The sequence below is a fragment of the Litorimonas sp. WD9-15 genome (assembly GCF_050271975.1).
In the GTDB taxonomy this organism is placed as follows: domain Bacteria; phylum Pseudomonadota; class Alphaproteobacteria; order Caulobacterales; family Maricaulaceae; genus Litorimonas.
This window is the reverse complement of sequence record NZ_CP189850.1, coordinates 2,290,131-2,346,983: the sequence shown is the minus strand read 5'-3', so window position 1 is coordinate 2,346,983 and position 56,853 is coordinate 2,290,131. Positions and strand designations below refer to the sequence as shown.

General features: G+C 52.1%; 55 protein-coding genes and 3 tRNA genes (2 of these 58 running past the window's edge). 38 read left to right on the top strand and 20 right to left on the bottom strand.

Annotated elements, in window-relative coordinates:
- The 4 genes from ACP9M6_RS10970 to ACP9M6_RS10955 form a co-directional block, all read left to right on the top strand.
- On the top strand, positions 1-341 hold the 3' portion of the coding sequence (locus tag ACP9M6_RS10970; RefSeq protein WP_427451059.1) for an MmcQ/YjbR family DNA-binding protein. 25 nt of this gene lie to the left of the window's left edge; only the last 341 of its 366 coding nucleotides appear in the window; the start codon falls outside the window, past its left edge; the stop codon is at positions 339-341.
- A 72-nt stretch (positions 342-413) separates the two neighbouring features.
- Positions 414-490 (top strand) — tRNA-Asp (locus tag ACP9M6_RS10965).
- A 77-nt stretch (positions 491-567) separates the two neighbouring features.
- Positions 568-1,551 (top strand): tRNA dihydrouridine(20/20a) synthase DusA, encoded by a 984-nt coding sequence (gene dusA, locus ACP9M6_RS10960; protein ID WP_427451057.1) that lies wholly within the window; start codon positions 568-570, stop codon positions 1,549-1,551.
- The gene (locus ACP9M6_RS10955; RefSeq protein WP_427451056.1) at positions 1,552-2,400 is read left to right on the top strand and encodes a sulfite exporter TauE/SafE family protein; all 849 of its coding nucleotides are present in this window, start codon (positions 1,552-1,554) and stop codon (positions 2,398-2,400) included. It abuts the gene before it with no gap.
- On the opposite strand, the gene ACP9M6_RS10950 is transcribed toward ACP9M6_RS10955, so the two are convergent.
- Positions 2,397-2,924, bottom strand: a complete 528-nt coding sequence (locus ACP9M6_RS10950; RefSeq protein WP_427451054.1) for a TIGR02281 family clan AA aspartic protease — start codon at positions 2,922-2,924, stop codon at positions 2,397-2,399. The genes ACP9M6_RS10955 and ACP9M6_RS10950 overlap by 4 nt on opposite strands.
- Before the next feature lie 102 nt (positions 2,925-3,026).
- Here ACP9M6_RS10950 and ACP9M6_RS10945 point away from each other — a divergent pair, with 102 nt between their 5' ends.
- From ACP9M6_RS10945 to spt, 6 genes are all read left to right on the top strand, one after another.
- Complete coding sequence (locus ACP9M6_RS10945) at positions 3,027-4,010, top strand: nicotinate-nucleotide--dimethylbenzimidazole phosphoribosyltransferase (protein WP_427451053.1); 984 nt, start codon at positions 3,027-3,029, stop codon at positions 4,008-4,010.
- 2 nt (positions 4,011-4,012) lie between these two features.
- Positions 4,013-5,053: a Leu/Phe/Val dehydrogenase gene (locus tag ACP9M6_RS10940; RefSeq protein WP_427451051.1), complete on the top strand. Its 1,041-nt coding sequence runs from the start codon at positions 4,013-4,015 to the stop codon at positions 5,051-5,053.
- A gap of 59 nt (positions 5,054-5,112) precedes the next feature.
- A tRNA-Val gene (locus ACP9M6_RS10935) sits at positions 5,113-5,187 on the top strand.
- Positions 5,188-5,538: 351 nt separating this feature from the next.
- Positions 5,539-7,314: a fatty acyl-AMP ligase gene (locus ACP9M6_RS10930; RefSeq protein ID WP_427451049.1), complete on the top strand. Its 1,776-nt coding sequence runs from the start codon at positions 5,539-5,541 to the stop codon at positions 7,312-7,314.
- A gap of 71 nt (positions 7,315-7,385) precedes the next feature.
- Complete coding sequence (locus tag ACP9M6_RS10925; protein WP_427451047.1) at positions 7,386-7,634, top strand: phosphopantetheine-binding protein; 249 nt, start codon at positions 7,386-7,388, stop codon at positions 7,632-7,634.
- A complete protein-coding gene (gene spt, locus ACP9M6_RS10920; RefSeq protein WP_427451045.1) occupies positions 7,634-8,866 on the top strand; it encodes a serine palmitoyltransferase in 1,233 nt (410 codons plus the stop codon). The genes ACP9M6_RS10925 and spt overlap by 1 nt, the downstream gene beginning before the upstream one ends.
- A 1-nt stretch (position 8,867) precedes the next feature.
- Here spt and ACP9M6_RS10915 read toward each other — a convergent pair whose 3' ends face one another.
- From ACP9M6_RS10915 to ACP9M6_RS10895, 5 genes are all read right to left on the bottom strand, one after another.
- On the bottom strand, positions 8,868-9,071 hold the full coding sequence (locus ACP9M6_RS10915; RefSeq protein ID WP_427451043.1) for a hypothetical protein: 204 nt from the start codon (positions 9,069-9,071) through the stop codon (positions 8,868-8,870).
- A 92-nt stretch (positions 9,072-9,163) separates the two neighbouring features.
- Entirely contained in the window at positions 9,164-10,084 is a 921-nt protein-coding gene (locus tag ACP9M6_RS10910; protein ID WP_427451042.1) for a hypothetical protein, read from the bottom strand.
- Positions 10,085-10,957 carry a diacylglycerol kinase family protein gene (locus ACP9M6_RS10905; protein WP_427451040.1) on the bottom strand — a complete coding sequence of 291 codons (873 nt, stop codon included), beginning with the start codon at positions 10,955-10,957 and terminating at the stop codon, positions 10,085-10,087.
- A gap of 35 nt (positions 10,958-10,992) precedes the next feature.
- Positions 10,993-12,072, bottom strand: a complete 1,080-nt coding sequence (locus tag ACP9M6_RS10900) for an LptF/LptG family permease (protein WP_427451038.1) — start codon at positions 12,070-12,072, stop codon at positions 10,993-10,995.
- Complete coding sequence (locus ACP9M6_RS10895) at positions 12,065-13,300, bottom strand: LptF/LptG family permease (RefSeq protein WP_427451036.1); 1,236 nt, start codon at positions 13,298-13,300, stop codon at positions 12,065-12,067. Before ACP9M6_RS10895 ends, ACP9M6_RS10900 begins: the two co-directional genes overlap by 8 nt.
- A gap of 118 nt (positions 13,301-13,418) precedes the next feature.
- Here ACP9M6_RS10895 and ACP9M6_RS10890 point away from each other — a divergent pair, with 118 nt between their 5' ends.
- From ACP9M6_RS10890 to ACP9M6_RS10850, 9 genes are all read left to right on the top strand, one after another.
- Complete coding sequence (locus tag ACP9M6_RS10890; protein WP_427451034.1) at positions 13,419-13,967, top strand: DUF2141 domain-containing protein; 549 nt, start codon at positions 13,419-13,421, stop codon at positions 13,965-13,967.
- 47 nt (positions 13,968-14,014) lie between these two features.
- Positions 14,015-15,169, top strand: a complete 1,155-nt coding sequence (locus tag ACP9M6_RS10885) for a hypothetical protein (protein ID WP_427451032.1) — start codon at positions 14,015-14,017, stop codon at positions 15,167-15,169.
- On the top strand, positions 15,150-15,908 hold the full coding sequence (locus tag ACP9M6_RS10880; protein WP_427451030.1) for a nucleotidyltransferase family protein: 759 nt from the start codon (positions 15,150-15,152) through the stop codon (positions 15,906-15,908). Before ACP9M6_RS10885 ends, ACP9M6_RS10880 begins: the two co-directional genes overlap by 20 nt.
- Positions 15,908-18,412, top strand: coding sequence for a CDP-alcohol phosphatidyltransferase family protein (locus tag ACP9M6_RS10875; protein WP_427451029.1), 2,505 nt, complete (start codon positions 15,908-15,910; stop codon positions 18,410-18,412). The genes ACP9M6_RS10880 and ACP9M6_RS10875 overlap by 1 nt, the downstream gene beginning before the upstream one ends.
- Positions 18,413-19,084: an HAD family hydrolase gene (locus ACP9M6_RS10870; protein WP_427451027.1), complete on the top strand. Its 672-nt coding sequence runs from the start codon at positions 18,413-18,415 to the stop codon at positions 19,082-19,084.
- Positions 19,085-19,113: 29 nt separating this feature from the next.
- Positions 19,114-19,869, top strand: a complete 756-nt coding sequence (locus tag ACP9M6_RS10865; RefSeq protein ID WP_427451026.1) for a sugar phosphate nucleotidyltransferase — start codon at positions 19,114-19,116, stop codon at positions 19,867-19,869.
- A 42-nt stretch (positions 19,870-19,911) separates the two neighbouring features.
- The gene (locus tag ACP9M6_RS10860; protein ID WP_427451024.1) at positions 19,912-21,132 is read left to right on the top strand and encodes a class I SAM-dependent methyltransferase; all 1,221 of its coding nucleotides are present in this window, start codon (positions 19,912-19,914) and stop codon (positions 21,130-21,132) included.
- An 11-nt stretch (positions 21,133-21,143) separates the two neighbouring features.
- Entirely contained in the window at positions 21,144-21,953 is an 810-nt protein-coding gene (locus ACP9M6_RS10855) for an aspartyl/asparaginyl beta-hydroxylase domain-containing protein (protein WP_427451023.1), read from the top strand.
- Between the two features lie 416 nt (positions 21,954-22,369).
- Complete coding sequence (locus tag ACP9M6_RS10850) at positions 22,370-22,570, top strand: phosphoglycolate phosphatase (RefSeq protein ID WP_427451021.1); 201 nt, start codon at positions 22,370-22,372, stop codon at positions 22,568-22,570.
- 6 nt (positions 22,571-22,576) lie between these two features.
- Here ACP9M6_RS10850 and ACP9M6_RS10845 read toward each other — a convergent pair whose 3' ends face one another.
- A complete protein-coding gene (locus tag ACP9M6_RS10845) occupies positions 22,577-23,275 on the bottom strand; it encodes an HAD-IA family hydrolase (RefSeq protein ID WP_427451019.1) in 699 nt (232 codons plus the stop codon).
- Between the two features lie 77 nt (positions 23,276-23,352).
- On the opposite strand from ACP9M6_RS10845, the gene glmU reads away from it, so the two are divergent.
- From glmU to ACP9M6_RS10820, 5 genes are all read left to right on the top strand, one after another.
- Positions 23,353-24,705, top strand: coding sequence for a bifunctional UDP-N-acetylglucosamine diphosphorylase/glucosamine-1-phosphate N-acetyltransferase GlmU (glmU, locus tag ACP9M6_RS10840; RefSeq protein WP_427451017.1), 1,353 nt, complete (start codon positions 23,353-23,355; stop codon positions 24,703-24,705).
- Positions 24,702-25,406, top strand: coding sequence for a ribose-5-phosphate isomerase RpiA (gene rpiA / locus ACP9M6_RS10835; protein ID WP_427451015.1), 705 nt, complete (start codon positions 24,702-24,704; stop codon positions 25,404-25,406). Before glmU ends, rpiA begins: the two co-directional genes overlap by 4 nt.
- A gap of 8 nt (positions 25,407-25,414) precedes the next feature.
- Positions 25,415-25,876: a hypothetical protein gene (locus ACP9M6_RS10830; protein WP_427451013.1), complete on the top strand. Its 462-nt coding sequence runs from the start codon at positions 25,415-25,417 to the stop codon at positions 25,874-25,876.
- Positions 25,877-25,902: 26 nt separating this feature from the next.
- Positions 25,903-27,291: a glutathione-disulfide reductase gene (gene gor / locus ACP9M6_RS10825; protein WP_427451011.1), complete on the top strand. Its 1,389-nt coding sequence runs from the start codon at positions 25,903-25,905 to the stop codon at positions 27,289-27,291.
- A gap of 99 nt (positions 27,292-27,390) precedes the next feature.
- Positions 27,391-28,770 carry a class II 3-deoxy-7-phosphoheptulonate synthase gene (locus tag ACP9M6_RS10820; RefSeq protein ID WP_427451009.1) on the top strand — a complete coding sequence of 460 codons (1,380 nt, stop codon included), beginning with the start codon at positions 27,391-27,393 and terminating at the stop codon, positions 28,768-28,770.
- A 68-nt stretch (positions 28,771-28,838) separates the two neighbouring features.
- Here the strand turns inward: ACP9M6_RS10820 and ACP9M6_RS10815 are convergent, their stop codons facing one another.
- Positions 28,839-29,111 carry an HU family DNA-binding protein gene (locus ACP9M6_RS10815; protein ID WP_427451007.1) on the bottom strand — a complete coding sequence of 91 codons (273 nt, stop codon included), beginning with the start codon at positions 29,109-29,111 and terminating at the stop codon, positions 28,839-28,841.
- A gap of 274 nt (positions 29,112-29,385) precedes the next feature.
- Between ACP9M6_RS10815 and ACP9M6_RS10810 the strand changes: the two genes are divergently transcribed.
- Both ACP9M6_RS10810 and ACP9M6_RS10805 read left to right on the top strand, forming a co-directional pair.
- Positions 29,386-30,291 (top strand): Gfo/Idh/MocA family protein, encoded by a 906-nt coding sequence (locus ACP9M6_RS10810; RefSeq protein ID WP_427451005.1) that lies wholly within the window; start codon positions 29,386-29,388, stop codon positions 30,289-30,291.
- On the top strand, positions 30,288-31,814 hold the full coding sequence (locus ACP9M6_RS10805) for a serine hydrolase domain-containing protein (protein WP_427451003.1): 1,527 nt from the start codon (positions 30,288-30,290) through the stop codon (positions 31,812-31,814). The genes ACP9M6_RS10810 and ACP9M6_RS10805 overlap by 4 nt, the downstream gene beginning before the upstream one ends.
- A 46-nt stretch (positions 31,815-31,860) precedes the next feature.
- Here the strand turns inward: ACP9M6_RS10805 and ACP9M6_RS10800 are convergent, their stop codons facing one another.
- Both ACP9M6_RS10800 and ACP9M6_RS10795 read right to left on the bottom strand, forming a co-directional pair.
- Positions 31,861-33,006, bottom strand: coding sequence for a slipin family protein (locus tag ACP9M6_RS10800; RefSeq protein WP_427451001.1), 1,146 nt, complete (start codon positions 33,004-33,006; stop codon positions 31,861-31,863).
- Positions 33,007-33,474: 468 nt separating this feature from the next.
- Positions 33,475-33,549, bottom strand: a tRNA-Ile gene (locus ACP9M6_RS10795).
- Between the two features lie 298 nt (positions 33,550-33,847).
- Between ACP9M6_RS10795 and ACP9M6_RS10790 the strand changes: the two genes are divergently transcribed.
- The 3 genes from ACP9M6_RS10790 to ACP9M6_RS10780 all read left to right on the top strand — a co-directional run bounded on the left by ACP9M6_RS10790 (position 33,848) and on the right by ACP9M6_RS10780 (position 37,333).
- On the top strand, positions 33,848-35,518 hold the full coding sequence (locus ACP9M6_RS10790) for an NAD+ synthase (RefSeq protein WP_427450999.1): 1,671 nt from the start codon (positions 33,848-33,850) through the stop codon (positions 35,516-35,518).
- Entirely contained in the window at positions 35,518-36,846 is a 1,329-nt protein-coding gene (gene gltX / locus ACP9M6_RS10785; RefSeq protein ID WP_427450997.1) for a glutamate--tRNA ligase, read from the top strand. Before ACP9M6_RS10790 ends, gltX begins: the two co-directional genes overlap by 1 nt.
- Before the next feature lie 73 nt (positions 36,847-36,919).
- Complete coding sequence (locus tag ACP9M6_RS10780; protein WP_427450995.1) at positions 36,920-37,333, top strand: hypothetical protein; 414 nt, start codon at positions 36,920-36,922, stop codon at positions 37,331-37,333.
- A gap of 165 nt (positions 37,334-37,498) precedes the next feature.
- On the opposite strand, the gene ACP9M6_RS10775 is transcribed toward ACP9M6_RS10780, so the two are convergent.
- Genes ACP9M6_RS10775 through ACP9M6_RS10765 form a run of 3 tightly spaced genes read right to left on the bottom strand, consistent with a single transcriptional unit; the run spans position 37,499 to position 38,958 of the window.
- Positions 37,499-37,711: a hypothetical protein gene (locus tag ACP9M6_RS10775; RefSeq protein WP_427450993.1), complete on the bottom strand. Its 213-nt coding sequence runs from the start codon at positions 37,709-37,711 to the stop codon at positions 37,499-37,501.
- Complete coding sequence (locus tag ACP9M6_RS10770; RefSeq protein WP_427450990.1) at positions 37,708-38,205, bottom strand: SixA phosphatase family protein; 498 nt, start codon at positions 38,203-38,205, stop codon at positions 37,708-37,710. The genes ACP9M6_RS10775 and ACP9M6_RS10770 overlap by 4 nt, the downstream gene beginning before the upstream one ends.
- A 15-nt stretch (positions 38,206-38,220) precedes the next feature.
- Positions 38,221-38,958, bottom strand: a complete 738-nt coding sequence (locus ACP9M6_RS10765) for a DUF481 domain-containing protein (RefSeq protein WP_427450989.1) — start codon at positions 38,956-38,958, stop codon at positions 38,221-38,223.
- Positions 38,959-39,106: 148 nt separating this feature from the next.
- Here ACP9M6_RS10765 and serS point away from each other — a divergent pair, with 148 nt between their 5' ends.
- The 6 genes from serS (at position 39,107) to ACP9M6_RS10735 (ending at position 47,926) form a co-directional block, all read left to right on the top strand.
- On the top strand, positions 39,107-40,375 hold the full coding sequence (gene serS, locus ACP9M6_RS10760) for a serine--tRNA ligase (RefSeq protein ID WP_427450988.1): 1,269 nt from the start codon (positions 39,107-39,109) through the stop codon (positions 40,373-40,375).
- Positions 40,372-41,124, top strand: a complete 753-nt coding sequence (gene surE / locus ACP9M6_RS10755; protein ID WP_427450986.1) for a 5'/3'-nucleotidase SurE — start codon at positions 40,372-40,374, stop codon at positions 41,122-41,124. Before serS ends, surE begins: the two co-directional genes overlap by 4 nt.
- On the top strand, positions 41,121-41,747 hold the full coding sequence (locus ACP9M6_RS10750; RefSeq protein WP_427450984.1) for a protein-L-isoaspartate O-methyltransferase family protein: 627 nt from the start codon (positions 41,121-41,123) through the stop codon (positions 41,745-41,747). Before surE ends, ACP9M6_RS10750 begins: the two co-directional genes overlap by 4 nt.
- Positions 41,748-41,759: 12 nt before the next feature.
- Positions 41,760-42,122, top strand: coding sequence for a VOC family protein (locus tag ACP9M6_RS10745; protein WP_427450983.1), 363 nt, complete (start codon positions 41,760-41,762; stop codon positions 42,120-42,122).
- Positions 42,123-42,253: 131 nt separating this feature from the next.
- A complete protein-coding gene (locus ACP9M6_RS10740) occupies positions 42,254-44,974 on the top strand; it encodes a calcium-binding protein (protein ID WP_427450981.1) in 2,721 nt (906 codons plus the stop codon).
- A gap of 270 nt (positions 44,975-45,244) precedes the next feature.
- Entirely contained in the window at positions 45,245-47,926 is a 2,682-nt protein-coding gene (locus ACP9M6_RS10735) for a hypothetical protein (protein ID WP_427450980.1), read from the top strand.
- 51 nt (positions 47,927-47,977) lie between these two features.
- Here ACP9M6_RS10735 and ACP9M6_RS10730 read toward each other — a convergent pair whose 3' ends face one another.
- The 4 genes from ACP9M6_RS10730 to ACP9M6_RS10715 all read right to left on the bottom strand — a co-directional run bounded on the left by ACP9M6_RS10730 (position 47,978) and on the right by ACP9M6_RS10715 (position 49,666).
- The gene (locus ACP9M6_RS10730) at positions 47,978-48,223 is read right to left on the bottom strand and encodes a MipA/OmpV family protein (protein WP_427454783.1); all 246 of its coding nucleotides are present in this window, start codon (positions 48,221-48,223) and stop codon (positions 47,978-47,980) included.
- A 54-nt stretch (positions 48,224-48,277) separates the two neighbouring features.
- Positions 48,278-48,454, bottom strand: a complete 177-nt coding sequence (locus tag ACP9M6_RS10725) for a hypothetical protein (protein ID WP_427450979.1) — start codon at positions 48,452-48,454, stop codon at positions 48,278-48,280.
- Between the two features lie 192 nt (positions 48,455-48,646).
- Positions 48,647-48,781, bottom strand: coding sequence for a hypothetical protein (locus tag ACP9M6_RS10720; RefSeq protein ID WP_427450977.1), 135 nt, complete (start codon positions 48,779-48,781; stop codon positions 48,647-48,649).
- Between the two features lie 42 nt (positions 48,782-48,823).
- Positions 48,824-49,666, bottom strand: coding sequence for a phytanoyl-CoA dioxygenase family protein (locus ACP9M6_RS10715; RefSeq protein WP_427450975.1), 843 nt, complete (start codon positions 49,664-49,666; stop codon positions 48,824-48,826).
- A 196-nt stretch (positions 49,667-49,862) separates the two neighbouring features.
- Between ACP9M6_RS10715 and ACP9M6_RS10710 the strand changes: the two genes are divergently transcribed.
- Positions 49,863-52,049 (top strand): NADP-dependent isocitrate dehydrogenase, encoded by a 2,187-nt coding sequence (locus ACP9M6_RS10710; protein ID WP_427450973.1) that lies wholly within the window; start codon positions 49,863-49,865, stop codon positions 52,047-52,049.
- 95 nt (positions 52,050-52,144) lie between these two features.
- Here ACP9M6_RS10710 and ACP9M6_RS10705 read toward each other — a convergent pair whose 3' ends face one another.
- A complete protein-coding gene (locus ACP9M6_RS10705; protein WP_427450970.1) occupies positions 52,145-53,356 on the bottom strand; it encodes an NADP-dependent isocitrate dehydrogenase in 1,212 nt (403 codons plus the stop codon).
- A 76-nt stretch (positions 53,357-53,432) separates the two neighbouring features.
- Between ACP9M6_RS10705 and ACP9M6_RS10700 the strand changes: the two genes are divergently transcribed.
- Both ACP9M6_RS10700 and ACP9M6_RS10695 read left to right on the top strand, forming a co-directional pair.
- Entirely contained in the window at positions 53,433-54,230 is a 798-nt protein-coding gene (locus tag ACP9M6_RS10700) for an RNA methyltransferase (protein WP_427450968.1), read from the top strand.
- A 220-nt stretch (positions 54,231-54,450) separates the two neighbouring features.
- Positions 54,451-56,010, top strand: coding sequence for a tetratricopeptide repeat protein (locus ACP9M6_RS10695; RefSeq protein WP_427450966.1), 1,560 nt, complete (start codon positions 54,451-54,453; stop codon positions 56,008-56,010).
- Between the two features lie 127 nt (positions 56,011-56,137).
- Here the strand turns inward: ACP9M6_RS10695 and ACP9M6_RS10690 are convergent, their stop codons facing one another.
- Both ACP9M6_RS10690 and ACP9M6_RS10685 read right to left on the bottom strand, forming a co-directional pair.
- Positions 56,138-56,362, bottom strand: coding sequence for a hypothetical protein (locus ACP9M6_RS10690; RefSeq protein WP_427450965.1), 225 nt, complete (start codon positions 56,360-56,362; stop codon positions 56,138-56,140).
- An 84-nt stretch (positions 56,363-56,446) separates the two neighbouring features.
- Positions 56,447-56,853: the 3' portion of a MarR family winged helix-turn-helix transcriptional regulator gene (locus ACP9M6_RS10685; protein WP_427450964.1), read on the bottom strand. 121 nt of this gene lie beyond the right edge of the window; the window shows 407 of its 528 coding nt (coding positions 122-528); the start codon falls outside the window, past its right edge; the stop codon is at positions 56,447-56,449.

Here is a 56,853-nt window from a genome sequence, read left to right as displayed (position 1 = left end):
CACGCTCACTGCCGGGCGGATTTATGACCGAGCAATGGAGGGGTGCGCATGTATTCAAGGTTGGCACGCCGGATAGTTTCAAGATGTTTGCGATTCTTCGTCCTGGCGATGACCGTCTCACGGTTAAAGCCCCAACACCGGAGACTTATGCGATGCTGATTGAAGTCGGCGTTGCACGCCAGCCCTGCCATTTGAAGCGCGGCAACTGGATGGAGTTGCAGCTGGGTACCCTCGAATCGGACGATGTTTTGGAGCGCCTCCGTGACTCCTATGACACAGTTTTTCCGACTCTGCCCAAGCGCGTGAGGGAAGCATTGGAGCAGGCCCCAAAAAAAGGCTGATAAAATTTTGAAATCAGGTGGATTGCGCGTTGACGCTACGAAAACCCATCGCTAATAGCCCCTCACATCTTAGCGGGTGTAGCTCAGTTGGTTAGAGCGCTGGCCTGTCACGCCAGAGGCCGCGGGTTCGAGTCCCGTCACTCGCGCCATTTCTCCGGAAATGGAAATAGATACTCAAACGCCTCGGACTTTTGTTCGGGGCGTTTTGCGTTTAAGGCCTGTGAATATGAGAGATTATCACGTCAGCGTTGCGCCTATGATGGATTGGACGGACCGGCATTGCCGGTGGTTCCACCGTCAATTATCCGTCCAGACGCGTCTTTACACTGAAATGGTGGTCGCGGATGCCATGATTCATGGTCATCGCGATTGGTTGCTCGGCTATAACCCCGAAGAACATCCTGTTGCCCTTCAAATTGGCGGGAGTGATCCGCAGAAGCTTGCAAAAGCGACGGAGATTGGCGCGGGTTATGGCTATGATGAAATAAACCTGAATGTGGGTTGCCCCTCTGACCGCGTGCAGGCCGGACGATTCGGTGCGTGCCTGATGGCGGAGCCGGGTTTGGTAGCGGAGTGTTTCACAGCGATGTCCAGCGCGAGTGAGACAGAGATCACGGTCAAATGTCGATTGGGGATTGATGATCAGGATGTCCACGCGACATTGCCGGGCTTCATTGAAACGGTCGCGGGTGCGGGGTGCAAAACTTTCATTATCCATGCGCGTAAGGCTTGGCTGAAAGGTCTGTCTCCGAAAGATAACCGCACCATCCCTCCCATTGATTATGACCTCGTCCACGCCATGAAAGTGAAGTTTCCAGACTTGGAGATCATCGTGAATGGTCAATTGACCGATGTCTCCCATGCGGCAGAGATTGCTGGCGATACGCTAGACGGTGTCATGTTTGGGCGGGCGGCCTATAACACGCCGTGGATTTTGACAGAGGTGGATCAGCAGTGGTTCGACGGTCCCGCATTTAATGTGTCCCGTCTGGATATCGCAGACCGACTCATCCGTTACGCCGTAAGCCGCGAGGACACAGATCGCTCCACCAAAGCCTTAATCCGACACGTGATGGGGCTCTTCGCGGGACAGCCGGGCGCAAGGCTTTGGCGGCGAACGCTCTCCGAGGGTTTAGGGCAAAAGCTAAAGCCCTCAGATGTGTTACGCGAAGGCTTGACCGCCATGCACACTGCCGCGCAAGCCGCTTAATTGACAGAGCTTCTGCAATTCTGGCCATTAATGCTCGCGCTGACAGCTGTCGGGGTCGTTGCAGGACTGACGTCGGGGCTGTTCGGGATTGGCGGTGGAGCCGTCATGGTACCGGCATTATTCTACGCTTTTACAGAATTAGGTGTACCTGAGTCAGTTGTCATGCATTGCGCCGTCGCGACCTCGGCGGCTGTGATCATCCTGAATGCGACCCGTTCAACGCGCGCCCACCATGCGCGCGGTGCTGTCGATATGTCACTCGTTTGGCCGGGTAGGCGGTGGTGGCAAAGTTACGCACTCTGGATTGGTGTTGGCGCCTTTATCGCCGCCGTTTGGATCGCGCCGAAATTATCCAGCGCTGCGTTGACAATATTGTTCGCCGTCATTGCCTTCGTCGTCGCGTTGCAGTTCATCTTTGGACGCCCAAGCTTTCAACTTCGCGACTCAGTGCCCAAAGGACCAGCCCCTCTGATTGCAGGCGGCGGTGTTGGCATTCTCTCATCCCTCATGGGGATTGGCGGTGGATCGCTGTCGGTTCCGCTCCTTGCAATCTGCGGAACACCCATTCATCGCGCGATTGGCACGGCGGCGGCCTTTGGCTTGTTCATCGCGGTTCCGGCAACACTGGGCTTTATTGTCAGCGGATGGGGCATTTCTGATCGTCCGGCGGGATCGCTCGGCTATGTCAATCTCTTGGGATTTGCACTCATCACTCTGGCGGCTTGGCCATTTGTACCGTTAGGCGCGAAGCTCGCCCATCGTTTAGATGCTATAGTCTTGAGGCGGGTTTTCGGGATATGCCTTGCGTTGGTGGCGCTGAATATGGCGCGAAAGGCCGGCTTGTTTTAAAGCCGCAAGAGTAACGCGCTGGGCGTAGCTTTTACTTCCTGCAATTGCCCCAACCACGTCATGCCGAGGAGGGATATATCAAGTCCCTCTCGAAGCACGAGTGCATCGACATCGCGCAAAGTAATTCCACCCAAGCTCACGCGGTCCAGTCGAACAGCCGCCGCATAATTTATGCCGCCTGCTGTTGAGACGGGAACATTATATTGTAAACGATTGAGATCAATTCCGGCCTTCCGGGCATCATTGAGCGTGAGGGCGATGGCCGAAGCTCCAGTATCGACTAGAAATTTTACAGACCCGGAATTTACACGCCCCGTAAAATGATATTGCCCGGAACGCGGGTCCTTGGGGATAGAGAGAACAGATGCTGATTGACGAACTTTCGGCGCGGCTTTCACAGGCGCTTCGACAACAGGTGCAGGGGCTGGAACCGGAATGTCAGCTGAGCGGTTATTCAGATAGAACACCCCCGCCGCACAGACGGCGATAATGGTTACTGCGTTAATTGCGGTCTTTGTCAGCATGATCTTTCTTTATCTGGAAATATTTGAAAAGACTTTAAGGCTATGTGCCAATATTTGACGTATTGAATTCACAGTTAACAAAGTGATTCACGCGAGACAGACATGACCGAAGCTAACAAACAGGGCCGTCCTTTTGACGATATCCGCGACCTCGTGCGGTCAATGCCGCCCGTGGACGGTGTGTCGGCCGATGATCTCGGCGCAATCTTCAAGACATTAGGGCGGGGTTTGCGTCCACTCGGCACTTTGGAGGGGGCCTTGACGGAGATTGCCCGCATTCAGGGCGGACAGCTACCCCGCCTGTCCAGACCGCTCATCGCCGTCTTTGCGGGAACACATGGCGTGGCGTCGCAAATGTCAGATGCGGATATCATCGAAGCCTCAAAAGCCCGTGTCGTAAGCTTGACCGAAGGTGCGGCGGCCGTTCGCGGCATGTCATCCGATTTGGGCGCGGCGTTCAAAGTCTACGAATTCGGTTTAGAATATCCGAGCGCGGATTTCACACGTGAGCCCAGCTTGTCAGAACGGGATTGCGCCGCCGCAATTGCTTTCGGAATGGAAGTCGTCGCCGAAGGCGCGGACGTCATTATATTGGGCAATGCAGGGTACGGCGCAGCGACGGCAGCCGCCGGAATCGCAATGTCTCTCTATGGGGGTGCGGCTAATTACTGGGCCGGTGGACAGGCGGCGAAGGCGCGTATTTCTTCGGTGGAAGCCGGAATAGAGGCGCATAGCGGCCATCTTGATGATCCACTCGATACGCTTCGTATCTTTGGCGGGCGTGATATTGCGGGGATGATCGGCGCGATTCTGGCGGCGGGACATCAGCGCATACCCGTTCTACTGGACGGCTATGTCAGTTGTGCGGCGGCGGCAGTTCTTCACGCAATTGACCCAAAATCTGTCGCCCATTGTATCGCGTCGCATTGCTCTGCCGAACCTGCCCATGATGCCTTGCTCTCGCGTCTGCAACTGTCGCCAATTTTGGACCTCGGCATAAACATTGGTGATGGTACAGGTGGCGCGATGGCGCTTTCCCTCCTTAAGACGGCTGCGGCAGGCCTGACCACATTGAAAGACGGCTGACCATGTTCGACCATCCCGATTATGATGACCATGAAGGCGTGCATGTCTTCACCGATAAGGCAACAGGATTGCGCGCTATCATCGCCGTGCACAATACGACGCTCGGTCCGTCTGCGGGTGGTACGCGGCTCTGGTCTTACATCAATCAGGATGACGCCCTGACGGATGCGCTCCGTCTGTCAAAAGCTATGAGCTATAAAAATGCGATGGCGGGATTGGAATTAGGCGGCGGAAAAGCCGTGATTTTGCGCCCGGAAACCATGTTTGATCGGGACGCCTTATTCGCCGCTTATGGTCGGGCCGTCGAGGCCGTTGGTGGTGCTTATATCACAGCGGAAGATGTAGGCGTGTCTCCGGATGATATGCGGATAATTAAGACGCAAACGGATTATGTGGCTGGTCTTGATACCGGGCCCGCGGCTTCGGGTGACCCGTCCCCAGTCACCGCAGAAGGTGTGTTTCGCGGCATAAAGGTTGCGGTGCGCCACAAATTTGGTCTCGAATCTTTAAGAGGCCTTCGCGTTGCCGTGCAGGGGCTCGGTCACGTTGGCTATGCGCTTTGTGAGCATCTCCACGGCGCGGGCTGTCAACTTGTCGTGACAGATATCAACCGCGCTGTTTTGGATAAGGCGCAAGATGAGCTGGGTGCTATGCTCGTTGACCCGCAGGACATTCATAAAGAAACCGTCGATATCTACGCCCCCTGCGCCTTGGGCGGCGCGGTGTCGGAAAAAACTCTCCCGCATATCCGGGCGGGTATCATTGCCGGCGCGGCCAATAATCAACTCGCCACGCCGGAGATGGGGGAGGCGTGCCGGCAACGCGGCATTCTCTATGCGCCGGATTACGTCATCAATGCAGGCGGCATAATCAATGTCGCCGCAGAAGTCAGTGGCACCTATGACCCGAATTGGGTGAGGGGAAAGCTGGAAGGTCTTGAAACAACATTGAAATCGATTTTCGATGAGGCGGCAGAACATCAGGTTGCGACGACCGTCGTTGCCGACTCCATGGCGAGAGCTCGACTCGGATTATCCGACTGAGGCCAAATGGTTGACAGTCCAGCCCCAGCCCTTAAGAGGCCTTTCGCGTCAGAACTGACGGGCGATTAGCTCAGCGGGAGAGCACTGCCTTCACACGGCAGGGGTCACTGGTTCAATCCCAGTATCGCCCACCAGTCTTAGATCCTGATGGGAGCTTTGGTTTGGTATGTCAGACCGTTACATCTAATCTCTCTCAAGTATAACGGTTAAGGCTATCTCGCTGTAGCGCTAGCGTAGGTAAATCAATTGCGATTGATGTAATGATTTTTCAGTTAGTTGCGCAGATACCCTAGACTCGACTTCACTGTCATAAACTGCAACAGAACTGTCACATTGCGTAACATCGCGTGAGACTCATATTTCATCTTATATGATATGCGTTTTGAGTTGTGGGATGTATGTTCGGGGGCATTTACAAATAGGGTTAACGTCCTATTGACCCTGTTTTTGTAAAAGTACGTCAAGTCGACGTGACTGAGCGAGATATGAGTATGACTGAAGCCGAAACCATCCAGGTTCTGCCGACTGAACGGGGTGTCCCCATTCGACATGGCGATTTTGAAACCCTGTGTGATGCACTCGACTATGCCGCAACAGCAAAGACGGGACTGTCATATTTCGATGGTAAAGCACGTCCAAAGGCGGCGCTTTCTTATGCTGATCTTCATAGCCAAGCTATTGAGATGGCAAAGCGCCTTGTTCCATTCGCCAAGAAAAATTCACGTATTGGAATTGCGGCCGTTTCGACTCCCGAATTCGCGGTTATGTTTTTCGCCTGCCAATATGCAGGTCTTGTCGCTGCCCCTGTACCGCTGCCTGTTACGCTGGGCGGGCGGAGTTCGTATGAACGGCAATTGCAACGGATGGCTGATACGGGTGATTTTCACGCACTTTTATGCCCGGAATCAATGGACGGCATTATGCGTTCGGCCTTAAATGATCAGGCGATTCCAGTGATGACATTTGAGGCTGTTGGGAATTTGCCAAAGGGAGATGTTTTGCGACCATTTGGTAAGGATGATCTCTGTTATATTCAATATTCTTCTGGTTCCTCTTCTTCGCCAAAGGGTATTATTGGAACGCAGAAATCCGTCTGTGCCAATTGCTTGGCGATTACGAAACACGGTATGAAAATGACCGAGACAGACCGGGGGACCTCTTGGCTCCCGCTCTATCATGATATGGGTTTGATCGGGTTTTTGATCGCGCCGATGACGGCACAAATGTCCGTTGATTACATTGATCCACAGGACTTTACGCGCCGGCCTATTACATGGCTGCAATTGATCTCTGATCATAAGGGCACGCTCTCTTACTCACCCACATTTGGCTACGAACTCTGCGTGCGGCGTTGGCGTGAAGATCGTGAGCTTGATTTGTCGAGTTGGCGTGTGGCCGGGATTGGCGGTGATATGGTGCGTCCTGAACCTCTGACAGATTTTCAAAACCTATTCGCAGATATGGGTTTTGGGCAGGGCGTTTTTACACCGTCATACGGTTTGGCAGAAACAACATTGGCCGCAACTTTTGCGCCATTGGGGCAGGGGCTAAAGACACACACAATCGATATGGAGCGCTACGCGCGTACGTCTGAGGCTGTTGAAGCGTCTGAGGTCACGCGCGAGGAAAGCCGACGGTCTTTTGTGGCTTGCGGACATGTCCTACCGGATCATGAAATCGAAATTCGTGATTTTGACGATAACGTTTTGTCTGAAAAGCAAGTTGGCCGTGTTTGTCTCCGTGGACCGTCCGTGTCTCCCGGCTATTTCCGAAATACGCAGGCGACGGAAGCTTCTTTCTCAAAAGACGGGTGGTTGGACACAGGCGATGCCGGATATTGGCATGAAGGCCAATTGGTTGTCACAGGACGTTTTAAGGACCTGATTCTCTGGCATGGCCGGAATATTTGGCCACAGGATATTGAATGGGCCGCACAAGCTGCCGCGCCACATCGGTGTGGTCGGGCCTGTGCGTTTGCCATTGGGGGTGCGGGTGATGAAAAAGACATTATGCTATTGCTTGAATGTCGAACGCGTAACCCGAAGCTATTGGAAGAAATTTATACGGCTGTCACGGCGGCGATTCGCCTGGAGGTTGGTGTGCCCGTCCGCCTGATGTTGGTGCCAAAATCAACGATGATTATCACCAGCTCCGGCAAGCTTTCCCGTGCCCGTGTGAAGGCAAAGTTCCTCGAAGGCGCGATCATCGACTTGCAATCGGATGAAACTTTAAGAGTTGTTGCAGATAGCGCGTCAAAATAGGTCTGAGGGCACGGCTTTACGCCGTGCGCTGTCTTTGATAGCGACGAGCACGTTTGAAATGAAAGACTGCCATGACCGCCCCCACTGAGTCAGAGATTTACGATAAGATTTGTGAGCTTTTGAAGCCGTATAATCCCAAGGGCCTGCCGATTGAGCGGTCTTCTGGCATTATGTCGGATCTGGAGGTCGATTCGGTGGCCGTTTTCGATTTTATTATGGAGTTGGAAGATCATTACGATATCTCAATTCCGATGGAGATGGTGTCCGACATTAAAACCGTTGGCGAACTTTCACTGGCCGCAAAAGGATTGATGTCCTGATGACGGCTTTGTTTGACAAATACGCACCGCTTCAAACGCGCGTTGATATGATGATGAAGATCGGCGCCGATGCGCTGGGCGTGAAATTCGATGATATTTTGTCCGCGACCCGCGGGCGTATCGGTAACCGCGAAATTCTTCTGGCTGGTACGAATAACTATCTCGGCCTGACATTCGATGAGGATTGTCGCGCCGCCGCGAAAACTGCTGTTGATGATCACGGTACGGGTACGACGGGATCCCGCGTTGCAAACGGAACATATGCAGAACACACAGATTTGGAACAGGCCTTGGCAGAACATTTCGGAATGCCGTCCTGTATCGTGTTTACGACGGGCTATCAGACGAACCTTGCCGCGATTTCGGGGCTGGCCGGTGATAAAGATGTCATCTTTATGGATGCAGATGCGCATGCCTGTATCATTGATGGATCGCGCCTGACCAATGCGTCGACCATTCGTTTCCGCCATAATAACCCGGAAGATCTGGATAAACGTCTCCGCCGACAAGGTGAGATTGAGGGCGGCAATGCCCTTGTTGTGATTGAAGGTATGTATTCCATGTTCGGTGATATTGCGCCCGTGGATGAATTTCTCGATGTGACGCACCGTCATGGCGGCTATCTCTTTATCGATGAAGCGCATTCCTACGGTGTGTTCGGCCCCACTGGCTGCGGCATTGCGGAAGAGCAGGGCGTTTTGGATCAGGTTGACTTTATATCGGGCACATTCTCAAAATCCCTTGCTTCTGTCGGTGGATTTTGTGCGTCCAAACATCCTCAATTTGAAATTACACGCAAAGTTATGCGCCCCTATATGTTTACGGCGTCTGCCACGCCCGCCAATATTTGCGCGGCGCGTGTCGCCGTTGAGAAGGTCAAGACGGGTGGGTACTTGCGCGAGAATTTGAAAGCGCGGGCGCAACAGCTTCATGCCGGGTTGAAGGCTTTGGATTTCGACCTCTGCGCTGACCCGAGTCCCGTCATCGCTGTGCGTCGTCCTAATGAAGGCATTGCAGCGATGGAATGGAATTGGCTGATGGAAAACGGCGTTTACGTGAACCTCGCTGTTCCACCCGGAACACCGCAGAGCTCGTCTTTGCTCCGTATCTCACTCTCTGCGGCGCATACGGAAAGCGATGTGAATATTATCATTGATGCATTTGGGCGAATGAAGGCCAGTCAGGCCGAAATTATGTCCGGTATGATGATCCGGATGCAGGCCGCGGAATAGGTTAGCCCTCTTCTTCTTCTGCGCGGGTTTGCAGATAAAGCGCTGCTAATGCGCAAGGGATTAATAACATAAATGTTGCAATGAGGATTGTGTCGGTATCTCCACCAGCACGAGATGTTTGCCCAGCTATCCATGACCCGATTAATAGGACTGAAATCAACACCGTTAAGGTGATATGATTGGCGTAACTGGTAAAGTCTCTCATCGGCGTCTCCAGGGCGCCCCGGATATGTCAAGGCTAGGCATATGAAAATGAAGTTTCAATAAAGACGCGCCTCAATATTGTCACATTTTCGCCTAATTTGCCCGAAAAGCGCCTTTTCGCCATAGTTTCCAGAACAAAAACGGTGAATGTAGCACCGGATGACGACGTTGCGCAGGTGTGGGGTCCAATTTGACTCCGGAGTGATTCTCTACCTTTCGGGCGACATAATCAATCCCACCATCAAATGTCGCTGCTCCGAGCAGCACGCGGATCGCGGCGGCAGGCTTGCCTAAGAGACGTCGCAAGAACCATCTGCGCTTGGCTTTTCCGATAGGTTTCTGCGGAATTTCATAATTACCGTTTTCATCCGGTGCGCCGTAAAGAGCTGTCGTGATCGCTTCATAGCGTTCCGCAAATCGGGCGACGATTTCCTCTGCGCGTCCGGTAGAGCTTTCGGGGCGAAGCTCAGTTTGGTAGCTCTCGTAAAATCCGCGCCCCCAAAATACTGCGGCAGTTGCGCGTCCTTCGAGAAGTGGCGCTGTTTCCGCTGCCATCGTTTCAACAGCTTTAACGCGTCCCGCCCAGACACGATCCAAGACGGTCTCTTCCTTAGACCAGAGGACTGCGCAGGGTTGCGAAAAGCGTCCCCATACCTGTGAGAGGAAGGCCTTGGAACTACAGCGCCTTTCAAATTCCGACAGGCTTAAAATTGAATATTTGCATGTGCTTAGCGTGCCGTCCTCATTCTCTCTTTCGAGGTAATAAACGGCGGGAGGTATGAGGCGATTTATGAGGGCGCGTGGTCCGGTACCATGGGTTTTACGGTAGCTATCTACTAGCACATAGAAATCGAGCATTTTTTCCGAGTTATCCAGCTCTCGTAATGAGCTGCCATAATACACCATGGCCTGAACACGATCGGTGTGACGGGCGCGAATCGCGTCCATAACAGCAGTGACGCGCGCCGGCGGGTCGAGTGTTTCACCCTTTATGATATCCAGAACCGTGCTCATCTATCGTAGGAATGTCACAGGACGGCTGGCGCGGACAGTAAATTTGCCTGACGGGAATGAAAGAAATTCGCCGTCCAACACGACGGGGCCGGAATAGCTGTAATTAATTTCGTTACGACAGACTGAGAAGATGCCGTCTTTGCGGCGATCAACTGATTTGCGACCCAGCCATAAGCCAAGAATATTGCGGCCCAGTTTTTTATAACCTGACGTCACCCAAGTCAGGCGAAGCGGAGCCTCTTCTTCTCCCCAAAACGGGTCGAGACCCAAGATGAGACCGGGAAGGGTCGTGATAACTGTGCCCAGATGTTCACCTTCATAGAGATCATCAAGATGAACAGACGTCAGTTGCATCAGCGTCGCGTCGTCGCCACGAATACCTTTGAGAATACCGCCAAACACGGCCAATGATCCGCCAATCCCTTTGCGGTGCAATTGGCCGGTCGTATAGCGTGTGATCTGCGGAATCGCGCCAGTCGAGAAGAGAAAACCGGAATAATCAGGGCCGTCCAGTTCAGACGCGATGAGAAGTGGGTTGTTAGTTGGTGAGAGTTCTGACGCGAGTTTTGTTTTAACTCTATGTGGGCTCGCCGACGCAAAACCTATATTCTTGGCAACCTGGTTTGTCATGCCACCCGGGATGATGGAGAATTTTGGAAAATTTGCGAACCTGTCTTCTTGTCGGAGAAATTCGGATATGACGCCCTGAACAGTCCCGTCTCCGCCTTCAATGATGACATGTTCGACCTTGTCTATCGCTGCTCTCTCAACAGTGGATGGGAGGTAGTCGAAAGGATCCAGATAAAAAATATCGTCTGTATCGCCGTAGAGTTCATGCAGAACGGAGCCCTTACGTGCGACGCGCTCTGACAAAGAATTGACTATGAAGAGCCGTCTCATAGCGAAGTTTACAGACTTTCTGTTTTCAACAGAAGATATGCGCCCGTAACTCCAAAGAGAAGCAGTGGTATCGCAATCGCGGGTAGGACACCCATCCCGCCCGACGCCGCAAAGGTCGCCATCGCGCCGTCAATGATGAGGAATACAAAACCCATCGTAATGCCGATGATGAGTGTCTTGTCGCCCGTATCTTCACGGCCTGTCCGCTGCATGAGAGCAGCACAGGCAATGAGCAATATGAAAGCGGCGAGGGGACGTGTGAGACGGTGTGCGTGCCAGAATTTATAAGCAAAGCTTGGTTTTGACCCGCTATTGCCGCGTTTGGAGAAATTCCGCATTTCGGACAATGAGAGGTCCCGCGGCTCTGCGGCGAGGCGGGCGATTGATGTGGGTGTTTGTCGCGTTTCCCAAACCCGCGTTCCTGCGACGGGTCGAAGCTCTCGCGACTCCCCGTCCGCGTCTTTGACATCCAGTTGCTCGACATTAGTCAACAGCCAGTTGGGGTCTTGATAATCCGCCTTTTCGGCATGCCAAATGCGTTCGACTTCTCCGGTTTCGCTTCGGAAGAAGAACTTGAGATTACCAAGACTATTATAACCAAGGCGGTCTGTGGCCCGCACGATACGACCACGATCTTCCAGCCAGAGCGGGTTTTCCGCCGTTATATTTTTCACCTTATATTCGCCAATCCCCCAAGCTTGTAATGAACGAACGGCGGGGGCCATGGCGAGGTCGATAAAGATGACCGACATGATAGCCGCACCGACAACGGCGGGCGTCATCAGCCAGACTTGCTTTGTGGCGGATATGCCAAAGCCAAGCAGGGCAACCAACTCATGTTGCCGGATGAGTTTAACGAAGGTCAATAGGATTGCGACGACGAGGGTGAAGACAAAGATACGGTCAAAAATCACAGGGGCGCGCAGAAACATATATTTGAACGTTCCTGCAAAACCACTGCCATCGGCGACAATATCTCCGCCATTCGCGAGACTGTCGAGCAGGCCGATCAATGTTAGAAACCCAAAGACGACGGTCAGCCATGTGAAGAGAAAAGTCTTCGATATGTAGAGGCCAAACCTATACATCCTGTGGGATCCTTCGGTCGCGGGTCAGTTTCTTAAGCGCACCAAGCAGCTCGCCTTTGATGTGTCCCACCCAATGCGAGAATGAGGTGAGAGGCGGCTGACCCATTTTATAGGCGCTTTTCCAAAACAGGAAGAAGGCGAAGATCGCGACGACACCAATAATCCCCCAAATGCCGAGCCAAGGCGGGATTTTTCCAGCCGCCCCCAATGACTGTCCAAATTCCAGTGCTTTTTGAAGTGAGACCAGAAAGACCACGCCAACAAAAATTCCGGCAGAGGAGGGGTTTCGGCCGTAGTTCAGGCCGAAGGGCACGGCGATGAAGGGAAGTAAAATCAGAAGGACGGCTTTGGAAACGCGAAGGTGAAGCGCTGCGTTATTTGTGTTTTGATCAATATTTGAGGTAGCAGAACCTTTACGGTTCGCAAAGAGCTCCAGTGATGTCATTTCCCGCTCATCATCACCGCGTACGCGATATTCCGTCTCACTCGTCGCGCCCGCAACAGTCAACTCGCCGAATTCAAGTTGTCCCGAAAGTGTGCTATTCAAAACTTGAAAACCGCGCCCTTCTGCAAGGTTCAAAACGGGTGCGCCTGTTTTTGCATTATCGACTTTATCGCGAATTGTAATTTCGCCTTTGCCCGCCGTTGTAATGCGATAGCCTTTGACGGGCTCTCCGTTCGCGTTCACATCATCCACCATTTCGTAAATGAAGATTGGTCCGATGGAGCCATCAGGCGAATCTGTGCCCGCAAAAAAAGTACGGTCTAAGACTTCCGTAAACGTGCCTTCTCGTAAGGCCGCCGTAAAACTCTGCTGTTTCACGACGTGAAGAACCTGGCGATAATTATACCGTCCAACAGGCTGCATATAGCCTTCGATAAACATGGTCAGGCCTGCAAGGAAAATTGCGAGCCATAAGAACGGCTTTGTCATATGGAAAAGAGATACGCCTGCACCAAGAGCCGCGGTCAATTCAGACGACTTTGACAAGCGGTCCACCGTGATGATTGTGCCAAGTAGCAACGCCATCGGAACCGCCATGCCGAGATAATAGGGCAGGAGGTTCACGATCATATTTGTCGCGTCAGAAGCAGGATTTGTCGAATTTGTAACAATTTCGAAAATACGTAACAGGCGTTCCATTAGCAGAACGCAACAGGCGAAAACGACCAGCCCACCGACACTTGTCGAGGCTTTTTTCAGGATATATCGGTTCAATCGGCCCATATGACAGGTCTGTGATTACGCCTTTACGACAGAGGAATCGTTTCCCATATGGCTGTTAAGGACCTTTTTTGGGTTCAGTGAGGCTTAAGGAAACACCGTCGTGAAATCAAATGCCTACATGAGAAAACTGTCTAAAGCTTTCGTCATCTTGAGCATGATGGGCTCGGCCGGTTTTGCGGTCGCGCAGGATAATGGGTCTGATGACAATGATGAGTTCCGAGAAACCTTATCTGAAATAGGTGTGGAGCGCGGCTTAGAACTCTATCCTCGAGACAAAGCCGACACGTGCGTGCCGGGCGCTCTGCAGATTCGGGCCACCATTCACAATGTCTCCAAAGTTGGAATGGTGAAGGTAGAACTGTTTGGCGAGCGCGATTTTCTCAAGAAAAAAGGAAAACTTCGCCGTATTCGTGTTCCAGCAGAGGACGGTTCCGTCAAAGTCTGTATCAATCTGCCTCTGCCCGGCGAGTATGCACTCGTCGGCTATCACGATAAGGACGGAGATCGCCGGTTGAAAAAGGCTTGGAATTTTAAGCCCAAAGAGCCTTATGGTTTGTCAAACAACCCTGAAATCAAATCCCTAAGGCTTCCAAAATTCTCTGAGACAGGATTTGACGTCCCGATGGAGGGCGTCGACATCGACATCCATCTGGTTGACCTTTCCTGACAGGGATTCGATACCTGCAGGACTTTTAATGATGCGGGGGAATCGCATTGCCGACCAATGCCGACATCAAAATCGTCTCCGTTCAAACAAAGGCGCAGGTCCAGCAATTCCTAGACTTGCCCTATGATCTTTATCGGGGGGATCCGAGTTGGGCGCCGCCATTAAGGTTGGAGCGCAAAGAGCAGCTAGACCCTGTAAAGAATCCAGCTGCGAAAGACTTGGACCGCTCGTTATTTCTAGCGGTTAGAGGAGACGCGATTATTGGCCGGATTGCGGTTTTTACAAATCCCGCCCATGATCGACAGCACGATGTTGAAACAGCCTTTTTTGGCTATTTTGATTGCGAAAATGATCCGGAACTCGGCAAAATGCTCCTCAATAGGGCCGATGAATGGGCCAAAGACAAAGGCCGAAAGCGATTGGTCGGCCCTGCGCAATGGGGCGTGAATGAGGAGGTCGGCCTCCTTGTTGAAGGGTTTGATAGTCCCAATGTCGTCCTGATGTCATATGGCAAACCCTATTATCAAGACATGGTCGAGACGGCTGGTTATGCCAAAGCGATTGATATGTACGCCTTTCAAGCGGATTTACACGCCGGATATCCGCGCCCGAAAGTGACACGCATGATGGTTGATTATGCGACCAAGTCCAAAGCCGTAAGCTGGCGGAAACTCGATCCAAAGAATTTCACGCGCGATATCGAATTGGCCATGAGCATCTTCAACGATGCGTGGGGCAATAATTGGGGATTCCTAGAATTCCCGGATGACGCTATCCAGCACCTCGCCAAAGAGATGAAACCGCTCATTGCTTCGGATTGTTTTTATATAGGCGAGATTGACGGGGAGCCCGCCGCTTTTATCTGCCTGATTCCGGACTTGAACGAATTGGCAAAGGGCTTTGATGGGAAACTCTTCCCGTTCAATTGGGCCAAGCTTATTTACCGTCTAAAGTCTGGGAAGGCGAAACAGGCGCGGGTGCCGCTGATGGGACTCCGTACAAAACATCACGGCACGCGCAAGGGGCTCGGACTTGTTGCAGCTCTGTGCGAAACTGTGTTCGAAGCCGCGCGCCAAAAGGGCTATACCTATTGCGAGCTGTCTTGGATTCTCGAGGATAATGACGGCATGATTTCAATTTGTGAGCAAGCCAGCGCCGTGCCTTATAAAACTTACCGCATGTATGAAAAACGGATCGGCTGACATGGTCGCAAGCGTTCTCATTTTGGCAGGGCAGCGTGCAGGCGTGGTAGATCCGCTTTGTGAGGCGAAGGGCGTATCGCACAAGGCGGAAATTTCTGTGGCGGGCATTTCTATGTTGGACCGTGTTCGTACGGCGCTGTCCGACGCAAATATGCCGACACCTCATATCTCCGGCTATTCGGGCAGTGACTTGACAGAAGTGCCCAGCGGCGAGGGACCTGCGGATAGTGTCCTTTTGGGGTTAGAAGACATTGATACCTATCCCTGCCTTGTGACGACTTGTGATCATGCGCTTCTGGCACCCGAAATGGTTGAAGCGTTTGTTTCCGGAGCCGTGGCCGAAGGGACAGATATTTGTGTTGGTCTCGCGACAGAAGAGGTTATTCAAGCTGAATATCCAACGACGAAACGGACCTATCTCCGCTTTTCTGACTACGCCGTATCGGGGTGCAACCTCTTTTATATTGCGAATGAGGACGGCCTAAAAGCCATCGCATTCTGGCAGTCGGTTCAGCATTTGCGCAAAAACCCGCTCAAATTGGCCAAAAAAGTCGGGGTCGGTATCGGGATCAAATTCGCGGCGGGGCGGTTGTCTTTGGGCGGCGCCTTTGAATATGCCGCAGGCCGCATCGGCATTACGGCGGCCCCAGTTCTGATCCCATTTGCCGAAGCTGCGATTGACGTTGATAAACCGTCCGACCTCGAACTGGTTGAGCAGATTTTGGCAGACCGTCAGTGATGACATCGCCTAATCTGACCGTTGCTTCAACTGACTCCGTCGGCAAGCGTATCGCCGCCAATACGGGGCTGATGGTCGGTTCAAAAGTGCTGTCAGTCTTATTGGGTCTTGGCAGTCTTTTGATTGCGGCAAAATTCCTCAGTGTGGCGGCCTTGGGTGTTATCCTTTTTATTCACGCCTATCACCTTTTCTTCGCACAACTCGCGACGTTTCAGGCATGGCAAACGATCATTCGGTTTGGCATGGATGATGTCAAAAATGATGATGCGACGGGCCTCGCGCGGCTTCTGCAATTTGGTTATAAGCTTGATATATTGTCGGCGATCGTCGCCTTTATCGGGGCTGTCTGCTGTTTCTGGCTTGTTGTTTTCATTGCGGAAAGTTTCCCAGCTCTGTTCCAGCGTGACGGGCAGTCTGTTGATATTCGCACATTGCAGACACTTGTTATTTTCTACTCCTTACTGCTACTCCTGCGCCATCGCGGCACATCGATAGGTGTCTTCCGTCTTTTTGACCGTTTTGACGTTCTGGCGTGGCACGGCGTTATTATGCCGGCGGTTCGCTTTGTCGGCGTCGTTATTGCTGCGCAATTAGGCGCGGGCCTGGAAGGTTTCTTACTTGCTTGGTTCATCGGCTCACTGGCAGATTATCTGACGATGCCACTTCTCGCCGCGATTGAGCTGCGGAAACGGCGATTGTTGAAACCTGTTCTAAGGGCGAAATCGAATATTCTGAATCCGCGCAAGGGCGTTTGGCCCTTCGTGATTAAGGCAAATATCGACTCGACACTCGCCGCTTCAAATGTTCACCTTCCAGTGCTGCTTGTTATGGCAGTGTTCGGGGCGGGTTGGGTTTCGATTTACCGCATTGCAGAAGAGATTGCGAAGCTTCTTTCCGAAGGGTTTAAGCTCCTCGATCAAGTTATTTATCCGGAATTGGCGAAAATGGTCACGATGGGAGAGGCGGCCAAGATTTGGCGGCTGGTCATTAAAACAGCCGTTATATTACTGGTTTTCGGCCTCACAGTTTCCCTGTTCATATGGCTCTTCTTGGGTGGTTTATTGGGGTCTTTCCTACCACAGGATTATATCGAGTCTGCGCCGCTTGCGAGTTTACTGGTTCCTGCGGCAGCTCTCTTAGGTATGGCGGCGCCTCTCTACCCGGTCCTTTATGCAACGGATCATCCCGAACGCGCGATTTACGCGCGCGGGGCAGGGGTTTTCGTTTATATTGTTTCGTTTTTCATCCTGAGTTTTACAATCGGTCATATGGCACCGGGATGGGCGGCGATTGCCGGAAATCTTGTGGCGGTCGGGCTTCTGCTCTTCCTTGCCAAACAAGCTTTAGATAAAGTCGTAGCCCGAACACATGGAGCGGAAACAGCAATGGAAAATACAGCGCCGGGATTCGGCCTGATCGGTGAAACCGATGCCAAGATTTGGGGGTTGCCCCTGAAGGAATGGCAGGTCAGGGCGTTCAAGAAAGCGGGTGCGGATGTCACGCTTCCACTTGAGGTGAATGATCAAGGCATTTGGCACCATGTCGACTGGATTATGTCCGCAGAACTGTCCAAGTCTTTTGCGAAGACGGAACGAACGGCCCTCGTAGAGAACGGTGTGATCGTCAGTCTCTCTACAGCTACGCAGGCAGAGGCAGAGCGCTTCATCGGCAATACGGTTGACGCACTTGCAGGGGAAGACTTCGTTGTCGCGGCCCCCTCCGACGTGAATGACGGTTATATCAAATCCCTGCGCAAGCAGGAGGCGCCCTATGTGTTGGATACGAACGAGACACCTATCCTCGATATTATGCGGCGTCAGTTTAAGTCCTCTTACAAAGGCATTACCGATTTCGTGACGAAGTGGTTTTGGCCGGTTCCGGCTTTTTATGTCACGCGGTTCTGCGCTTGGCTGCGCCTTTCTCCCAATCAGGTGACGACTGTTGGTTTCTTCCTGATGCTGGCGGCGACATGGTTCTTCTGGAATGAATTCTGGGCGCTGGGTTTCCTGTGTGGCTGGACGATGACCTTCTTGGACACGGTTGATGGGAAGCTGGCGCGGACGACCATGACCTATTCCTATTGGGGCAATATTTATGACCACGGGATTGATCTCGTCCATCCACCCTTCTGGTACTGGGCGTGGATGATCGGTTTGGGCGGAACGTATCAAATGTCCGACCCGCTCTTTATCGCGCTGCTTGCGATTTGGGTGGGCTATGTCGTGGACCGCGTGATTGAAGGTATCTTTATGCGCCAGCACGGATTTCATATTCACGTCTGGACGCGTTTTAATTCCGGTCTTCGGTTCTTCATCGCACGAAGAAACCCGAATACGTTCATTATGATGATCGGGATAATGCTTACAGTGGTCTTTGCGGGTGCAGGTTATTGGGCGTTCCTCCTGATTGCGGCGTGGACTTGGATCTGTATTTTCGCCAATTTCTGTACATTGATCGCGGGCCTTCTCGCCAAACGCCCCCTCGCGAGCTGGATGGACGCGTAGGTGAAGTGTTACGCGATTTTTGATCTGGATGAGACGATCACGACCCGTGGGACGTGGGGGCGGTATGTCTCGCTTTCTGTCAAAGGAATGCCTTGGAAACTAGTTGGATTATGGGCGCGAGCCGGATTTGGACAGTTGATTTACAAGGTCGGTTCAACGGAGCGCATTTCCGTCAAACGGGGTATGTTACGGTGGAGTCTGTCTGGGCAAAGCCGTGACGTTTTGGAGGCTTTAGCCGACAAGTTTGCAGATAACGAAATTGCAAATGGCCTCCGCCCCGGGGCTGTCCGACAGCTTGATATTCATCGTGCAGCCGGGGATAAAATTATCATAGCTTCCGCCGGAGCCGATATTGTTGTTGAAGCCATCGCCAAACGCTTGGGCATTGACGAGGTGATCTGTACAAAACTCGCGTGGAAAGACGGGAAATGCGCCCGTTATTTTGGCTCCGAGAATTGCTATGGCCCCGGAAAATTGGACATGCTGGCGAAACGTTTGGAAACATTTGATGATTTCCAACGTGAGGCAGCGCATATCACTATGTACTCAGACAGTTATTCCGACTTGCCCGTTTTAAAATTTGCGGACAAAGGCGTGGCCGTTAATGCTGATGCGAAACTCACTCGCGAGGCGGCCATTCATGGTTTTGAAACCGTTGATTGGTCTAAGTAGAAAAGACAAAGATACAGGCTGGATTTTCAATGCACGCTATTATTCTCGCCGCAGGCCGCGGATCACGCCTCCTGCCGCTGACAACAAATTTGCCGAAATGTCTTCTCCCCATCGGGAATACGACCGTTTTGGGTATGCAATTGGACACACTTTTCGCACATGGGGTCAAAACAGCGACCGTCATTACGGGCTTTAATAGCCACATGGTCAAAGCCGAAATTGATGCGCGTGAATCCGGGCCGAAGGTCAAAACGCTTTATAACCCTTTCTTCCAAGTTGCAGATAATCTGGCTTCTTGCTGGATGGCACGAAAGTCGATGAAGAAAGATTTCCTTCTCATTAACGGCGATACGCTGTTCTCACCGGAATTGCTCCAAACGATTCTTGCGGCACCGAAAACACATATTGCCGTCACGATTGACCAGAAGGGTTATTATGACGGCGACGACATGAAGGTCACGCTCGATGGGCCGCGTCTGACGGCGATTGGTAAGACGTTACCATTGACCGAAACTGACGGCGAATCCATCGGCATGCTTCGCTTTATGGGTGAGGGTACCAAGACATTCCGCAATGAGCTCAAACGCCTGATGAAGACACGTGACGGCACGAAAAGCTGGTTCTTGTCTGCGATCCACGGACTGGCACAGGCCGGACAACGTATCGATACAATCAACATTAAAGGTGCCGATTGGTCCGAATTGGATACGCCGGAAGATTACGAAATCTGCCGTTCGCTGTTTGGAAATTCCGAAATGGCGCGTCAACGCTTCGCTGTTATCTAAAACGTGATTGGAGTCAGCTCTAGACTCGGCTAAAACGTTTAGATGGGACTCGGTACTACTCTATTAGATAAAGTCATGCAGCGCTTCGTATCGAAGGGTGCATTGACCGTTATATTGCCTGACGGCACGTCCACCACCTATGGGTCAGGCGGAGAGCCATCGGCCACAATCAAAATCAATGATACTGCGCTTCCAATGGCGTTAGTGAAGAACCCAGAACTTGTGGCGGGCGAAGCCTATATGGATGGCCGTTTGGAAATGGTCGACTGTACGATCCATGATTTCCTGACTGTCTTCGCAAATAATCGTGACGGCCTCCGCAAAGGGCCTATTCGGTCGAAAGTCAAAGCGTGGAATAAGAAAATCAAACGCTGGCATCAACGCAATCCGCGCGCGGCCAGCTCGGCCAATGTCAAGGCGCATTACGATATTTCGAACGAGCTGTATAAAATGTTCCTCGACGAGGACATGCAATATAGCTGCGCCTATTTCTCTGACCCAGACATGACACTGGAAGAGGCGCAACTCGCCAAGAAGCGCCATATCGCGGCGAAATTGGACCTGAAAGCCGGGCAGCGCGTATTGGATATCGGGTGTGGCTGGGGCGGCATGGCAATGCATCTTGCGAAAGAACACGGCGTCAAAGTCGTGGGCGTTACACTGTCGACTCAACAGCACAGCCTCGCAATAGAGCGGGTGAAAGACGCTGGCCTCGAAGATCTCGTCGATATCCGATTGCAGGATTACCGCGATGTTGAAGGCCCTTTTGACCGCATCGTGTCTGTCGGAATGTTCGAACATGTTGGGATCGGGCATTTTGCCGAATATTTTGAGACGATACGTGAATTGCTAACGGATGAGGGCGTCGCTCTTGTGCATTCGATTGGCCGGAAGGGTGGTCCCGGCACGACCGGTGCGTGGATCCGAAAATATATTTTCCCGGGTGGATATTCTCCTGCCTTATCCGAAACATTTGCTGAAATTGAGAAGGCGGGACTCTGGGTCTCGGATTGTGAAATCCTGCGCCTTCATTACGCCTACACGCTGGCTGAGTGGAATAAGCGCTGTCAGGCGCAAAAGGCCGAAATCGTTGAGATGATGGGGGAAGAATTCTTCCGCATGTGGGAATTTTACCTCTCCATCTCGGAGCTCTCATTCCAACTCGGCAAACATATGAATTTCCAAATCCAGCTGACAAAGGATGTGCATGCGCTGCCCGTCACGCGGGATTACATGGTGGACGAAGAACGCGCGCAGGGGTAAAGCGCCAAATTATGGCTACACCTGTTGAGAAACCCAAACATCTGACCAACCCACGCCGGGCTTTCGTCAAACGGAATGGCAAGAAACTCGTGCGCAAAATTGCGAAGTTTCAAAGTGGACAATCTAAAGTGCCCGACACGCCCAAGATCGCGAATGATCACTTCCCATTCCTGAAGGATTTCACTGAGAATTGGGAAACCATTCAGGTGGAAGCGCGTGAGGTCCTGAAATTCCGCGATGCCATTCCGACATTTCACGAAGTCTCGCCGGACCAGTACCGTCTCTCAACAGAGAATAACTGGAAAACATTCGTGCTGTTCGGATTTGGTCAACGGTTGGAGAAAAATGCGGCACTAGCGCCGAAAACCTCTGATATTCTCGAAAAAGTGCCGAATCTTCAGACGGCCATGTTCTCTATCCTCGCGCCCGGATATCATATTCCCGCCCATAAAGGTGTGACCAAGGGTATTCTGCGCTCCCATCTCGGGCTCATCATCCCAAAGGATCGTGAGCAGTGTCGCATTCGCGTCGATGATACGATCACGCCGTGGAAAGAGGGGGAGATTTTTGTGTTTGACGACACCTATGAGCACGAGGTCTGGAACGACACCGACGAAGAGCGCGTCATTCTCTTATTCGATTTCGACCGTCCAATGAAGCTAGGCGGTCGCGTGCTGAACAAGACGTTTCTCAACATTATGAAGCTCACGGCCTTTTATCAGGATCCGAAGAAGAACCTACAAACGGCTGAAGAACGCCTGGAAGCGGCAATCAAACAAGCCGATGCCAATATGGAAGCGATGAGCGACCCAGCGGGTTAAGGCGGGTCAATAAGGGCAGTAATGTGGCCAATCGATTTTTCGAAAATTTGGATTGCGTCTTTTCGATAATCCGTTCGATAAAGATATGATCGCCCGTTAAATTCTTGCGCTTTTATCTCGGTAATCTCGGGCTAGAATTCAGAAGAAGTTATTTATTAATATTCAAATTTATTTAGGTTTGAATGATAATATTCACTGTTATTCACTTGCAAAAAAGCCCGCCAGAGTTATAGCCCCGCAAGTCAATGCGGACTTGCATGTTAAACGCAGTTTCCGCGAAGATTACCAATTTTTATAAGAAAACCCTATAATTCGGATTGAATACGAACTGAGGCTTCTTACTTTATTGGTAAGGGAAGTAACAAACGCGGGCGCGGTCAGATTGACCCGCTGCTAACATAAAAAAGGGCCTTGTTATGAAAGGTGATTATTGCACGCGCGAAGGCGCAGAACGCTTGAAAGAGCAAATCGAAGCCTATTGGGCGGAACGTGGACATGATGTCCGTGTGAACCTGATACAAGGTGGATTTTTAGCCTCCATGCGCTCCGCGCGGACAGATGTCCGCTCTAACCTCGTGAACGGCGTTCCAACGAATTCGACTGAAAATTTCGGTTAAATCGAACTAAATTCGGCCTGCAGATATGCGGGCTTGAAGGGTCGGCACGATATCGCGAAACCGCGATAATCGTGATCCGGCCCTTAATCGTATTTGGGGTAAGGGCGTATAGCCATAGGTCATAAGGATCGGAAAAGCCTTAGCATTTTGCGCGGACCGCATATCCGGCCAACTATCCCCGACCATGATGATGCGACAACTGTTGCGGTGCCCCACGGCCGCGAAAATATGATCCGCATCCGGTTTCTTGCGTGGGACATCATCTCCCCCAATAATTCTTACGAAGTGACGACTTAGGTTGAGCTTTTCCATTAAGGGTCGGGCGAGCCAGCCGGGTTTGTTTGTACAGACTGAGAGTTCTGCGCCCAGCGCATTTAATGTGATGAGCGTCTCTTCAACGCCGGGAAAAGGATGCGAGAGGTGGTCGAGGCTGTCGGCGTAGAGTTTTAGGAACAGCGCTTGCAAATCATCCATATCGGCTTCGTTCACCTGATCGCCAACGGCGTTCAAAGCCGTGCGCAGCATTTTACGTGAACCATATCCGACTTCTGCCCGGGCGAGTTTGTAGTTAACAGGTCCGTGTCCACGTGTCGCAATGACTTCACTCGTCACCCGAACGAGGTCTGGCGCTGTTTCGACAAGAGTCCCGTCGAGATCAAAAGCGATGCTGAGACCTGATAAAAGGGGCGCAGGCAGTTTTTGCATATTTAGCTTTCGAAAATCCGTGCGGTCTGTCGCGCGATACGCTAGCTCCACTAAGAAATTCCGATTAGATGAGTCCTATGAACACTGCAACTAAACGCGCCGCCATCATTCTTGCCGCTGGGAAAAGCACGCGGATGAAATCCGCTCGCTCGAAAGTCCTACATCCTGTGGGCGGGCGCCCCATGTTGAACTGGGTGACATCGCTGGCCCGTGATGCGGGGATTGAACGGATTGTCTGTGTTGTCGGGGAGGGCAATGTGGATGTCCAAGCTGCCGCACGCGACCTCGGTCTCGATATTGCTATTCAGGAACCGCAGATGGGGACGGGCCACGCCGTGCAATGTGCGAAGGAGGCCCTGCGGGATTTCGACGGTCATGTTGTCGTGCTCTATGCGGATACGCCGTTAATTTCTGTTCCGACCCTAGAGGGCGTGTTCAAAGCGTTTGAGACTCATTCTCTCGCCGTCCTTGGGTTTGAACCGGAAGATCCTGCCGCCTATGGCCGTTTGGTCGTGGACGGAAATGACCTCCACGCCATCGTTGAGGCGAAAGAGGCTTCACCTGAGCAATTAAAGATAGGGATTTGTAATTCGGGCGTTTTGGCGGCGTCTGCCGCTGATCTTTTTGGGGCTTGTGACCGTGTCACAAATGACAATGCCAAGGGCGAATATTATCTCACAGATATCGTAGAAATTCTGCGCGGAGAAAAAAAAGCCGCCACAGTCGTTCATGCGCCGGAAACCGAAGTGCTCGGTGTCAATGACCGGACTGATCTCGCGCGTGCAGAGGCAGCATTTCAAACCGTTATGCGCGAGAACGCTATGCGTAGTGGTGTGAGTTTGAAACATCCTGAGACCGTCTTCTTCGCCTATGATACAATGATTGAACCGGATGTCAGCATTGATGCGAATGTCGTCTTTGGTCCGGGTGTTACCGTCCATTCGGGCGCGACAATCCATAGTTTCTGCCATATTGAAGGTACAGACATTGGAGAGAATGCGCAGATCGGACCATTTGCCCGCCTCCGTCCCGGAACGCATTTGGCGGAAAATACGAAAGTTGGAAACTTCGTGGAAACGAAGAAAGCTATTGTCGGAAAAGGCAGTAAAATCAATCACCTTTCCTATGTTGGTGATGCGGAATTGGGCGAGGGTGTCAATGTCGGCGCAGGCACGATTACTTGCAATTATGATGGATATAACAAGCATAAGACCATCATTGGAGACGGGGCCTTTGTCGGTTCGAACAGTTCGCTTGTCGCGCCCGTTACAATCGGTGCTGGCGCATTTCTCGGCTCCGGCGGAGTCGTGACCGAGAATGTACCTGATGATGCGCTTGCGCTCGCGCGGTCGAAACAAGTTAATAAGGATGGCTGGGGCGCACGTTTCCGCGCTGTTCAAGAAAAGCTAAAACAGAAGAAAAAGTCATGAGTGTCGTTAAAGAAAATGCAGCCATGGCTGCTTTGGAGTTCGTCGAATCCGGCATGACTTTGGGACTGGGCTCCGGTTCAACAGCTGAAATTTTTATCGAAGCCTTGGGTGACCGCGTTGCGGGTGGCATGAAAATTGTGGGTGTTCCAACATCCAAACGGACCGCTGAATGTGCGATAGAGGCAGGCGTTCCTTTAGCGGAACCGGATAAGGTTGACCGGATTAACCTGACAATTGATGGCGCGGATGAAGTCGATCCGGCCTTTAATCTTATTAAAGGAGGAGGCGCCTGTCTCCTGCGGGAGAAGATTATCGCCCACGCGTCTGACCGTATGATCGTTATCGTCGACGGCACAAAAATGGTAGAGATGCTGGGCGCATTCCCATTGCCTATCGAAGTTGACCCCTTTGGTATGGCCTTGACGGCGGAACAGGTCTTCGATGCTTTGAAGACGACGGGGTGTGAGGAAGCGCAGACTGTCCTGCGTCAAATGAAAGACGGCTCAGGCCCACTTATTACAGATGGTGGGAACTACATCCTAGACAGCAAGTGTCGTAAAATTCCAAATCCGGCGGATACAGCTTTAGCGCTCAGTCAAATTCCGGGGGTGATGGAACATGGCCTATTTATTGACCTCGCGGATGTTATCGTCGTTGGCGAAGCCGATCATGCTCGCGTCATTGAGCTTGCTCGGGATTAAGCGTTCAGATGTTAGTCTGGATATTCATAGGCATCATCATCGTCGCAATCGTGAGATTTGTTCAAGATCGCGATCATGATAAGCGCCTTAAATATGCACGTGAAATCGCGGAGAGCTTTGATCTCTCAACTCTCTTTGATGAAGACTATCATGGCCATTTTTCATTTGGGGATAAAATGCCCGAAGAAGACGCGTATAAGCGCGTTAGCCAGGCATTGGATGCGGGCGCCGAAAAACGGCTCGCATATAATTTTCAAGAGGCGCTACCAAAATGGATGTTGGAAAGCACCGTTAACGATTTTCGGCAAGGTCTGAATAATCCAACCTCATCTCACATGATGAACGTGAATAATATCACGATGCGGTTCGTAAAAGCGCGGACAGCACGCATTCTTGAATTGTTAAATGGAGAAGGCGTTCCTATCTCCTCAACGAACAGCTCACAAAGACGCCGGCGTCGTCGACGGTAGAAAACAAATAACAGGATTAAGCCCTCATGACCGATCAAAAATATGACTTTGACCTTTTCGTCATCGGTGCGGGCTCCGGTGGCGTCCGCTCTGGTCGCATGGCGGCGCAGCTTGGTAAACGTGTCGGCGTGGCAGAGGAAAGCTTGCCTGGCGGAACCTGCGTTGTTCGCGGCTGTGTTCCGAAAAAATTCCTTGTCTATGGTGCGGATTACGGTGCGAGTTTGGAGGAAGCGAAGGGCTATGGCTGGAGCTTCGGCGAGACGTCTTTCGATTGGCCAACACTACGGGATGCCATTCAGAAAGAAGTTTCTCGCCTGTCTGGTATATACTCAACAATACTTGAGAAGAACGGCGCGACGGTGTTCCGTGAGCGCGCGGAATTTGTCGACAATCACACCGTGCGTCTAACCAAAAGCGGAAAGCTGATTACGGCAGAGACAATTCTCATCGCTGTTGGTGGCCGGCCTTGGGCACCCGAGATTAAGGGGATCGAACATGCGATCGTCTCTGACGATTCCTTCACGCTCGATAAATTGCCGGAACGTGTTCTGATCATTGGTGGCGGTTATATTGCTTGTGAATTTGCGGGCATTTATGCGGGCCTTGGCGTGAAGACCGTGCAGGCCTATCGCGGGGGACGCCTGCTGAACGGTTTTGATGCGGAAGTTCGCGATAAGGTCGCGCTTGTCCAAGAAAACAACGGAATTGATCTAAAATTCAATATCAGTCCGACAGAGATCAAGGAAACGCAGGGCGGATATATCGTAACCTTTGATGATGGTTCCAAAATCGGCACAGACCTCGTCTTTATGGCGACGGGCCGTAAGCCGCACACCTCCGGTCTCGGCTTAGAAAATGCGGGTGTCGAAGTTGAGGATGGCGGCGCTGTCAAAGTCGATAAATTTTCTAAGACAACAGCGGATAACATCTATGCCGTTGGCGATGTGACCAACCGCATGAACTTAACGCCCGTCGCCATTCGCGAAGGTATGGCCTTCATCGAGACACGTTATAAAGACAATCCGACCGCTTATGATCATGAGCAGATTGCGAGTGCGGTCTTCACACGACCACCGGTCGGGACTGTTGGCTTGACTGAAGCGCAAGCCCGTAAGAAACATGGCGACGCTGTCACGGTTTATTCGACAAAATTTCGTCCGATGAAGAATATCTTGTCGGGTGATCCGCAAGGCGTCTTTATGAAATTGATCACCAAGGGCGATGAGGAAACCGTTATTGGGGTTCACCTTGTCGGCGATCACAGTGGTGAGCTGATCCAAATTCTTGGTATCTGTGTGAAGGCGGGCCTGACAAAGGCCGATTTTGACGCGACCTGTGCCGTGCATCCAACAATTTCAGAAGAGATTGTCACACTGAAGCCCCGTGAAATTAACAAAACGACTGTCGTCTCCTAGTGGTTTGATTAGACTGACATGGAGTCTAGGCATTTTTTGCCAATATCGTTATAGATAAAGGTCTGTCGCGAAACGTTTTCGCGCGAAGGAATTGAAGACATGACAAAATGGACCCCCTCCAGCTGGCGAGCCTTACCTGCCAAACATATTCCGGAAGATTATCCGGATCTGGATAAGCTTGCGGAAGTCGAGACAACATTGAAGGGCTATCCGCCACTCGTTTTCGCGGGGGAAGCGCGTCGTCTGCGTGACCGTCTCGGTGATGTGGCCATGGGTAAAGCCTTTTTGCTGCAGGGCGGGGACTGCGCTGAGAGCTTCAAGGAATTTCATCCTGATAACTTACGCGATATGTTTCGCGTTATGATGCAAATGGCTGTCGTGCTGACCTACGGCGCGGGTCAGCCTGTTGTCAAAGTGGGTCGCATTGCCGGACAATTTGGCAAACCACGTAGTTCGCCCGTCGAAGTTCGCGACGGTGTGACACTCCCGTCCTATCGCGGGGATAATATCAACGCGATGGCCTTTGATCCAAAATCACGGACGCCGAACCCGAAACGGTTGCTCAAAGCCTATGGACAGTCCGCCTCGACGCTGAACCTACTGCGGGCTTTCTCAACGGGCGGTTACGCCAACCTTCGTAATATCCATAAATGGACACTCGGCTTTGTCGACGGGTCAGAGCAGACGAAAAAATATAAGGAACTCTGCGAGAAAATCGAAGACGCGCTGGACTTCATGGAAGCCTGTGGCGTGACTCCGGACTCTACGCCGCAAATGGCCGCGACGGATTATTATACATCCCATGAAGGCTTGCTGCTGGGCTATGAGGAAGCCATGACCCGTATCGATAGTACGACGGGCCGTTGGTATGACACCTCTGCGCACATGCTTTGGATCGGGAACCGTACGCGTCAACTGGACCATGCTCATGTCGAATTCATGCGCGGGATTGAAAACCCGATTGCGATGAAGATCGGGGAAGGGTTGGAATCGGATGAACTCCTGCGACTTCTCGATGTTCTCAATCCCGAAAATATCCCAGGTCGTATGACTTTGATTGCCCGTTATGGCCACGACAAAGTCGCGAAAGGCCTGCCGAGCCTCGCGCGGGCTGTGAAAGCCGCGGGCCGTCACGTCGTCTGGTCTTGCGACCCGATGCATGGCAACACAATTAAAACGGATAGTGGGTTCAAGACACGCCCGTTTGACTACATCCTAACTGAAGTCCGTCAATTTATGCAGGTCCTCCATAGCGAAAACTGCTGGCCAGGCGGCGTACATTTCGAGATGACAGGACAGAACGTGACGGAATGTCTGGGCGGTTCGGCCATGGCCGTGCGCGAAGAGGATCTGTCCTCCCGTTATCACACGCATTGCGACCCGCGTTTGAACGCAAACCAGGCTTTGGAGCTGGCGTTTTTGATCTCTGAGGAACTCGGTAGTTACCGGAAGGAAGAGGCCGCGCGTCTTGCAGGCTAAATTATTCCAAATTAAATCAAAAAAAAGCCGCCCTAGAGGCGGCTTTTTCATATCTATCTAACGAAGCCCTAGAGGTCTTTCAGCGCCGCCGCCGGCTTGAATGATGCGGATGTCTTGGCTTTTGACATCATCATTTTGCCTGTGGCTGGGTTGCGCATTTCGCGGGATTCGCGATGCTTTGCGATGAACTGACCAAAGCCGGGAATGACAACTTTGGACCCGTCGCCTTGCTTCATTTCGTTTGTGACAGTTTCGATGAATGCGCTGAGCATGTCACCGGCAACCGCTTGTGTGGAACCTGTGTGGTCTGCGATTGCGCTAATGAGTTCTTTTTTGTTCATCTTGGATCTCCCTAGTGATGAGACTTCCGAATCTTTTGCCGGATAGTTGATGCTGACCCTAGCGATTGGAGTTAATGAGTCACTAAAAACTACGGTTTTATTGGGTTTTAGAGAGGTTTTGGACCGTTTTTCTGTTTAAAACCCGTTCAAATCGTAGCTGGAGCATCCATGAAAAGCTGAAACGTCCGGAATTACAGCCCCTTATCGGACGGATTGTCGCAAGTGATTCTCCCTTTTTTCTTGCAAAATCGTGGTCAGAGGGCGTTAAGACCCTATGACACAACGTTTAAAAATTGGCCTTATTGGTGCTGGCGTCTTTGCGGGATATCACGCGAATAAACTCGCTGTGCACCCGCGTTTGGAGTTTGTCGGGGTCCATGACCTTGATCAGGGTCGCGCGGCGGCGCTCGCTAAGAAACACAAGGTTGGCGCAATGGATGCAGAGGCGCTAGTCTCTCAGTGCGACGCCATGGTCATTGCTTGCCCTGCGAGTTTCCATGGAGGCATGGCAATCCAAGCGTTAGAGGCGGGGTGCCATTGCCTCATTGAAAAACCACTGGCGGTAGGTGTGAGTGCAGCGGAACGGATTTTAGAGTTATCCCAACGGAGTAACCTCATCGTCCAGGTCGGTCATCAAGAGCGGATGGTCCTTCGCGCGATTGGTTTGGATAAGGTCAAAGAGACACCACTTCGTGTCGAGGCTATCCGTGCCAATGGTTATTCACAACGCGGGACTGATACATCGGTCACAATGGATCTTATGACGCATGATATTGATCTTTGTACGGCTCTCTTCGGTGCAGCGCCTGATGATGTTTCCGGCCAGTCGAAAGCGGTAAAATCAAAAACACCGGATGAGGCAGACGTGACGCTAATCTATAGCGAAGCGAAGGCTGTTCTGCGGGCCAGTCGCGTGACGGAAACGCCGCAGCGTCGCATGGTTCTGACCTATCCATCCGGCGCGGTTGAGATTGATTTCAATGCAAAGAAACTCACACATGATACGCCATTCGATCTGAACGCAAATTTTGGGGATGACCCGCGTGCAAAAGACAGTCTCGGCGCGGCAACGAATATCTTTGTCGAGGCCGTGCTGGAAGGGACGCCCGTTCTGGTGTCTGCTGCGGATGGATTAATCGCGGTGAGGGTGGCCGCGCAAATAGATGGGGATCAAGCATGAGTTTGATGAAGAAAATCGGAATTGGCATTCTGCTCTTATTTCTGGCGGCGGGCATTCTGATCGCGTTGAATTGGACCACGATCAATCGATTAAAAACCGTCAACACGCTGTTTGATGAGGATAAGATCGTGACGAACTTCTCGTCTATGGACTCCGCCTTTCTCCATCATGATTTAAAAATCGGAACGCCTGAACCGTGGGAAGAAGACATTCGACCAATCCCCGAGACCGTGACGATACAGGGCGAAGCGTTACAACTCTCCGATGTTCTGAAAGAACTGGATACAACGGCACTTGTCATCATTCAGGACGGCAAGCTTATCCATGAGAGCTATTATCTCGGCACAGAGAAAGACGACTTGCGGATAAGTTGGTCGGTCGCGAAGTCCTTTATGTCCGGCCTTTACGGTCAGGCGATTGAAGACGGTCTGATGGATATTTCAAAACCAATTGAAGTCTATCTTCCTGAACTTATCGGGACGGCTTATGAGGGCGCGACAGTCGCGAATATCCTGAATATGACCAGCGGTGTGCGTTTTAACGAAGACTATATGGACCCGAAATCCGATATCAATGATATGGGCCGCGTTCTTGGTCTCGGCGGGTCGATGGATAAATATACGGAGACGCTGACCGAGCGCCACTATGAACCGGGTACAGTCTGGCAATATGTCTCGATTGATACCCATGTTGCAGCGATGGCTTTGCGCAAAGTCACAGGAAAGTCCCTGCATCAGCTTTGGGAAGAAACCTATGGCGATAATCTCGGAATGGGTAAAGCGCCATATTACATGACGGATGGATATGATGTAGCCTTTGCGCTTGGTGGGCTGAACTTGCGCACGCGCGACTACGCGAAGTTTGGTCAGCTATTTTTGCAAGGGGGAGAATGGAAAGGCGAACAGATTGTTCCGGCAGATTGGGTTGCGGACTCAACAACAAATCATTCACCGAATGTCCATCCCATTCGTGGCACGGGTTATGGCTATCAATGGTGGGTGCCAATGCCGCAGGAAGGCCCGAATAAGGGCGATTTCTTTGCCGTCGGGATTTACGGTCAATATATATATGTCAATCCAAGCGCGAATATCGTGATTGCGAAAAATGCGGCAGACCGCGAATTTACGCAAACCCAAAGTAATGGTCAGCACAGTGTGAACCTAAATATTGATATGTTCCGGAGTTTGGCGGACGAATTCCGTAAGCGTTCACAGACAAAAAAAAGTCTTGAAGTTTCGACCCGCTGTTTAATTTCTACTACAGTTAAGCTTACTCCAGCGACTATCCCAGAGGGAACAGATGTTGATGTAATGGTCAATGAGGCTGTAAAAACACTTATGCGGACAATGGATGCGATTAAATATGAAGGAGATCATAATTTTCGCTTTCAAGAAGCACAATCTGAAGTCCTAGACGATCTCAAAAACATATTTGGTGGTGAAGTGGATTGGAAAAACTTTGGTTCTGAAGAGATTACACAAGAATTAAGGGAAGAAGTAAAAATGTGCATTGCTAACGGTTGACCCGCCCCCACTGTCGCAGGGACGGGTCACTCTTGATTCGCTTCCATCACTCCGCCGACAGCGAAGCTATTTCCGTCATCAGGCCTTTTGTGCCTGAGTGAACGGTCAGCGTGCCGACTTTCTCGGCGATGCCTTCCAGCGCTTCGAGCTCTTTCAGCCGCATCATGGCGGGGTTATCCGACATGACTTTGGCGGTGTTGAGCAGCGCCCGCGTCGCGGACGCATCTTCCCGACGCCGGATGACGTTGGCTTCGGCTTCCTTTTCGGCCAATACAACCGTGTTTAGGATGTCCCGCATCTCGCCGGGCAGGATGATATCCTTCAGCGTGATGCCCGAAACCGCGATACCGGCTTTGGCCATGTCCGAGACAACCGTGGCTGACGCTTCCGCATCCACCGCGCCTTTTTCGGCCAGAACCGCGTCCAGCGTTTTGGTCGCCAGGGAGGACCGGAAAGCCGCGCCGAGCGCCCGGTAAAGCGCATCGTGGAAGTCTTTGACTTCCGTGACGGCTTTCACAGGGTCGGTCACCCGGTATGTCGCCGACAGGTTCACCCGGATCGAAACCCGGTCTTTCGTCAAGACTTCTTGGCCCGTGACATCGAGCGCGTGTTCCCGCGTATCGACGAGTTTGACCGAGATGACCTTACCGTAGGACCAGAGTGCGTGACCACCGGGGGAGAGGTCTCCCACCAGCTTTCCGTCAACATGCAGCAATCCGACTTGACCGTGCTCAACTTTGAACCGTTTGATGAAGTCCGAGGAGACCCGCATCAACCGCTTCGACAACGCGTCCGTCATGACGAAACCATCGGCGAGATTTACCCGCTCGACGGACCAGAGACCCGCATCCGTCCAGACCATAGTCCGAGACAGAGGCGCAACGATGAGCCGGGGCGTGCCGTCCAAGGACAGGATTGCCATTTCATCTTCGCCCGTTTCGACAGTCGTCAGAATTGTGCCAAGCGCGTCAGGATGGTTCCGGAACAATGTGCTCAGGAGGTCGCTATGGATCGCGTCCTTGCTCAAAGTATAGGCTTTGACCTCGAACTTGGTTTGATTGCCGAGATGGCCAATCATGTGCCGTCCGGGTGTCAGGACGGAATCGAACACACCGTCTTTCAGGACGATGGCCCGTTCGGTTTCGGGGACGATGGCTTCGAGGCCGAGTATTTTATGTGTCACTTTGGTCATAGCATTTCTCCTTCGCAGTTATTGCACGTGTGACGTTCCTTTCGGTTGGACAGGATTGTCCGGTTGGGTTGAGGGGACGAACGTCCCGGTGAAGGCGGTCCTCCCCATGAGGGCCGCGAGGTAAAACTCAGACGCCCGGGCAGACGCTGACGCAGACGCGACGGACCCACGGGGACCGCAGATGCGGGCCGCAAGTTTGGACACAGGTCTGGCGCGACACACCCACATACGGGCCGAACCATGTCTGTGCCCGACACGAGGGGCGCACAAAGCGGGCCACCGCGAGGTCGGTCTAATCTGTAAGGAAAGTAGAGAGGCAGGCGCAGTCAGACACAGCTCGCCCAAGGGAAAGCCCATCCAAAATTACCAACCGTATCTATCTTCCTGACGTCCACCCGGAACGTCGTTATGGAAAGCGATTTACAGTCGCTTGTTGGGAGTCGAACCCAAGCCCGTATGGGCATCCCGTGGTACATCTGGCGGGAGTCGAACCCGCGACAGCTGAATTATAAGTTCAGTGCTCTTCCTCTGAGCTACAGTTGTTATTTTGTGACAGGATTCGAACCTGCGTACACATAAGTGACTGACTGTGAGGTCAGCTGCCTTTAACCGCTTGGCTACACAAACACCCGCAACACGCTAACCGACTCACAGCATACGAAACCGTCAGGGACAGACCGCACTGGCCGGAATTCAAACAATCCGGACCGTAGAAGTTCAGCTACCGAAGCAGCGGGAGGCGGCGTCTAGTGGCGGTTTTATTTTTTGGCAAGCGGAAAAATAAAAAAACTTTTCTGCGTTGTTTGCCAAAGCGGGCGGGCAGGGCTATGGCGTGAGGCCTATGACAACACGTCTCAAAATCGCCTCCATCCAAGCTAATCCGGTCGTCGGGGATATCCCCGGCAATTTGAAAAAAGCGGAAAATCATTACGCCAAAGCGAAAGCGGATGGCGCGGATATTATCGTCTTTTCAGAGCTGTTTATTATCGGTTATGCGCCCGAAGATTTGGTCCTGCGCCCGTCCGCTGTGACGGATTGCAAAACCGCCTGTGAGCGTCTCGCGAAAGCGACGAAAAACGGTCCCGCAATCGTGTTTTCCGCGCCGTGGAAAGCGGACGGAAATCTCTATAATGCGGCGCTGTTTATGCGGGGTGGAGAGATCACGGATATTCGGTTTAAACATCATTTGCCTAATTACGGTGTCTTTGATGAGGCCCGTGTTTTCACACGAGGTCCACTGCCTCAGCCTATTGATTTTAATGGTGTTTCGATTGGCCTCCCGATCTGCGAAGACCTCTGGCAAGACACGGTTGCGGCGCATTTGGACCGCGCCGGCGCGGAACTGATGATTTCTCCGAATGGCTCCCCGTGGCGGCGTACGGCATTGTCGGAACGCGCGGCGGCGATGGGCGATAAAGTTATCACCGAAGGCCTCCCGCTCGTCTATGTGAATCAGGTCGGCGGGCAGGATGAATTGGTCTTTGACGGGTCGAGTTTTTCGATGTCAGCCACCGGCGAAATCGTTCAATCGCTCAAGAGCTTTGTGGACGATTACGACGTCGCGACATGGGAGAAAATTGACGGTGTCTGGACTTGCGTCGCGGCCAAACAGGAAGTCCAACTTTCCGGTTATGAAGCCGACTGGCGTGCCATGTGTTTGGGCCTCGGCGATTACGTCAATAAGAACGGTTTCAAGCAAATTATTTTGGGCATGAGCGGCGGTATAGATAGTGCCATGGCGGCAACGATTGCCGTTGATGCACTCGGCCCCGACCGGGTTTGGGCGGTTATGATGCCGACGAAATACACATCCGGCGACTCACTTACTGACGCGGAACAGTGCTGTGAACGTCTAGGATGTCGTTACGATTCCATCCCGATTAAGCCCGCGATTGACGCATTTGATGAAATGTTAGCGCCATTTTTTGGTGATCTTGAACCCTCAACGGCGGAAGAAAACATCCAATCCCGCAGCCGCGCCCTGACCCTCATGGCACTGTCCAACAAGTTCGGACCGATGCTCGTGACAACGGGCAATAAGTCGGAAATGGCCGTGGGATACGCCACGCTCTATGGTGATATGTGCGGTGGATATAATCCGTTGAAAGACGTTTATAAGACCGAAGTCTTCCAACTCGCCCATTGGCGGAATGCGAATACACCGGAAGACCTACTCGGCGCGGATGCCCCCATTCCGTTACGTATCATTACAAAACCACCCTCTGCAGAACTCCGCGATGACCAGAAAGACAGTGACAGCTTGCCCGAATATGACGTGCTGGATGATCTATTGCTGTGCCTCATCGAACTGGAATTGCCGATTGAAGAGATATTGCTGCGCGGCCATAGCGAGGCGGATGTGAAACGGATTCAAAATCTGCTCTACATCGCTGAATATAAACGCCGCCAAGCGCCACCGGGTGTGAAAATCGGCACAAAGAATTTCGGGCGCGACCGCCGCTACCCGATCACAAATCGCTATCGCGATAAGATTCCTGAAGGTGAGATTTAATGTCCACTCCTATTGTTCGCTTTGCGCCGTCCCCGACGGGTCGCCTCCATGTCGGCAATGTCCGTACCGCCCTGATGAATGCGCTATTCGCGCAGGCAGAGCAGGGGACCTTCATCCTACGCATTGATGACACGGATCTGGAACGGTCTACGGCGGAATTTGAGCAGGGCATCAAAGATGACCTGTCATGGCTCGGCGTGACATGGGGCAGGACGTTCAAACAATCCGAGCGTTTCGGCATGTATGACGCAGCGGCAGCGAAGTTGAAAGCCGACGGTCTGCTCTATGCCTGTTATGAAACTTCGGACGAACTCGACCGCCAGAGGAAACTCCTGCGCGTTGCGGGCAAACCGCCTGTCTATAATCGCGCGGCGCTGGAGCTGACGGATGAACAAAAGTCCGCCTATGAAGCGGAAGGGCGGACCCCGCATTGGCGGTTTAAACTTTCCGGCGGGACGGTGACGTGGACGGATATGGTGCGCGGTGATCAGACGATAGACATGTCTTCGCTCTCTGACCCGGTCCTTATTCGCGGCGACGGGTCCTATCTCTACACATTACCCAGTGTTGTCGACGATATTGAGGCCAAGATCACGCATGTCATTCGCGGCGAAGATCACGTCACGAATAGTGGCGCGCAGATTGAAATTTTTCGAGCGCTCTCAGACCATCTACCGCAATTCGCGCATACGCCGCTCCTCGTTGGTGCGGATGGAAAATCACTCTCCAAACGCCTCGGCTCGCTCTCCATGTTGGAACTGCGGGAGCAGGGGATTGAACCGATGTCGATTGCGTCGCTCCTCGCAAAAATCGGAACGTCGGATTCGGTTGAAATTCGTCACAGTCTTGAGGCGCTGGCCTCAGAATTTTCATTCGACAAGATTGGCCGTGCGCCCGCGCGATTTGATGAAAGAGACCTGACAGCTCTCAACGCCAAACTCCTCCATGAAACGCATTATGACGCCGTCGCGGACCGCGTGCCGGGTGATGCCGCGTTCTGGAATATCGTTCGCGCGAATATCGAGAAAATCTCCGACGTTGATGACTGGGCCGATATCGTCCTGAAACCCATGGCGGGTGAGATTGCGGAGGAAGACAAAGACTTTTGTCACGCCGCAGCGGATTTTCTGCCCGACACGGTCCTGCCGGAAACATGGTCCGAACTCATCGGTTATTTGAAGACTGAGACAGGTCGTAAGGGAAAGGGGCTGTTCATGCCGCTCCGCCTCGCTCTAACCGCGCAAGCGCATGGTCCGTCCATGGATGATATGCTGGTCCTGCTCGGTGCGGAAAAAGCGAAAGCGCGTCTGCACGGCGAAACGGCTTAGGCTCTCGTTTTCGTGTCTCCCAGTTGATGCACGTTCCTGTTAGGGGGCGCGCAAATCAATTGAGAGACTTGCTATGACTGAAACTAAATTCCTGAAACCTGCGCTTTTCCTGACGCGGCTTTCTATTTTCTACTTCCTGCTGCCTTGGCAGATCATGCGATTTACGAGTCCTGAATCCGCGAGCGGGATTGCCAAAAAATACTACCACGTCTCCGGCCTGTCCGACTCCTTGGGGCTTGTGATTGGCGTATTCTGGATGGCTTTGCTCATTGCGTTTCTTATCGGATTGAAGAAATCCGTGAGCTACGGCCTCGTCTTTATTCTTCATGCGGGCGCAATTCTGATTGCTTTGCCGGCCTACATCATGGGCACCGAAGGCTTTAACCAACTCTTCCTCGCCGCTATTCCCGCTGCGGCTGCGATGGGCTTGCTCTGGATGCTGCGGCGCGAGGACACGCTGCTGAGCGTCGGTGGAAAGCTGGGTTAAAAACCCGCAAAATTTTAACTGCGGATAAATCTGACTTGCTAAGGTATTGCGTAACTATGTTGTTAACCGACTGCAGGTCCCTTGTTGGTTGACGCTATTCGGGTCTATCCCCTTGGCCCGAAATTTTTATAGACCCTGTGTCTTCCCCAGGCGCAGGGTCTTTTTTTATTTGTCGCGTGGATGTGGTCGCCAGCTTAAAATTGAGCCTCCGATAATCCGGTAGATCGGATCAAAGATTAAGACGGCTGCAATCACTAAAACACCCCATACCCAATGCTGCCCGGTCATCCAGAGCCAGATCATGGTGCCAAAGACGGCGGGGAAGAAAAAGATTGAGAGAGCGAGCCGGATAATAGCCGACGTCTTGCCGGACCTCATGCTTCCAGATCTCGCGGTAAAATAAGATCGACAAATCGCCACGCTTTCGGGTCTAGCCAGTCGCTCTGGCCTTTCGGGACGCGTTTCAGAACTGTGCAAGCCCCCGTCGGATAATCATGGGGCTGCCCTGTGAAATAGTGGTGGAGGTCCGACCAACCCGGATTATGCCCCAGTAGCATTAATGCGCCGTCAGGTTCCGGCGTGATGCCGCAAACCCGCAGAACATCTTGGACGCCCGCATGGTAGAAGTCCGGCGTATAATTGACGGTCTGCGCCCCCGGTGTAACGCGGATAAGGCGCATCGCCGTTTCGCGCGTGCGTTTAGAGTCAGAGCTCCATATTGTATCGAGTGCGTAGCCTCTGGCCGTGAGCGCCGCGCCAACATTGGTCGCCGCGGTTTTGCCACGTTCATTCAATGGGCGCTCGTGATCGCTTAGGCTTCCGTCCGACCAAGAGGATTTTGCGTGACGCATCAGGAGCAAGTGGGACAACATGTTCCCATTCTGCGCCTATTTCATGGTGTAGACAATCCCGATGCGACTGATCGTGTCGGTCTTTTCACGACCCTCAGGGACATCTGTATGCGTTTCAACGCGGAAACTGACACGCAGGGCGAGGCGATCAAACATTTTGGAGGTGGCCGCGACTTCATTGATGAAGAACGTGTCAATGTCAGAATAGAAGAGTTCCGTATCGTTTGTGACTTTGAAATTTTCATGAAAAAGATGCTCAAAATCAGAGAAGAGTCTGGCGGAGGCAAATTCCTCCTCCCGACTGGCTTCACCGCCGGGTGTGCCGGCTGCGAGGCGCGCTTTCTGCGAACGGTAACCTGCACCGCTTTCCAATCGCCAAAGTGTCGGACCGTCGACGAGAACGGAATAACCGACACCCGCGCCAAGAAAACGGCCATGTTTATAGGCGCCAAAATCATCGCTATAATAATCAGCATTGGCAAAGCCATAGACACGCGAGGCGAGGTCACGTCCTATTTTATAGCCGAGACGGTAGCGACGCTTATTTGTGTTCCCGCTATTGCGGCCATAATCTGCGCTGGCTTTGAAATTATGCCGCCAGTCGCTGCCACGATTGGAAATTTTCGTGGCAAAGCCGACATCTGTGGTCTTATTATTGCCCGTTGTCGCGGACCCATTCAGGGCAAATTCGCCCGTCCATCCGGCGTCTTCCTGCGCGTGTGCCGTCAGCGGCACGAATAACAAGACGAGCGGAATGGCGAGGCGGGAGAACATGTTACAGTCTTTCGAAAATCAGCTGTGAGAATTTCAAAATCTTCATAGGAATTCTTGGTTAATCAGAGCTTACGCGCCGCGCACTTTACCGCGCGGCAAGCCCTGTCTATAGCGGCGCAAAATAACCCTTATCGAAACAGGTACTCCCATGTTCGACATCAAAGCCATCCGCGAAAATCCCGAGGAATTCGACCGTTTATGGGCGAAGCGCGGATTGGAACCGCAGACAAAGAAAATCATCGATCAGGACAAACTGATCCGCAAAGCCATGCAAGTTGTGCAAGAGGCCGAAGCCGCTCGAAATAAAAGTTCCAAACTGATCGGCGCAGCGATGGCCAAGGGCGATAAGGAAGAGGCCGAACGTTTGAAAACCGAAGTCGCGGGCGCGAAGAACGTTATCGCGGCGATGGGCGCACAGGTCGAGAGCGAGAAGGCGATGTTGCATGACCTTCTCTCCAGCCTCCCGAACATCCCCTTTGCCGAAACTCCGGAAGGCGAGAGCGAAGACGATAATGTCGAACTCACGAAATGGAGTGAGCCCCGCGTGTTCGATTTCGAGCCGAAGTCTCATGAAGATATTGGTGTCGCGCTCGGCCTGATGGATTTTGAGACGGCGGCGAAGATGAGCGGGTCCAGATTTGTCATCCTGCGAGGCGCGTTGAGCCGGATGGACCGCGCGCTCGCTGCGTTGATGTTGGATATGCAAACGGCGGAGGGGTTTGAGGAGACGAGCCCGCCATTCCTAGTTTGGCCGAAGGCGCTTTACGGCACGAGCCAACTCCCTAAATTTGCGGAGGATCTCTACCCCGCCGGAGAGGATCACTACCTCATTCCAACCGCCGAAGTCTCCCTAACCAACACCGTTCGCGAGTCCATCCTCGACGCCGACACGCTCCCGCGTCGGATGACAGCGCATACGCCTTGTTTCCGGTCTGAAGCCGGATCTGCGGGTCGCGATACGACGGGCATGATCCGTCAGCATCAGTTCAATAAGGTCGAACTCGTCACCATCTGTAAACCTGATGACAGCGAGGCCGAACATAAGAATATGCTGCGTTGCGCCGAATTGGTCCTGCAAAAGCTGGACCTGCCTTACCGCGTCGTCGAGCTCTGCACGGGCGATCTCGGGTTTGGGGCGCGGAAGACCTATGACATCGAAGTCTGGTTGCCGAGCCAGAATACGTACCGCGAGATCAGTTCCATCTCCAATTGCGGAGACTTCCAAGCCCGCCGCATGAATGCCCGCTATAAATTCGCGGAGAAGGATAACCGCTTCGTCCATACCCTAAACGGCAGTGGTTTGGCCGTGGGGCGGACTCTCGTCGCGGTGCTGGAAAATTATCAGAATGAAGACGGGACTGTGACCGTGCCCGACGCGTTGGTGCCCTATATGGGTGGTTTGGAAATTGTTGGATGAAAATCCTCCTTACTAATGATGATGGCGTAAATGCGCGGGGCATTTCTGTTCTACGAGAAATCGCGCTGCAAATCTCGGGTGATGTTTGGACCTGCGCGCCGGATACGGAACAGTCTGCGGCGTCGCGTGGGGTATCTCTTCATAACCCTGTCCGGCTCAAGAAAATTGATGAGCGAATTTACTCGGTCACAGGGACGCCAACTGATTCCGTTATTGTTGCGATGAAAGCCCTAATGCCCGACTCTCCGCCCGACCTCATCCTCTCGGGCGTCAATCGTGGGCAGAACCTGGCCGAGGATGTCACGTTTTCCGGCACGGTCGCGGGCGCGCTACAAGGCATGCAGATGGGCGTTCCATCCGTCGCGCTCTCCCTCGCGCGCGGATTTCAAGGCGCGTCTAGCCTGCCGTGGGAGACAGCATTGGCGCATGGTCCGCAGGTCTTGCGCGATTTACTGGATAAAGGCTGGGCGAAAAACGTTGTCCCGAATGTTAACTTTCCGGATACGCCCGTTGACGGAGTCAAAGGCGTTCAATTCACCCGCCAAGGCCATCGGGATTTTCAAATGACGGGTGTGGATCGTCGGGATCATCCGCGCGGGGGCGACTATTTCTGGCTGACTTACGGCGCGAAGAAATCTGATCCCCCGCAAGGCACTGACCTCCGCGCGATCTATGACGGCTATGTCAGTATCACGCCGCTTCATACGGATTTGACGCATGAAGACAGTTTGGCCAAACTCCTCACGTGAGCATTGATCCCGGATTGATAGACATGATTATGCGGCTGCGCAGTCGCGGGATTTCTTCGAATGCCGTCCTCCGCGCGGTCGAACTCGCGCCGCGTCGACATTTTGTGCCGATGGACAAACGCAAACTCGCCTATGATGCGGTCAATATTCCGATTGCCTGCGGGCAGACCCTGCCGCCGCCCATGACCTCTGCCCTGATGGTACAGCTCTTGGACGTACAACCGGATCAGAAGGTCCTAACGACGGGATTGGGAACGGGTTATCTTGCTGCGCTGCTGTCTCATATGACGACCCGCATCTACACGGTCGAGCGTTATAAGACGCTCATCCGGGAGGCAGATGCGCGGTTTAAGCTTTTGGGTATCCATAATGTTGTCACGCGGCACGGGGACGGACGTTATGGGTGGCCGGGGCAGGCGCCCTTTGATCGGATTATTCTGGGTTATGCGCTCAGGGCCGAACCCGAAACCCTGCTCGAACAACTCGCGCCCGGCGGAAAGCTCCTCGCCGTGATTGACGGGACATTGACCCTATTCGAGAAACCGCGCACGAAAGTCGCAACGACGGACTTGATGCCGCTAGATCTCGATATGGTCGAAGCGGGAAAATCGCGCACTTTATAGAGAGGGCAAGCCGTGTCGGATAATCACCATAAAATCCATTATATCGAACTGCCTGCGCTGAGTGTCACTGATATGAAGGCGTTTTACGGCACGGTCTTCGGCTGGACATTTACGGATTACGGTCCGACTTATGCCGCTTTTCACGGAGCCGGAATTGAGGGCGGATTTGATGCGGATAAAACCTATATCTCGCCGCAACCTGCAGGCGCCTTTATTATACTTTACTCTGACGACCTTGCCGCCACCGAATCCGCCATTGTGACAGCAGGCGGAACGATCAAAGTGCCGACCTATAATTTCCCTGGCGGGAAAAGATTCCACTTTATGGACCCTAGCGGTAACGAATTGGGCGTTTGGGTTGAGGCAGCATCTTAACCTAAATCAATTTACTGAATTATAAGACGTAAAGCCCCCCATATACTCGCCTTTTAGTATTTTTTCTTTGACCCGCCTGAAAAAGGTTATCAAAGTGTTAACAACTATAACTGTATCCAAAGGGTGGGACGATGAGCTTTATTTTCGATTTGAACGATTTGTATGAGGACAATGTCCTGATTGATGGCGGCGCGGGCGTTGAAATGGACTTCGGGTCTAATTTCAATATGACGTCGACTTTGAACCCAAATGCGACCCGCAATCCATTTGACGGTCTGGAGCTGGTACAACTCGACAGCTCATTTGTTGAAGCCATGCTCGACCGTGGTATTCCGGTTGGTGAAGGTTCGGCCTCTGCATTTACAGGACAGCCGGGCGTTTTTGCAACAAATGCTATTCCGGGCCTCACGGCGCCGACTTCAAATTTCGGTTTCGACTTCTTCGTCGATAATGGTGGTAATGATGAGCTGAACGACTTTATCCCACTCGTGGTCGAAGTTGCAACGGCCGCAATGGAATATCTGGGTCAGTTCCTTGTTGGTGCGGATGGCGCTTCCATCGAAGTTGGGATTAGCCTCGTACAACAAGGCCCAAGTGTTCTTGCCTCTGCTGGTGCGGCGGCTTTGTTCTTTGGTGGACAAGTTGATGGCGTTCAGGAAATTCTGACGGGTACGCAGATCGAAATGGTGACTGGACAGGACCCGAATGGCGATGCGGTTGATATTTTTGTAAACATCAACACAGATTTCCTCACACAGCCGTCTGCCTTCTTTGGTACAGACCCTGACCGCGTTGTTCCGGCAGGTTCTTTGGACTATGTTTCAATTCTTGTGCATGAGCTCCTGCATGGTTTCGGCTTTTTCTCTTTCCGGGATAATTCGGGAGAGGATGTGATATTCAATGGTGGACCAATTGAGTCAACTTATGGCTTAAGCGTTGATTTTGAAGACATCGGCGAAGATTTCCTCTCTGCCACATATGATGGCGCTAATGTCGTCGACGTTTACGGAACAGAAGTTCAGTTAGAGACGACCTTTAACAGCGGTGGTTCAGACGTCTCGCATTTCGCATTATTCAATCCTGATGGATCAATTGCTGACACAGCGATTGCACTGATGAATCCGGCCTCAAACCGTGGCGATGTCGCTGAAATAGGCCTTCTTGAACTCGCAGTTCTTCAAGACCTTTTCTATACAGTCATTATTCCCGAGGATACTCCACTCGTGAACGAGTTTGATGGTCTTCCATTCACGCCGACTGTTGCTAGTCCGACATTTATTGGCTTTGGCGGCGGATCAGCCGGGATCAATGTTGTTTTGGACGCGGAATCGCTCTTCTTCTCGTTGCCTGGTTCTGTTGGCATTGAAGTGACAACTTTGGACGGCACAAGTATTACAGACCGTATTCAAGTTCCAGCTGACGCTAGTGCCGTCGGGTTTGCCTTCACTGAAGAGATGCTTCGCGCAATTGTTGAAACAGATATTGCAGCCGTTGACGTACGCCTCTTTAACGGTGCGCAGCTCGATGTAGACTCTAATGAAACAACACGCCTGACTTTCATCGCTGATCTCGATATGGGAACTGATGGTGATGATGTCATGGAGAACACATTCAATCTACCTTCCATTTACTTTGCCGGCACAGGTAACGACATCATGCGCGGCAGCACGGGTGTAGATATTTTCTACGGTGAAGACGGCGATGATACGCTAGTTGGTCGTGGCGGTGATGATGGTCTTAATGGCGGCGCTGGCGATGACTATCTCGGCGGAGGTGGCGGAGACGACACACTCAATGGTGGTGCTGGTGATGATCGCTTGTTTGCAGGATCCGGTAATGACACGGCCTTTGGCGGCGAAGGCGATGATGTTGTTGACGGGGGCGGCTTTGATGATTTTGTTGACGGCGGTGCCGGTGACGATGTTGTGAGAGGCGGAACTGGTAATGATACAGCCCTTGGCGGTGATGGCGACGATTTCGTTAGTGGCGGCGCAGGCGATGATTTCGTTGATGGTGGCGCTGGCGATGATGATCTTCTCGGCGGCTCCGGCAATGACACAGTCGTTGGTGGGGACGGCAATGACGAGATGGACGGCCAAGCCGGTGATGACTCGCTCTTTGGCGAAGCCGGAGACGACTCACTTCTCGGCGGAAACGGCGACGATACGCTTGCCGGCGGTGACGGCGATGACATGCTCAATGGTCAAGTCGGTGATGATTCACTCTTTGGCGAAGCCGGGAATGATATGATTCTTGGTGAGGACGGCGATGACTTTGCGTCTGGCGGCGACGGCGATGATACGCTCGGCGGCGGCAGCGGCAATGATACCCTATCCGGTGATGATGGAGACGACTTCATTCAGGGTGGTCTTGGTGATGACAGCTTGTCTGGCGGCGACGGAGCTGATCGTTTGAACGGTGGTTCCGGTAACGACATTCTCGATGGTGGAACAGGTGATGACATTCTGCTCGGTGGCGGTCGTGATGACAGCTTGACCGGTGGTGAGGGTGATGACCTTCTGAATGGTCAGTCTGGAAATGACACGCTTAACGGTGGTGCAGGACAGGACACACTGACGGGCGGAGCTGGCGCCGATGTGTTTGTCGCATCTCAAGGCAATGGTGTTGATATCATTACCGACTTTGAGGATGGCACGGATATGATCGACCTCTCAGACTTTACAGAAGCTGAAATTCAGGGCGCACTTGACGGTGCTTTCGTTCTTGATGGAAATCTCATCCTGGCTCTCGGCGGCGGCGTTGCTGTCGTCCTCGAAGGTGTCGATATTGCTGATATTACAGCCGACGATATCATCGGGTTGGATGCTGATGACGGCATGATGCTCGTCTAATTTAATTTCCTACTGAAATATTCAACCCGCTTCACCACTCGGTGGGGCGGGTTTTTCTTTATCTAAGTAAAAATATGTGACCAAAAACCTTAGGTTGAATTTAAAAATGTCTGTGGGTTTTGTCGTAACTCACTGTTTTCAATGGGCTTTATGCTCTGGTATTTTTAGACTCCAGAAAAACCCTAGCGAATTCGCCTAAAAAGCGTAAGAGTGATCATTGACCCGTATGAAAATGCAGAAAAACGATCATTAAATTTAAGGGGCGACGCTATGGCATATCGCATTGAAACACTCGAAAACTTCAGCTCATTTGACCTTGAATGGGTACCCGACATGTTGGAGATGCCGGACGAATTTGAAGTTGATTTCACCTTTGAGCCTCCAGTTTTCACACTTAATCCCGTCTCGATATATTCGTCTTTGATCTTTTCGCCTTTTGACGGCGCTATTCTTCCCCCGGGCTATAGCTATGTTGGTGATGAGATTATGGATAATCTCTACGGTGCTGACTCGGCTTGGGCTGATTACGACCCTGACAATTTTAATTTTGGGAATGCCTCGAATTTCATGGCCATTCCGGGGTTGACCGCGCCTATGTCAAATCTCTTCGGGTCCACGATTTCCGTCTCGACAGGCGGCAATTCCGACCTGGATCAATATGTTCAACAGGTGACAGATTTGGCACAGGCCGCGCTCAATAATATTGCGCAATATATTCAAGCTGCCGCCGGCGCATCATTGGATGTTGCCATCACTTTAGCCCAGCAAGGGCCGAGTACGGTTGCGTCCGCAGGTGCGGGGGCACTCTATTTTAGCGGTGAAACGATTAACGGGTTTTCCGAAATTGTAACAGCGTCACAACTTGAATTTGTCACGGGTAATGACCCAAATGGGGCAGGCGCTGATATCGTTGTGACGGTGAATACCGATTTCCTGACGAGTGCCAGTGCATTCTTGGAAACGGGTGCGAACAGAATGCCGGGTGCAAATCAGATCGATTATGTTTCCGTTCTCACTCATGAAATTATGCATGGTTTGGGGTTTTTCTCATTCCGCGATAATTCCGGCAATGCTTCAAACCCAAGCAATCCACCAAACATTGAGTCCACCTACGGTGTAAATGTTGATTTTGGTGTTGAAGGGTTCGGCACACTCGTACCCCGCTATAGCGGCGATAATGTTCTGGATGTTTACGGCGAGGACGTCCTGGCGGAGTATCTCTTTAACAGCGCTGGGTCAGACGTGTCTCATTTCGGGCGGTTTGATGCTTTTGGCCAGGAAACAGATCTACGGTTTGCTCTCATGAACCCGAGCGTTGTTTTGGGCGATGTCACAACAATTGGCGCTATCGAACTCGCTGTATTCCGCGACCTTGGATATGATGTGCAGAATGATGCGACGGTGGAACTCGTCAACCGGCGCGATTCATTGGCTAATAATGTCACTTTGGATGTTGCTGCAGATCTCTCAACGACATTTAGTTCGACGGGCTTGTTCGTATCACGCTCTGCTACAAACACAGGCCAAGGTTTGGTGAGTCTCGGTGTCTCCGCAACACTGGCCGACGGGACCGTTCAATCCGGGCGTGTGCGTTTGACTGATGCTGAACCCTTCGCCTTATTTACGTTCTTGGATGATTTCCTGTTTGCCATTGGAGAAGCAGGAGGCGGCGATATTGATATGCGCGCTTTTTATGGTGCGAATGCCGCCTTAACGAGTGGGCAGATCGAAGAAAACTTTACGGTCACTTTTGAGACGCAACCCGCCACAACGGGTAATGATGTCATTAATGGGACAGCCGATAGTGATCGCCTTGTCGGTGGTGCCGGCAATGATGAACTCAGAACATTTGACAGTGACGACGTTGCACTCGGAGGACGTGGGAGCGATTTCATAGTCTTGGGTTTAGGCGATGACCATGCTTATGGCGGCACGGGCAATGATACTATTCGGGGCGATGAAGGCTTTGATCGTCTCTATGGAAATGGTGGCCGTGATACGCTGCGCGGCGGTGATGGGGTAGACTCCATCTTTGGCGGTGCGGATCGCGATACAATTTTCGGTGATCTAGATGACGACTATATCGAAGGTGGTGCCGGGAATGACCGGATCTTTGGCGGGGAAGGTTCAGACACCATTCTTGGCGGAGATGGGGTGGATAATATTGATGGTGACGCTGGCGGTGACACAATTTTTGGTGGTGCGCAGGGCGATACAATCCGCGGCGAAGGCGGCGATGATATCATAAATGGTGAAGCTGGCCTTGACCGTCTATTTGGCGGCGAGGGTACGGATACCATCACTGGTGGTGATGGCGATGATCGCATCTTTGGTGGTGACGATGGCGATTTTCTCTTCGGGGAAGCCGATGATGATCTGATCTATGGTGAGTTAGGAAATGATGAGATTACCGGCGGCGCAGGTCGTGACCGTCTTTTTGGTGGCGAGGGTAACGATACGATTAATGGTGGTGATGATAATGACCGCGTGATCGGAAATGAGGGTGAAGATATCCTGAATGGGGATGCTGGAAATGATACGCTCGGTGGGGGTATCGACAATGACGAACTCTTTGGCGGCACTGGCGATGATACGCTGCTCGGCGGCGACGGATCTGATATCTTGCTCGGCGGCGCTGATGATGATCGTCTATTCGGCGGTGAAGGGCCCGACATCTTGGATGGCGGAACGGGCAATGATCGTCTGAACGGCGGAACCGGAGGGGACTTATTCGTCTTTGGTGTCGGCTATGGTGTCGATATTATTCAAGATTTTGAAGATGGTATCGACGAGCTCCAAGCGACGGGCTATACGACAGCTGAGATTCAGACTGCCATTGATAACGCTTTCATGGCCTCAATCTACCTCATCCTTGATTTCGGGAATGGAGATCAACTCCGCATCGCGAATGTCATGGACGGCGATATTACGATAGACGATTTCGTTGCCTGATTGCGTTCTAATCAAATAAAGCTCCTCGCCAGATGGCGGGGTGTTTATATTTTAGTTCAAGTTATATCGGCGTGTGATGCCGAGTGTTGCAAATAAGCCTGACGCTGAACCGTCAGGGGCTGTCATAATCGGACTGTCGCGATAATCGCCCAACGCTTCGCGGTAAGATATGACGCCTGTTAAACTCCAATTTACATCAATGTCCACCCCGCCTAAAACTGTGACGGAAGCTTGGTGAAACCCGCTCTTTACATCAAATGCGGATAGGTTTGAGGCCGCAGCCTGATCCGATGTAATACCGTAAATAGATTGCGTATAATTTGCGTCCGCCTAACTGAGCGTCGCGATGGGCTATATATACCAGCCTTTTCCGGGGTAGCGCGTGCCAACTGACAGATCCGTGACGAACCCATCGTGATCGCCAATGATGTCCTGTCCCGCTGACATATCAAATCCGATAATGCCGATTGTGGACTTCACATATCCACCCAAAACCGCACTCGAGTCTATGTCGTCTAATCCTTCCAAGGTCGGACCGTCATTGCTATCACGCCCAAAGTCGAAACCCAGACTTGGGCCGGCCTGAAGGGATCAGGTCCCGGGGCCTTGACCTGTCCCTGCCTCAAAAACAGTTCGGGACAGTCGCAGCCCGGACAGGTCAAAGCCGTAAAGGTCTTGAAAGCCGATATAGGGCAGGAGGTTAGTCTGATAATCCTCAGATCAGACATAGGCGGGGCGCGTCAGAACGGCACCGCCCAGATCAATATAGCTCTCACTCTCAGCTTTATCATCGGCAAATGCACCGAGTGGAAATCCAAAGGCGAGGAGAAGAATGGAGAGTATTTTACGGGTCACAGATTTCATACGATGATGGCGCGACCAAAGACTTTTTCGTCTTTATATGTTGAGTTTTTTTGCAGGATGCATCCCGTCCACATAGCCCATGAAGGGCGAGTGGATGGAATAGCCTAAGAGTTCCCGCGCACGTTTTGGGAGCTTACTTGCAATTTCCGGCGGTACGGCAAGCGACATGTTTTCCAATTGTCGCGCCCACCCCACGCAATATTGTGGTGTGATAATGGTTCGAGATTGATCCGTCCGGTTCGCGCCGCCGCGATGCCAAAGCGTGCTTTTGGCAATCATGAGAGAGCCAGCCGGCAGTTCCGGCGTCACAATATCGAACTTGGCGTCATCCCTGCTGTAATCTCGATCATGGCGTTCGAAGACTTCGCCCGTGACGTCCAGTGGGTTTTCGGCGTCGCCCCATTCATGACTCCCGCGAATGAATTGCGTCGCCCCATTTTCTACCGTTGTCGCGTCAATCGCCCAGAAGGCCGACAGTCCCCAAGCGTGGCGAGGACGTGCGGCAAGCATATGCGCATCATCATGATGCCAGGGCTGCACCGTTTCATCCCGATGCAATTGAATGGCGAGGCAGGCCGAGAGTAACATCGACTCGCCGAGCTCGGCCTCCGCAAAGCTGAGGGCCAGGGGATGCGTCGCGAGTTCCGCGAAAATGGGATGCTTGGCCAATAAAGCATAGACACGGTTTGTCCGCGTCCCTTCGAAATCATTCCGACCTTTCAGCGGGGTGTCAAGATGAGGCGCGAGGGCCGTTTTGATCGCCGTGAGTTTGTCTTGCGAAAGGACGTTCTCGAAAACGAGATAGCCTTCTGTGTCGTAACGCACTTTCGCGTCTTCAAAGCTTTCCGGGCCCAGCCATTTTGAAATATCTGTCATACCTTATTGTGACACAAATCAGGCAGCGGGACCACAATATGCATTGATGAATATATCGTGTGGGCCATTTGATAGACCTTTAAAAAGCCGAACATTCCTATAGGAAGGCGAGCGAATATCTCTTCCGCCGGGGTTCCGGATGGATAGAGGTCAAGAAGAACGACATCCTTTTGAAATGCCTGGAAGACCGAGACATATGACAAAAACGACACCTGATATTATTTACACAATCGTCGACGAAGCGCCCGAGCTGGCCCGTAATTCCTTGCTGCCCATCATCACGGCCTTTGCTAAGGCTGCGGATATTGAGGTTGAAACACGGGATATCTCACTCGCAGGACGTATCCTGTCGCTGTTCCCGGATCTCCTTTCCAATGATCAGCGGGTCTCTGACGATCTTGCGGAACTCGGACGGCTCGTAAAAACTCCGGATGCGAATGTCATCAAATTGCCGAATATTTCGGCATCAGTCCCGCAGTTGCAAGAGGCGATTAGTGAACTTCAGTCGCAAGGCTATCCGATCCCTGATTATCCAACGGACCCACAATCCGATGCTGAAAAAGCAGTGCGTGCGAAATATGACAAAATCAAAGGCTCTGCCGTGAACCCCGTTTTGCGCGAGGGTAATTCTGATCGCCGTTCTGCGAAAGCGGTCAAGGCCTATGCTAAGCTGAACCCGCACCGTATGGGTGAGTGGACAGCGGATAATAAGACGACTGTGGCCTCAATGCCGGGCAATGATTTCTACGCGAACGAAAAGTCTGTCACGATTTCAGCCGCGCAAGCGGGTGGTGCTAAAATTATCTTCACGAATAAAGCGGGCGAGGAAACAGTTCTGAAAGACGGCTTGTCCTATGAAGAAGGCACAATTGTTGACGGCACATACATGTCCGCGAAAGCCTTGCGCGCCTACATAAAAGAAGAAGTCGCCTCAATGGAGCCGGGCGTGCTGTTCTCGGTCCATCTCAAGGCTACGATGATGAAGGTCTCTGACCCGATTATCTTTGGACATTTTGTCTCGGTCTACCTCGAAGACTTCCTCGCCAAACATGGTGACGCACTCGATTTTAATCCGAATTCAGGCATTGGCACGTTGGAAAAATTAATTGCGGGCAATGCCGAAATGGAAGCGGATTTAAAGGCCGCGCTTGCCGCCAAGCCGCCGCTCTATATGGTCAATTCCGATAAGGGGATTACCAACCTTCACGTCTCGTCCGACGTCATTATTGATGCGTCTATGCCAGCCGTTATCAAGGCCGGCGGTATTGGTTGGGGACCGGACGGTGAACCCGCTAATACGAAATGCTGCATCCCTGATAATTGCTATGCGCCCGTTTATGATGAGACCGTTGAGTTCTTTAAGAAAAACGGCAAACTCGACGTCACGACCTGTGGCGCTGTGTCCAATGTCGGCCTGATGGCGCAAAAGGCCGAAGAATATGGGTCCCATCCAACAACTTTTACGGCACCCTCTGACGGGATAATGTCGATCGTTCTTGAGAACGGTGAAACGATTATCAGCCATGAAGTCGAAGCGGGTGATATTTGGCGGTCCTGTACAGCCAAAAAAGCGCCGATCCTCGATTGGATTAAGCTCGGCATTGAGCGTTTTGATGCAACCGGCTTGGCCGCGTTCTGGCTGGATGCCAATCGCGCTCATGATGCGGAACTCATTAAATATGTAAAGCCGGCTTTGGAGGAGGCTGGAAAAGACATTCCAATTCTCGCCCCGCGTGAAGCGACCAGCTACACACTCGAAGAAATGACCAAAGGCCATGATGTCGTGACCATTACGGGTAACGTCTTGCGCGATTACTTGACGGATTTGTTCCCGATTCTTGAGCTTGGCACATCGGCTAAAATGCTCTCCATCGTTAAACTCATGAATGGGGGTGGCTTGTTCGAAACAGGAGCAGGCGGTTCCGCGCCAAAACATGTGGAGCAGTTGCAAGAGGAGAACCATCTGCGTTGGGACAGCCTCGGGGAGTTCTGCGCACTCGGCGAAAGCTTCAACTTCCTCGCGACAAAGAACCGTCCAAAAGCCGCCATTCTTGGTGAGGCCGTTGAACGGGCGACGGAGTTCCTGTTGGTAGAAGGCCATTCTCCGGGCCGTAAGGTCGGCGATAATGATAACCGTTCCTCCCATTACTGGTTCGCGCGCTATTGGGCGGAAGCCATCTCGCTGCAATATGAGGATGAAGGCCTAAAGGCTCACTTCGCGAAGATTCGTCAGCAACTCGTTGAGAATGAAGAAAGAATATTGAGTGAACTAAAGGCTGATGAAGGCAAGCCTGCTGATATGGGCGGATATTATCATGCAGATGCGGAAAAAGTGTCCGCGATAATGCGTCCGTCAAAAACGTTGAATGCGATTATTGGTTAGGCGCTTTCCACAAGCGAGGGCGTAACGACGCTCCCAAATAAAAACCCGCCGCGAGGGTCTCGCGGCGGGTTTTTCTGTTTTAATATCAGTCTGACTTACGTCATCTTCCGTTCGAAATTCTCGGCAATCGCTTCGAGATAGCCCTCCGTCGTCAGCCAACCTTGCTGGTCCCCAACAAGGAGCGCGAGGTCTTTCGTCATTTGACCGCCTTCAATGGTTTCAATCACTGTGGATTCCAGCCCGCCCGCAAATTTTGCGAGGGCCTCGTTATCATCCAGTTTCGCACGATGGGCGAGACCGCGTGTCCAGGCGAAGATCGATGCGGTGGAGTTGGTCGAGGTCGCTTCGCCCTTCTGGTGGTTACGATAGTGACGTGTCACCGTACCGTGCGCGGCTTCGGCTTCCATCGTCTTTCCATCCGGCGTCAGCAGGAAGGATGTCATCAGGCCGAGCGACCCGAACCCTTGCGCGACGGTGTCGGACTGCACATCGCCGTCATAATTTTTACAGGCCCAGATATAGCCACCGGACCATTTCATCGCCGCCGCGACCATATCGTCGATCAGGCGATGTTGGTATTCGCCGCCAAACTCTTCGAACTTCTCCGCAAATTCCGTATCGTAAACCTCTTGGAAGATATCTTTGAACCGTCCGTCATATTTTTTGAGGATAGTGTTCTTCGTCGACAGATAGACCGGCCATCGGCGCTGCGTGCCGTAATTAAAACAGGCGCGGGCGAAGTCGCGAATCGAGGCGTCGAGATTATACATCCCCATAGCCACACCGGCTTCAGGGAAGTCGAACACTTCGCGCTCGATAGTTTCGCCATTTGTGCCTTCCCATTTCATGGTCAGCTTACCTTCGCCGGGGACGAGGAAGTCTGTCGCTTTGTACTGATCGCCAAAAGCGTGACGGCCAATGACGATAGGCTGTGTCCAGCCCGGCACGAGGCGCGGGACATTGTTACAGATAATCGGCTCTCGGAAGACAACACCACCAAGGATGTTACGGATTGTGCCATTCGGAGAGCGCCACATCTTCTTCAAATCGAATTCTTCGACGCGTTGCTCATCCGGCGTGATCGTTGCGCATTTAATGCCGACATTATGTTTTTTGATCGCATTGGCCGCATCGACAGTGATCTGATCGTCAGTCGCGTCGCGCGATTGGATAGAGAGATCATAGTCCAGCAGGTCGATATCCAGATAGGGATGGATCAGGCGATCCTTGATCATGTCCCAGATGATGCGGGTCATCTCGTCCCCGTTCATGTCAACGACGGGGTTTGTCACCTTGATTTTAGCCATGTTTTCCTCATTAAACGGACGTTAATTCTGTTGGGCGGCCCATAACATCCGACCCTGTAAACTTAAAGCCGAATATATGTACAACAAAGTTGGGAAAGCCCGGAAAGACCAATTGGGGCGCGTTGTGACGCCGGATGCTGCGCCCGCGCCCGTCGTGATTCTCGTGCGGCCGCAACTGGGTCAGAATATCGGGGCTTGCGCGCGGGGTATGCTTAATTTCGGCCTGACGGAACTTCGCCTTGTTGCGCCGCGCGATGGGTGGCCCAATCCGGATGCGGATGCGATGGCGTCGGGTGCGCTGCCCGTTCTGCAAAATGCGAAACTCTACAAGACGGTGGAAGAGGCCGTGGCCGATCTCTCCTATGTCCTTGCGGCAACGGCGCGTCGCCGTGAACTCGAAATTCCTGTGGTTGGGACTGATGTGGTCGGCGGTGAAATGCGCGCGCAAATCGGGGCAGGGGTCGGTGTGCTGTTCGGTCCTGAAAAAGCGGGCCTGACCAATGCTGATGTCGTGATGGCGGATGCCATCCTGACCTATCCCGTCAATCCGGCATTTCAATCCTTGAACCTCGCCCAAGCCGTGAACCTCTTTGCCTTTCTCTGGGCGCAGGCGGGAGATGTGCAGGTGCCGGATATTTTCGAAGGCGTGCGCAGCGAGGTCGCCCCGCGCGAAGACCTGACGCGCCTATTCGAGCATCTGGAAGAGGAACTCGACAATGCGGGATTCTTCTTTCCCGCAACAAAGCGGAACTTAATGCAACAAAATATCCGCGCGCCGCTAACCCGTGCGAAGATGAGTGAGCAGGAGGTGCGCACGTTTCGTGGCATTGTGAAAGCTTTGGCGAAGGGGCGGGGGACGGCGCGCAAGGATTAACTGCGCCCATATAAATTTGAGTAGATTCGCTTTTTTAAACAGCTTTATCAGGCCATAGAATTCGGCGTTTTGAACGGCTGTGCGTGATCATTCAATACGTTCATTAAACATTATAGTCTGTTCACCGAGATGTATTTTCTCAGGAACATCCGGGAAATCACTCTTGACCAAGCACGCTCAACGTTTGAAGCTTCTCTAAAGATTATTTAAGGGACCTGTCATGATGAAAAAGCTTTTAGTTGGGATTAGCAGTTCAATTTTATTGATGACCTCAACGGCCTATGCGGACCCGTTAAAGGTAGAGTCTGAAAATATCGTCTTATATGGCGACGTCAAACTGAACCAGGCAAAGCAGACCGTCGAGAAGATGGAAGTTTACCGCAAGCTTATCATGACACTTGGGGGTGTGAAGCCAACACCGGACCGCAAGAAACTCACGATTTATGCATTTGATTCCGATTCTGGCTTAAGCAAATTTACGGGAACGCGTGGCATCGCAGGACTCTACACACAGGGTTATGACGGCCCAATCATGTTGACGCCATTGGCCGATAGTAAAAAGCAGAATAGTTTCACAAACCAAGTCGCGCTTCATGAATATAGCCATCACGTTTTGCATGGTTACATGGATACGGCCTATCCGCGTTGGTATGATGAAGGTCATGCCAATTATCTTTCAACCTTTACGATGCGGGACGGCACATTAATGGTTGGCCGAGCGGCGGCAAAACATGCCAGAGGTTTGATGCGGGGCGGGCCGGATTGGGTAGATGTTGAAGATGTAATCAGCGCCATTCGCGTTTATCCTTTTGCTGATAAAGGCTCCAAACGCGGTCTATTACTTAACCAATTTTATGCGCAAAGCTGGCTCTACGTGCATTACCTGCATTCTGAAAAAGAGCTATCAAGTCGTTTGGGTTACTATCTCGAACTTATAAATTCCGGCGAAGAACCTATCAAAGCTTTTGAGGAAGGATTTGGAATAACCCCTCAGGAATTCCACGAAGCGGCGCGTGATTATTTCGAGGATGATCGATTTAATGTGCAACAATTCCAGCCCAAGGCTGAATTTATGGCTGTGAATATGAAGTCGACACGCTTGTCAAAAGCCGAGCTCAATTTGCAAATGGCATTGGGGCAGCGCTCATTTGTCAATAAAAAGACTATGAATGACTATGGTAAAAAGCTGAACGTATTTGAGAAAAAGAACGGCCAGACGGCGGAGTCTCTTGCGGCGCGGGCCACTTATTTCATCAACGCACAGGACTTTGATCAAGCGGTCTTATACTCACAAGCCGCGCTGTCGCAGGACCCGGACGGAATTGAGCCTCTACGCGTTATGGGGGATGTCTATTTTCATAAATCCCATGATTTGAAATTCGAAGATTTGGAAGACACGGAACCGCGCATTTTCGAATTGAATGATGACATGAAAAAATCCATCCAATATTTTGAGGCTGCATTACTTGAGAATGACGAGGATTACACAGCGGTCTCTCACATGATGTCGATTTACGGCGCGTCCGACATTCCTGTCACGCCTGTGGCGACCTATGCGGCGGAAGTGTATGAGGACGTTTATTGGGACTCTAACAGTGTCAGCGGGACCCTGGATCTCTCAAATATTCTCATGAAATCCGGTAAAACAATTCGCGCTTGCGAGTATTTTAAAACGGCGAAAAAACAAGCTGAAACAGATCCGAATAGGGATAAGTTCAGCCTGTATAATCGGGTTAAGTTGATGGAGCCGAACTTCTCAGGGCAATGCGATCTGACCTGATCTGTAATCTCCCACGCGCTTTTACAGTGCGTGGGTGTCAGTCTTATTGAGTTTGATTTGATATTTATCAACGTCGCGTCAGCGCTGTTAATAAATATGTGCTGCCAGAAATTCTCCTCTGCCCAATCTAATATCCCTGTTCGGCCAGTTCTCTTTCTGTGGAGAGTGTGGATTTAAACGTAAATCCAAACATGACGAGAAGAGGGGCGAGCATGAAAGCCTCGGCCGTCAACAATACCGTTTTAGAGGCATGGAAGGCTGACAAAATAGCCCAGACGACGCCCTCTACCAATAAACCGGCCATGAGCATTAAAAAGAGGGCACCCACAAAAGCGCTAATGTAAATTTTCATTTTGTATTCCTGATTGATAGATCGCCGAAGCGAGTTAATTGATAGGCGTGACGATGAGGTCTCTTAATTCCTGTGGTGCGCCCTTTAGATTGATCCGGCCAAATCTGTGACCGCATAAGAATAAGTTGATGTTTTGTGAACGAAGAATCCGGTGGCAACAATCAGAGTTGTAGACAGGGATTGAAGGTTCGATTTTATTTTCAAAAGACCTGAGTTGAGCGTTCCGATATCCTGATCAGATAAGGATTGCAGCGTTTCTTCCCTTAGCTCTACCCCAATATCCTCAAGTTCTTCTAAGAGAGCCAAGGCTGTTTGGGTAAGAAAGAGGCGATAGGCCCGACGATCTTCTGGATCCTGCCGACGTTCAACGAATCCCCTGACGACAAGCCTATCGACGAGCCGCCCAACTGAGGCCGTCCCCAGTTCCATCGCACTTGCGAGTTCAGACTGTGTCGTTGCGTCCTTATGGTAGAGTACGCCCAATGCGAGCC

Excerpts from the sequence above, each read along its gene's own strand:
- ACP9M6_RS10710 (WP_427450973.1), top strand. The coding sequence starts at position 49,863 with ATGACAAAAACGACACCTGATATTATTTACACAATCGTCGACGAAGCG.
- ACP9M6_RS10915 (WP_427451043.1), bottom strand. The coding sequence starts at position 9,071 with ATGAGAGACTTTACCAGTTACGCCAATCATATCACCTTAACGGTGTTG.
- ACP9M6_RS10945 (WP_427451053.1), top strand. The coding sequence starts at position 3,027 with ATGACCGAAGCTAACAAACAGGGCCGTCCTTTTGACGATATCCGCGAC.
- ACP9M6_RS10690 (WP_427450965.1), bottom strand. The coding sequence starts at position 56,362 with ATGAAAATTTACATTAGCGCTTTTGTGGGTGCCCTCTTTTTAATGCTC.
- ACP9M6_RS10895 (WP_427451036.1), bottom strand. The coding sequence starts at position 13,300 with ATGGGCCGATTGAACCGATATATCCTGAAAAAAGCCTCGACAAGTGTC.
- ACP9M6_RS10925 (WP_427451047.1), top strand. The coding sequence starts at position 7,386 with ATGACCGCCCCCACTGAGTCAGAGATTTACGATAAGATTTGTGAGCTT.
- ACP9M6_RS10735 (WP_427450980.1), top strand. The coding sequence starts at position 45,245 with ATGGCATATCGCATTGAAACACTCGAAAACTTCAGCTCATTTGACCTT.
- ACP9M6_RS10850 (WP_427451021.1), top strand. The coding sequence starts at position 22,370 with ATGAAAGGTGATTATTGCACGCGCGAAGGCGCAGAACGCTTGAAAGAG.
- ACP9M6_RS10890 (WP_427451034.1), top strand. The coding sequence starts at position 13,419 with ATGAGAAAACTGTCTAAAGCTTTCGTCATCTTGAGCATGATGGGCTCG.
- ACP9M6_RS10910 (WP_427451042.1), bottom strand. The coding sequence starts at position 10,084 with ATGAGCACGGTTCTGGATATCATAAAGGGTGAAACACTCGACCCGCCG.
- ACP9M6_RS10830 (WP_427451013.1), top strand. The coding sequence starts at position 25,415 with ATGTTAGTCTGGATATTCATAGGCATCATCATCGTCGCAATCGTGAGA.
- ACP9M6_RS10820 (WP_427451009.1), top strand. The coding sequence starts at position 27,391 with ATGACAAAATGGACCCCCTCCAGCTGGCGAGCCTTACCTGCCAAACAT.
- ACP9M6_RS10765 (WP_427450989.1), bottom strand. The coding sequence starts at position 38,958 with ATGTTCTCCCGCCTCGCCATTCCGCTCGTCTTGTTATTCGTGCCGCTG.
- ACP9M6_RS10775 (WP_427450993.1), bottom strand. The coding sequence starts at position 37,711 with ATGAGGTCCGGCAAGACGTCGGCTATTATCCGGCTCGCTCTCTCAATC.
- ACP9M6_RS10940 (WP_427451051.1), top strand. The coding sequence starts at position 4,013 with ATGTTCGACCATCCCGATTATGATGACCATGAAGGCGTGCATGTCTTC.
- gor (WP_427451011.1), top strand. The coding sequence starts at position 25,903 with ATGACCGATCAAAAATATGACTTTGACCTTTTCGTCATCGGTGCGGGC.
- ACP9M6_RS10845 (WP_427451019.1), bottom strand. The coding sequence starts at position 23,275 with ATGCAAAAACTGCCTGCGCCCCTTTTATCAGGTCTCAGCATCGCTTTT.
- ACP9M6_RS10815 (WP_427451007.1), bottom strand. The coding sequence starts at position 29,111 with ATGAACAAAAAAGAACTCATTAGCGCAATCGCAGACCACACAGGTTCC.
- ACP9M6_RS10695 (WP_427450966.1), top strand. The coding sequence starts at position 54,451 with ATGATGAAAAAGCTTTTAGTTGGGATTAGCAGTTCAATTTTATTGATG.
- gltX (WP_427450997.1), top strand. The coding sequence starts at position 35,518 with ATGTCCACTCCTATTGTTCGCTTTGCGCCGTCCCCGACGGGTCGCCTC.
- ACP9M6_RS10900 (WP_427451038.1), bottom strand. The coding sequence starts at position 12,072 with ATGTATAGGTTTGGCCTCTACATATCGAAGACTTTTCTCTTCACATGG.
- ACP9M6_RS10930 (WP_427451049.1), top strand. The coding sequence starts at position 5,539 with ATGAGTATGACTGAAGCCGAAACCATCCAGGTTCTGCCGACTGAACGG.
- ACP9M6_RS10875 (WP_427451029.1), top strand. The coding sequence starts at position 15,908 with ATGACATCGCCTAATCTGACCGTTGCTTCAACTGACTCCGTCGGCAAG.
- glmU (WP_427451017.1), top strand. The coding sequence starts at position 23,353 with ATGAACACTGCAACTAAACGCGCCGCCATCATTCTTGCCGCTGGGAAA.
- rpiA (WP_427451015.1), top strand. The coding sequence starts at position 24,702 with ATGAGTGTCGTTAAAGAAAATGCAGCCATGGCTGCTTTGGAGTTCGTC.
- ACP9M6_RS10790 (WP_427450999.1), top strand. The coding sequence starts at position 33,848 with ATGACAACACGTCTCAAAATCGCCTCCATCCAAGCTAATCCGGTCGTC.
- ACP9M6_RS10865 (WP_427451026.1), top strand. The coding sequence starts at position 19,114 with ATGCACGCTATTATTCTCGCCGCAGGCCGCGGATCACGCCTCCTGCCG.
- ACP9M6_RS10805 (WP_427451003.1), top strand. The coding sequence starts at position 30,288 with ATGAGTTTGATGAAGAAAATCGGAATTGGCATTCTGCTCTTATTTCTG.
- spt (WP_427451045.1), top strand. The coding sequence starts at position 7,634 with ATGACGGCTTTGTTTGACAAATACGCACCGCTTCAAACGCGCGTTGAT.
- ACP9M6_RS10715 (WP_427450975.1), bottom strand. The coding sequence starts at position 49,666 with ATGACAGATATTTCAAAATGGCTGGGCCCGGAAAGCTTTGAAGACGCG.
- ACP9M6_RS10800 (WP_427451001.1), bottom strand. The coding sequence starts at position 33,006 with ATGACCAAAGTGACACATAAAATACTCGGCCTCGAAGCCATCGTCCCC.
- ACP9M6_RS10860 (WP_427451024.1), top strand. The coding sequence starts at position 19,912 with ATGGGACTCGGTACTACTCTATTAGATAAAGTCATGCAGCGCTTCGTA.
- serS (WP_427450988.1), top strand. The coding sequence starts at position 39,107 with ATGTTCGACATCAAAGCCATCCGCGAAAATCCCGAGGAATTCGACCGT.
- surE (WP_427450986.1), top strand. The coding sequence starts at position 40,372 with ATGAAAATCCTCCTTACTAATGATGATGGCGTAAATGCGCGGGGCATT.
- ACP9M6_RS10705 (WP_427450970.1), bottom strand. The coding sequence starts at position 53,356 with ATGGCTAAAATCAAGGTGACAAACCCCGTCGTTGACATGAACGGGGAC.
- ACP9M6_RS10855 (WP_427451023.1), top strand. The coding sequence starts at position 21,144 with ATGGCTACACCTGTTGAGAAACCCAAACATCTGACCAACCCACGCCGG.
- ACP9M6_RS10780 (WP_427450995.1), top strand. The coding sequence starts at position 36,920 with ATGACTGAAACTAAATTCCTGAAACCTGCGCTTTTCCTGACGCGGCTT.
- ACP9M6_RS10770 (WP_427450990.1), bottom strand. The coding sequence starts at position 38,205 with ATGTTGTCCCACTTGCTCCTGATGCGTCACGCAAAATCCTCTTGGTCG.
- ACP9M6_RS10950 (WP_427451054.1), bottom strand. The coding sequence starts at position 2,924 with ATGCTGACAAAGACCGCAATTAACGCAGTAACCATTATCGCCGTCTGT.
- ACP9M6_RS10880 (WP_427451030.1), top strand. The coding sequence starts at position 15,150 with ATGAAAAACGGATCGGCTGACATGGTCGCAAGCGTTCTCATTTTGGCA.
- ACP9M6_RS10810 (WP_427451005.1), top strand. The coding sequence starts at position 29,386 with ATGACACAACGTTTAAAAATTGGCCTTATTGGTGCTGGCGTCTTTGCG.
- ACP9M6_RS10700 (WP_427450968.1), top strand. The coding sequence starts at position 53,433 with ATGTACAACAAAGTTGGGAAAGCCCGGAAAGACCAATTGGGGCGCGTT.
- ACP9M6_RS10740 (WP_427450981.1), top strand. The coding sequence starts at position 42,254 with ATGAGCTTTATTTTCGATTTGAACGATTTGTATGAGGACAATGTCCTG.
- dusA (WP_427451057.1), top strand. The coding sequence starts at position 568 with ATGAGAGATTATCACGTCAGCGTTGCGCCTATGATGGATTGGACGGAC.